This is a genomic window from Bordetella genomosp. 10, from assembly GCF_002261225.1.
GTDB lineage: Bacteria > Pseudomonadota > Gammaproteobacteria > Burkholderiales > Burkholderiaceae_B > Bordetella_C.
Map to the genome: position 1 here is coordinate 2046369 of NZ_NEVM01000001.1, position 56949 is coordinate 2103317.

Annotated in this window: 52 protein-coding genes and 1 pseudogene (2 of these 53 running past the window's edge); 42 read left to right on the forward strand and 11 right to left on the reverse strand. The window is 68.7% G+C overall.

Translation table 11 applies throughout. The features are described 5' to 3' along the window. Positions 1–211 carry the beginning of a GlxA family transcriptional regulator gene (locus CAL29_RS08925; RefSeq protein WP_094852516.1) on the reverse strand. The gene continues 776 nt to the left of window position 1, outside the view, so the window shows 211 of its 987 coding nt (coding positions 1–211); it begins with the start codon at positions 209–211; its stop codon lies beyond the left edge, outside the window. Between the two features lie 463 nt (positions 212–674). Between CAL29_RS08925 and CAL29_RS08930 the strand changes: the two genes are divergently transcribed. Further along, positions 675–2306, forward strand: coding sequence for a methyl-accepting chemotaxis protein (locus CAL29_RS08930; protein ID WP_179283948.1), 1632 nt, complete (start codon positions 675–677; stop codon positions 2304–2306). On the opposite strand, the gene CAL29_RS08935 is transcribed toward CAL29_RS08930, so the two are convergent. Together CAL29_RS08935 and CAL29_RS08940 are read right to left on the reverse strand one after the other, a co-directional pair. Next, complete coding sequence (locus tag CAL29_RS08935) at positions 2248–2790, reverse strand: chromate transporter (RefSeq protein WP_094852518.1); 543 nt, start codon at positions 2788–2790, stop codon at positions 2248–2250. The two genes, CAL29_RS08930 and CAL29_RS08935, sit on opposite strands and share 59 nt — an antisense overlap. 2 nt (positions 2791–2792) lie before the next feature. Continuing rightward, positions 2793–3395 carry a chromate transporter gene (locus CAL29_RS08940; protein WP_373559708.1) on the reverse strand — a complete coding sequence of 201 codons (603 nt, stop codon included), beginning with the start codon at positions 3393–3395 and terminating at the stop codon, positions 2793–2795. 400 nt (positions 3396–3795) lie between these two features. Between CAL29_RS08940 and bioA the strand changes: the two genes are divergently transcribed. The 8 genes from bioA to CAL29_RS08980 all read left to right on the forward strand — a co-directional run bounded on the left by bioA (position 3796) and on the right by CAL29_RS08980 (position 12190). Beyond that, the gene (gene bioA, locus CAL29_RS08945; RefSeq protein ID WP_094852520.1) at positions 3796–5136 is read left to right on the forward strand and encodes an adenosylmethionine--8-amino-7-oxononanoate transaminase; all 1341 of its coding nucleotides are present in this window, start codon (positions 3796–3798) and stop codon (positions 5134–5136) included. A gap of 5 nt (positions 5137–5141) precedes the next feature. Then, a complete protein-coding gene (gene bioF, locus CAL29_RS08950; protein WP_094852811.1) occupies positions 5142–6341 on the forward strand; it encodes an 8-amino-7-oxononanoate synthase in 1200 nt (399 codons plus the stop codon). Positions 6342–6487: 146 nt separating this feature from the next. Continuing rightward, entirely contained in the window at positions 6488–7201 is a 714-nt protein-coding gene (gene bioD / locus CAL29_RS08955) for a dethiobiotin synthase (RefSeq protein ID WP_256977271.1), read from the forward strand. A gap of 82 nt (positions 7202–7283) precedes the next feature. Continuing rightward, entirely contained in the window at positions 7284–8192 is a 909-nt protein-coding gene (locus CAL29_RS08960; protein ID WP_179283949.1) for a LysR family transcriptional regulator, read from the forward strand. Positions 8193–8288: 96 nt separating this feature from the next. After that, positions 8289–9632, forward strand: coding sequence for an MFS transporter (locus CAL29_RS08965; protein ID WP_094852523.1), 1344 nt, complete (start codon positions 8289–8291; stop codon positions 9630–9632). Next, positions 9616–11022: an amidase gene (locus CAL29_RS08970; protein ID WP_094852524.1), complete on the forward strand. Its 1407-nt coding sequence runs from the start codon at positions 9616–9618 to the stop codon at positions 11020–11022. Before CAL29_RS08965 ends, CAL29_RS08970 begins: the two co-directional genes overlap by 17 nt. Positions 11023–11078: 56 nt before the next feature. Further along, a complete protein-coding gene (locus CAL29_RS08975; protein WP_094852525.1) occupies positions 11079–11888 on the forward strand; it encodes a class II aldolase/adducin family protein in 810 nt (269 codons plus the stop codon). A gap of 68 nt (positions 11889–11956) precedes the next feature. Further along, positions 11957–12190, forward strand: a complete 234-nt coding sequence (locus CAL29_RS08980; protein WP_094852526.1) for a DUF3820 family protein — start codon at positions 11957–11959, stop codon at positions 12188–12190. Between the two features lie 51 nt (positions 12191–12241). Here the strand turns inward: CAL29_RS08980 and CAL29_RS08985 are convergent, their stop codons facing one another. Then, positions 12242–13153, reverse strand: coding sequence for a LysR family transcriptional regulator (locus CAL29_RS08985; RefSeq protein ID WP_094852527.1), 912 nt, complete (start codon positions 13151–13153; stop codon positions 12242–12244). Positions 13154–13287: 134 nt separating this feature from the next. Between CAL29_RS08985 and CAL29_RS08990 the strand changes: the two genes are divergently transcribed. Then, entirely contained in the window at positions 13288–14670 is a 1383-nt protein-coding gene (locus CAL29_RS08990) for an MmgE/PrpD family protein (RefSeq protein WP_094852528.1), read from the forward strand. A gap of 70 nt (positions 14671–14740) precedes the next feature. Here CAL29_RS08990 and CAL29_RS31980 read toward each other — a convergent pair whose 3' ends face one another. Further along, positions 14741–14908 carry a hypothetical protein gene (locus CAL29_RS31980; protein ID WP_179283848.1) on the reverse strand — a complete coding sequence of 56 codons (168 nt, stop codon included), beginning with the start codon at positions 14906–14908 and terminating at the stop codon, positions 14741–14743. Positions 14909–14927: 19 nt separating this feature from the next. Between CAL29_RS31980 and CAL29_RS08995 the strand changes: the two genes are divergently transcribed. Beyond that, positions 14928–15893 (forward strand): Bug family tripartite tricarboxylate transporter substrate binding protein, encoded by a 966-nt coding sequence (locus tag CAL29_RS08995; protein ID WP_256977272.1) that lies wholly within the window; start codon positions 14928–14930, stop codon positions 15891–15893. On the opposite strand, the gene CAL29_RS09000 is transcribed toward CAL29_RS08995, so the two are convergent. After that, positions 15890–16819 (reverse strand): LysR family transcriptional regulator, encoded by a 930-nt coding sequence (locus tag CAL29_RS09000; protein WP_094852530.1) that lies wholly within the window; start codon positions 16817–16819, stop codon positions 15890–15892. The genes CAL29_RS08995 and CAL29_RS09000 overlap by 4 nt on opposite strands. A gap of 163 nt (positions 16820–16982) precedes the next feature. On the opposite strand from CAL29_RS09000, the gene CAL29_RS09005 reads away from it, so the two are divergent. Next, positions 16983–18326, forward strand: a complete 1344-nt coding sequence (locus CAL29_RS09005) for a YbfB/YjiJ family MFS transporter (RefSeq protein WP_094852812.1) — start codon at positions 16983–16985, stop codon at positions 18324–18326. A gap of 8 nt (positions 18327–18334) precedes the next feature. Here the strand turns inward: CAL29_RS09005 and CAL29_RS09010 are convergent, their stop codons facing one another. The 3 genes from CAL29_RS09010 to ompA all read right to left on the reverse strand — a co-directional run bounded on the left by CAL29_RS09010 (position 18335) and on the right by ompA (position 20465). Beyond that, complete coding sequence (locus tag CAL29_RS09010) at positions 18335–19009, reverse strand: HAD-IA family hydrolase (protein ID WP_094852531.1); 675 nt, start codon at positions 19007–19009, stop codon at positions 18335–18337. Next, positions 19006–19722, reverse strand: coding sequence for a bifunctional 2-polyprenyl-6-hydroxyphenol methylase/3-demethylubiquinol 3-O-methyltransferase UbiG (gene ubiG, locus CAL29_RS09015; protein WP_094852532.1), 717 nt, complete (start codon positions 19720–19722; stop codon positions 19006–19008). The genes CAL29_RS09010 and ubiG overlap by 4 nt, the downstream gene beginning before the upstream one ends. A gap of 155 nt (positions 19723–19877) precedes the next feature. Continuing rightward, the gene (ompA, locus tag CAL29_RS09020) at positions 19878–20465 is read right to left on the reverse strand and encodes an outer membrane protein OmpA (protein WP_094852533.1); all 588 of its coding nucleotides are present in this window, start codon (positions 20463–20465) and stop codon (positions 19878–19880) included. 605 nt (positions 20466–21070) lie between these two features. Here ompA and gyrA point away from each other — a divergent pair. The 15 genes from gyrA to cysM all read left to right on the forward strand — a co-directional run bounded on the left by gyrA (position 21071) and on the right by cysM (position 38386). Next, positions 21071–23761, forward strand: coding sequence for a DNA gyrase subunit A (gene gyrA / locus CAL29_RS09025; protein WP_179283950.1), 2691 nt, complete (start codon positions 21071–21073; stop codon positions 23759–23761). Then, positions 23758–24891 carry a 3-phosphoserine/phosphohydroxythreonine transaminase gene (serC, locus tag CAL29_RS09030; protein ID WP_094852534.1) on the forward strand — a complete coding sequence of 378 codons (1134 nt, stop codon included), beginning with the start codon at positions 23758–23760 and terminating at the stop codon, positions 24889–24891. Before gyrA ends, serC begins: the two co-directional genes overlap by 4 nt. Then, positions 24884–25969, forward strand: a complete 1086-nt coding sequence (gene pheA / locus CAL29_RS09035) for a prephenate dehydratase (RefSeq protein WP_094852535.1) — start codon at positions 24884–24886, stop codon at positions 25967–25969. The genes serC and pheA overlap by 8 nt, the downstream gene beginning before the upstream one ends. 42 nt (positions 25970–26011) lie before the next feature. After that, the gene (gene hisC / locus CAL29_RS09040) at positions 26012–27133 is read left to right on the forward strand and encodes a histidinol-phosphate transaminase (RefSeq protein WP_094852536.1); all 1122 of its coding nucleotides are present in this window, start codon (positions 26012–26014) and stop codon (positions 27131–27133) included. Continuing rightward, a complete protein-coding gene (locus CAL29_RS09045) occupies positions 27130–28014 on the forward strand; it encodes a prephenate dehydrogenase (protein ID WP_094852537.1) in 885 nt (294 codons plus the stop codon). Before hisC ends, CAL29_RS09045 begins: the two co-directional genes overlap by 4 nt. Further along, on the forward strand, positions 28011–29357 hold the full coding sequence (aroA, locus tag CAL29_RS09050) for a 3-phosphoshikimate 1-carboxyvinyltransferase (RefSeq protein WP_094852538.1): 1347 nt from the start codon (positions 28011–28013) through the stop codon (positions 29355–29357). The genes CAL29_RS09045 and aroA overlap by 4 nt, the downstream gene beginning before the upstream one ends. Before the next feature lie 145 nt (positions 29358–29502). Then, complete coding sequence (gene cmk / locus CAL29_RS09055) at positions 29503–30174, forward strand: (d)CMP kinase (RefSeq protein ID WP_094852539.1); 672 nt, start codon at positions 29503–29505, stop codon at positions 30172–30174. 136 nt (positions 30175–30310) lie between these two features. Further along, positions 30311–32035 carry a 30S ribosomal protein S1 gene (gene rpsA, locus CAL29_RS09060; RefSeq protein ID WP_373559709.1) on the forward strand — a complete coding sequence of 575 codons (1725 nt, stop codon included), beginning with the start codon at positions 30311–30313 and terminating at the stop codon, positions 32033–32035. A gap of 6 nt (positions 32036–32041) precedes the next feature. Continuing rightward, positions 32042–32410 (forward strand): integration host factor subunit beta, encoded by a 369-nt coding sequence (locus CAL29_RS09065; RefSeq protein WP_094852541.1) that lies wholly within the window; start codon positions 32042–32044, stop codon positions 32408–32410. Positions 32411–32603: 193 nt separating this feature from the next. Then, entirely contained in the window at positions 32604–32924 is a 321-nt protein-coding gene (locus tag CAL29_RS09070; RefSeq protein ID WP_094852542.1) for a LapA family protein, read from the forward strand. A 210-nt stretch (positions 32925–33134) separates the two neighbouring features. Then, positions 33135–34355, forward strand: coding sequence for a lipopolysaccharide assembly protein LapB (gene lapB / locus CAL29_RS09075; RefSeq protein WP_094852543.1), 1221 nt, complete (start codon positions 33135–33137; stop codon positions 34353–34355). Next, positions 34352–35290 carry a D-glycero-beta-D-manno-heptose-7-phosphate kinase gene (rfaE1, locus tag CAL29_RS09080; RefSeq protein ID WP_094852544.1) on the forward strand — a complete coding sequence of 313 codons (939 nt, stop codon included), beginning with the start codon at positions 34352–34354 and terminating at the stop codon, positions 35288–35290. The genes lapB and rfaE1 overlap by 4 nt, the downstream gene beginning before the upstream one ends. After that, a complete protein-coding gene (rfaD, locus tag CAL29_RS09085) occupies positions 35287–36282 on the forward strand; it encodes an ADP-glyceromanno-heptose 6-epimerase (RefSeq protein WP_094852545.1) in 996 nt (331 codons plus the stop codon). Before rfaE1 ends, rfaD begins: the two co-directional genes overlap by 4 nt. 156 nt (positions 36283–36438) lie before the next feature. Further along, entirely contained in the window at positions 36439–37191 is a 753-nt protein-coding gene (locus CAL29_RS09095) for a ComEA family DNA-binding protein (protein ID WP_256977273.1), read from the forward strand. A gap of 280 nt (positions 37192–37471) precedes the next feature. Then, complete coding sequence (gene cysM / locus CAL29_RS09100; protein WP_094852814.1) at positions 37472–38386, forward strand: cysteine synthase CysM; 915 nt, start codon at positions 37472–37474, stop codon at positions 38384–38386. On the opposite strand, the gene CAL29_RS09105 is transcribed toward cysM, so the two are convergent. After that, entirely contained in the window at positions 38356–39351 is a 996-nt protein-coding gene (locus CAL29_RS09105; protein ID WP_094852547.1) for a LysR substrate-binding domain-containing protein, read from the reverse strand. The two genes, cysM and CAL29_RS09105, sit on opposite strands and share 31 nt — an antisense overlap. Before the next feature lie 185 nt (positions 39352–39536). Here CAL29_RS09105 and CAL29_RS09110 point away from each other — a divergent pair, with 185 nt between their 5' ends. From CAL29_RS09110 to CAL29_RS09165, 12 genes and pseudogenes are all read left to right on the forward strand, one after another. Next, positions 39537–41252, forward strand: a complete 1716-nt coding sequence (locus CAL29_RS09110; RefSeq protein WP_179283951.1) for a rhodanese-like domain-containing protein — start codon at positions 39537–39539, stop codon at positions 41250–41252. Between the two features lie 75 nt (positions 41253–41327). After that, the gene (locus CAL29_RS09115) at positions 41328–43478 is read left to right on the forward strand and encodes a hydantoinase/oxoprolinase family protein (protein ID WP_094852549.1); all 2151 of its coding nucleotides are present in this window, start codon (positions 41328–41330) and stop codon (positions 43476–43478) included. Beyond that, positions 43475–45160, forward strand: coding sequence for a hydantoinase B/oxoprolinase family protein (locus CAL29_RS09120; RefSeq protein ID WP_094852550.1), 1686 nt, complete (start codon positions 43475–43477; stop codon positions 45158–45160). Before CAL29_RS09115 ends, CAL29_RS09120 begins: the two co-directional genes overlap by 4 nt. Positions 45161–45190: 30 nt before the next feature. After that, positions 45191–46192: a Bug family tripartite tricarboxylate transporter substrate binding protein gene (locus tag CAL29_RS09125; protein WP_094852551.1), complete on the forward strand. Its 1002-nt coding sequence runs from the start codon at positions 45191–45193 to the stop codon at positions 46190–46192. Beyond that, complete coding sequence (metC, locus tag CAL29_RS09130) at positions 46189–47349, forward strand: cystathionine beta-lyase (protein WP_094852552.1); 1161 nt, start codon at positions 46189–46191, stop codon at positions 47347–47349. Before CAL29_RS09125 ends, metC begins: the two co-directional genes overlap by 4 nt. 71 nt (positions 47350–47420) lie before the next feature. Next, on the forward strand, positions 47421–48266 hold the full coding sequence (locus CAL29_RS09135; RefSeq protein ID WP_094852553.1) for an ABC transporter substrate-binding protein: 846 nt from the start codon (positions 47421–47423) through the stop codon (positions 48264–48266). Between the two features lie 33 nt (positions 48267–48299). Further along, positions 48300–48995: an amino acid ABC transporter permease gene (locus CAL29_RS09140; RefSeq protein WP_094852554.1), complete on the forward strand. Its 696-nt coding sequence runs from the start codon at positions 48300–48302 to the stop codon at positions 48993–48995. A 5-nt stretch (positions 48996–49000) separates the two neighbouring features. Next, positions 49001–49708, forward strand: a complete 708-nt coding sequence (locus CAL29_RS09145; RefSeq protein ID WP_094852555.1) for an amino acid ABC transporter permease — start codon at positions 49001–49003, stop codon at positions 49706–49708. A gap of 22 nt (positions 49709–49730) precedes the next feature. Beyond that, positions 49731–50465 (forward strand): annotated as a pseudogene (locus tag CAL29_RS09150) (amino acid ABC transporter ATP-binding protein); the annotation flags it as partial. 103 nt (positions 50466–50568) lie between these two features. Then, positions 50569–52230, forward strand: a complete 1662-nt coding sequence (locus CAL29_RS09155; protein WP_179283952.1) for a rhodanese-like domain-containing protein — start codon at positions 50569–50571, stop codon at positions 52228–52230. A 56-nt stretch (positions 52231–52286) separates the two neighbouring features. Next, the gene (locus tag CAL29_RS09160; protein ID WP_094852558.1) at positions 52287–52895 is read left to right on the forward strand and encodes a cysteine dioxygenase family protein; all 609 of its coding nucleotides are present in this window, start codon (positions 52287–52289) and stop codon (positions 52893–52895) included. A gap of 34 nt (positions 52896–52929) precedes the next feature. After that, positions 52930–53538 (forward strand): glutathione S-transferase family protein, encoded by a 609-nt coding sequence (locus tag CAL29_RS09165; RefSeq protein ID WP_094852559.1) that lies wholly within the window; start codon positions 52930–52932, stop codon positions 53536–53538. Between the two features lie 22 nt (positions 53539–53560). Here CAL29_RS09165 and mltB read toward each other — a convergent pair whose 3' ends face one another. After that, the gene (mltB, locus tag CAL29_RS09170; protein WP_094852560.1) at positions 53561–54766 is read right to left on the reverse strand and encodes a lytic murein transglycosylase B; all 1206 of its coding nucleotides are present in this window, start codon (positions 54764–54766) and stop codon (positions 53561–53563) included. Between the two features lie 10 nt (positions 54767–54776). Between mltB and CAL29_RS09175 the strand changes: the two genes are divergently transcribed. The 3 genes from CAL29_RS09175 to CAL29_RS09185 all read left to right on the forward strand — a co-directional run. Continuing rightward, positions 54777–55700, forward strand: coding sequence for a histone deacetylase family protein (locus tag CAL29_RS09175; RefSeq protein WP_094852561.1), 924 nt, complete (start codon positions 54777–54779; stop codon positions 55698–55700). A 258-nt stretch (positions 55701–55958) separates the two neighbouring features. Further along, positions 55959–56708 carry an electron transfer flavoprotein subunit beta/FixA family protein gene (locus CAL29_RS09180; RefSeq protein WP_088600322.1) on the forward strand — a complete coding sequence of 250 codons (750 nt, stop codon included), beginning with the start codon at positions 55959–55961 and terminating at the stop codon, positions 56706–56708. A 2-nt stretch (positions 56709–56710) separates the two neighbouring features. After that, a protein-coding gene (locus tag CAL29_RS09185; protein WP_094852562.1) for an electron transfer flavoprotein subunit alpha/FixB family protein crosses the window boundary here: on the forward strand, positions 56711–56949 show its start. Its footprint extends 691 nt past the window's final position; the window shows 239 of its 930 coding nt (coding positions 1–239); it begins with the start codon at positions 56711–56713; its stop codon lies beyond the right edge, outside the window.

The following is a 56949-nucleotide window of genomic DNA, read 5'->3' on the forward strand; positions in this document are numbered from 1 at the left end:
AACCGTGCGAAACGATGGGAAATCCGGAATTGGTATGGATTTCCCCCTGCCGGTCCGCGAGGATGCTGATCTGGTAGCTGCCCGGCTGCTTTGCATTGGCTTTTGAAAAAATACTCGCGGGACCCGCAATATCGAGAACCTCTACGCCGTCAAACGCGATAAGAACAACAGACTTTGTTGTAAATGGGTGACATGTCCCGTTCTGCGGCATATTTGTCCGAAATTATTATCTGAAATGCGATACACATCGTAACTAACCTCTCGGCTGGACATCTGTTCCGGCGAGGCGAATAGAAGATAGCAGACTTCATTGATTTTCCGCAGCGGTTTGGTTCGACAAAAATGAAGGCTGACGCTTCCAGCAAGAAATCATCGATTCTTGCGTTCTCCGCATGTTTTCCCACGGCGGCAGGTTTGCCGGCGGCCCTGTGCTTTCCTGACGAGAGCGGCCGCGCCATTTTCAAAACGAAAACCCAGGCAAGGCGCCCGCCGAGGCGAGCGGGCTGCCGGGCCCATGGTTTCCGAAACGATTCAAACCCCGGACGGTTTCCCCGGCGCAGGGCGCCGATCAAAAAAATGACAAGGGATTTTTGAAAATCTCGCTTCATCGTTTTGGATGAAGTTATTGCACAGTTGCGGTTCGATAAGGAAAGACCATGGCGTGGCTCAGAAAAATGAAAGTCATCCAACAACTGCTGGCGGGATTTTCCGTCGTCATCGTGCTGTTGATTGCACTGGGCCTGTTCGGCTTGAAGGAGCTGTATTCGCAGAACGGCCATGTCGCGAAACTGCGCGATGAATGGCTGCCCAGCGTGCAGACCAGCCAGGAATTGCTGAGCGCGTTCCGGGACATCCGTATTTCGCAGTTTCGGCTGGCGGGAAGCCAGACGCCCCCGGTCATCGAGGCTTCGGAGGAGCAACTGGCCAAGACCGTCACCGAGCTGCAACGCGTGCAGAAGGCCTATGAAGCCATCGATGGCGGCACGCCCGAGAGCCGGGCGGCCTATGAGAAATTGAATTCGCTGTTGCCGGGGTATCTGCGATACAGCGACGCCGTGCGCGATTTCGTCAAGGCCGGGAAGAACCTGGAGGCGGTCGAATTCCTGTCGTCCAGCACGACGGAATTGCGCGACCAGATACACGACGCCATCGGGGCCATCATCCGGGCGGACAGCGCGGGAGCGGTCCAGGAAGGCGCCGCCTCCGAGGCCGGCTACCAGCGCGCGATGACGGCGATACTCGTCTGCATCGCCGTCGCCGTCGTGCTGGGCGCGCTCGTCGCCATCTTCATCGCCAGGACGCTGACCCGGCAACTGGGCGGCGAGCCGCGCGAGGCCGTGGCGCTGGCCGACGCCATCGCCTCGGGCGATCTCAGCAGCGAGGTGAAGTTGCGCAACGGCGATCGCGTCAGCCTGATGTACTCGCTCAGCGTCATGAAGAGCCGCCTCGCGGACATGGTCCGCCGGATCCAGACGGCCAGCGAATCCATTTCGGTGGCCGCCGGCCAGATTGCCGAGGGCAACACCGACCTGTCCCAGCGCACGGAAGAGCAGGCCGCTTCGCTGGAGCAGACGGCCGCCAGCCTGCATGAACTGGCCGCCACCGTGCAGAGCAGCGCCGGCCATGCGTCGCAGGCCGCCGGCCTGTCCGAGAACGCGTCGAATACGGCGCAGCGCGGCGGCGAGGTGATGGAGAACGTCATCCAGACGGTGGCGGGGATTTCCGACAGCTCGGCCAAGGTGGCGAACATCATCGGCGTCATCGAAGGCATCGCCTTCCAGACCAATATCCTTGCGCTCAACGCCGCGGTGGAGGCCGCGCGCGCGGGCGAGCAGGGCAAGGGATTCGCCGTGGTGGCGAGCGAGGTGCGGACGCTGGCCCAGCGCAGCGCCACCGCGGCCAAGGAGATCAAGGGCCTCATCGACGAATCGGTCTCCCGCGTCGACGCCGGTTCGCAGTTGGTCCGGGACGCCGGCGCCACCATCAACGACATCGTGGGGTCGGTCAGGCAGGTGACGGAACTGGTGCATGAGATCTCCCGGGCCGCCGCCGAGCAGAGCACCGGCATCAGCCAGATCAATACCGCGATGAACCAGATGGACAACGTCACGCAGAGCAATGCGGCCCTGGTCGAAGAAGCCTCGGCGGCCGCCCAGGCCATGAATCAGCAGGCGCGCGAGCTGCTCGACGTCATTGCGATATTCCGCCTGCAAGGCGGTGCCGCCGCCGGCGGCGCGCCGGCGCGGCTTACCAGCTTGCGAGCCCTGCCAGGTTCAGTCCCGCCAGCACTCCTCCCCCAGCGATGACCAGCAGCAGGGGATTCAGCCGTGTCCGCACCATGAGCAGCGTCGAAAACACCGCGATGGCGCGGGCGGCCCAGCCGCCTTCCAGCGACAGGAACAGCACGTAGACCGCCGCCGCGATCATGCCGGCGGCGATCGGCCGCAGGCCGGCTTCCAGCGCGAGCTGCCAGCGGGCGCCCTGGTGGCGGCGCCAGAGGTAGGCCACGCCGTAGATCAGGAAGGCGGTGGGCAGGAAAATGGAGAGCGTGCCGACGACCGCGCCCCAGAAGCCGTACACGTGCCAGCCGATCAGCGTGACCAGGAGCGAGCCCGGGCCCGGCGCCAGGCGGGCCATGGCGAAGGCGTTCATGAATTCCTGGACCGTCATCCAGTGATGGACGTCGACGACCTGGCGCTGGATTTCGGCGACGGTGGCCTGTCCACCGCCGATGGTGACCAGCGACAGCGGGGCGAAGACCGCGAATAGTCCCCAGAGCGGGCGCTGCATGGTCAGATCCCCTTGCCCGCGGCGAGACGCCGGTATTCGATCGCCACGCTGAGCACGCCTTCCACCAGCACCACCCACAGCAATGGCCAGTGCAGCAGGCCGACCCCCGCGAACGTCGTGACGGCGAAGATCACCGGCGCCAGGCGGCGAGGGATGCGTCGCAGCGCCGTGATAGCCATGGCGGCGGACAAGCCGATGGCCGCCGCCGCCGCCCCCGCCAGGGCGATGCTCGTCAATGGGTATTGCAGGATGGTGGAAAACAGGATGGCGAGCAGGATGATGAACACCGCGGGCGGGAAAATGATCCCGCAGAATCCCGCCACCGCGCCCCACGGTCCCGCCAGCTTGAAGCCGATCCAGATCGCCATGTTCTTGACGTTGACGCCCGGCAGCGCCTGCGAAAGCGAAAGGCCGTTGAGGAAATCCTCCTCGCTGATCCAGTGGCGGTCCTGCACGAATTCGCGCAACAGCCAGCCGCTCAATCCGCCGCCGAAGCTGGTGAGACCGATGCGGGAAAAAATCAGGAAAAGGCGCCAGGCCGTGGGTCTTTGCGCGTCGATCGCGTGGGTGCTTTGCATGGGGGAGGCCGGGCCGGGCGGACGCATCGACCCATGTCGGCGCCTGCCCTGGAAAATAAGCGGCAGACTAGCCGCGACGGGATGACATTGTCCTGTAATCGCGGGGTCACAGGGCCATGCTGGATGCATCGGAGCGCCGGCTCGGCATGCCGATTGGGCGAGAAGGAGGGCGGCCGGGCGCTTAGTCGCAAAAGAGCCGGCACCATCCATGTCCCGACTGATCCGCGTGCGAGGGAATCATTTAGAAACAATATGGGGGCGGCCCTTCGCTTCGCGACATAACCGGCAAGATCGCGTCACGGGGCCCGCAAAATCCGGCAATTCCTTGAGGTTGTCGACAACACACACCCAAAATTCCGTAAACGCCACGTTTGCATCACCGCATGCGCCTCCCTACGATCGCCGCCGTCATTCCCCGGAGGTCCGTATGCAGCTACCCGATCCCGGCCTGGCGGCGCGCAGCCTGCGCGCCGTCTGGCATCCCTGCACGCAGATGAAACACCATGAGCGCATCCCGCTGCTGCCGATCGCGCGCGGCCAGGGCGCGTGGCTGTACGACACGGAGGGCAGGCGCTACCTGGACGGCATCAGTTCCTGGTGGGTCAACCTGTTCGGCCATGCCCATCCCGCCATCAACGCCGCCGTGGCGGACCAGCTCGGCACGCTGGAGCACGTCATGCTCGCCGGCTGCACGCACGCGCCAGCCGTCATGCTGGCCGAGCGCCTGTCCGCATTGACCGGCGGCGCCCTGGGCCACGCGTTCTTCGCCTCGGACGGCGCCTCGGCGGTCGAGATCGCCCTGAAGATGAGTTTCCACTTCTGGCGCAACCGAGGCCAGGCCGCGAAGCGGGATTTCGTCTGCATCGACAACGGTTATCACGGCGAGACGCTGGGCGCCCTGGCCGTCACCGACGTGGCGCTGTTTCGCGACGCCTACGGGCCCTTGCTGCGCCACGCGCATCGGGCGCCGTCGCCGGACGCCCGGCTGGCGGCGCCGGGCGAGTCGGCTGCGGATGCCGCGGCGCGCGCCCTGGCCGGGGTAGCCAGGCTGTTCGAAGCGCGCGCTGGCCAGCTCGCCGCCATCATCGTGGAGCCGCTGGTGCAGTGCGCCGCCGGCATGGCCATGCACGATCCCTCGTATCTGCGCGGCTTGCGCGAACTGTGCGACGCATACGGCGTGCACCTCATCGCCGACGAGATCGCGGTCGGCTTCGGCCGCACCGGCACCTTCTTCGCGCACGAGCAGGCCGGCATCCGGCCCGACTTCCTGTGCCTGTCCAAGGGCATCAGCGGCGGCTATCTGCCCCTGTCCGTGGTCTTGTCGACCGACGATATCCACGATGCCTTCTATGCCGACGAGACCGCGCGCGGCTTCCTGCATTCGCACTCCTACACCGGCAATCCGCTCGCCTGCCGGGCCGCCCTGGCCACCCTGGACCTGTTCGAGACCACGGACGCGATCGCCCGCAACCGCGCGCGCTTCGACGCCCTGGAGCAGGCCCTGGGCGCGCTGGCCTCGCATCCGCGCGTCACGCACCTGCGCCGCCGCGGCGCCATCCTGGCCTTCGACGTCGACGACCGCGCCCGGCCGGGCCAGCCCGGTTTCGCGCAACGGTACGCGCGGCATGCCCTGGCGGCGGGGGCGCTGCTGCGTCCCATCGGCCACACGGTCTACCTGATGCCGCCTTACATCCTCGACGACGAGGAGATCGCGCAACTGGCCTCCGCGACGATGATCGCCCTCGAACAAACCTTGCACGCCTCATGAACGCCATCCATCCCCTCGAAGCCCTGGACGCCGGCCTGGCGGATCTCCGCGCCCGCGGCCTGCAGCGCCGGCGCCGCACCGCCGACACGCCCTGCGCGCCCCGCATCCGCATCGACGGCCGCGACGTCGTCGCCTTCGCCAGCAACGACTACCTCGGCCTGGCGAATCATCCCGCACTGGTCGAGGCCCTGGCCGAAGGCGCGCGGCGCTACGGCGTGGGCAGCGGCGGCTCCCATTTGCTGGGCGGCCATTCCCGCGCCCATGCGCGGCTGGAGGACGCGCTGGCGGACTATTGCGGCGGCTTCGCCGGCAACCCGCGCGCGTTGTCGTTTTCCACCGGCTATATGGCGAACCTCGCCATGCTCACCGCGCTGGCGGGGCCGGGCGCGACCCTGTATTCCGATGCGCTGAACCACGCCTCGCTGATCGACGGCGCGCGCCTCGCCCGCGCGGCGGTGCGCGTCTATCCGCACGCGGACGCGGAGGCCTTGGGCGCGATGCTGGCGGATGACGAGGGCGACGGCGTCAAGGTCATCGTGACCGACGCCGTGTTCAGCATGGACGGCGACATCGCCCCGCTGGCGGACCTGCTGGCGCTGGCCGAACGGCACCGGGCATGGCTGGTGGTCGACGACGCCCACGGCTTCGGCGTGCAGGGCGGGGACGGCGCGGGTTCGGTGGCGGCCCTGGGCCTGCGCTCGCCCCTCCTGGTCTACATGGGCACGCTGGGCAAGGCGGCGGGCGTCGCGGGCGCCTTCGTCGTGGCGGAAGAGACGGTCATCGAATGGCTGATACAGCGGGCGCGCGCCTATATCTTCACCACCGCGGCCGCGCCGGCGCTGGCGCACGCGGCGACCCGGAGCGTCGACCTTATGCGCGGCGATGAAGGCGCAGCGCGGCGGGCGCGCCTGCTCGGCCATATCGAAGCGCTAGCCGAATACCTCGCCCGCCGGCCATATCGTACGGGCGCGGACGCGAAGGCGCCCGGCCTGCCGCGCTCATCCACCGCGATCCAGCCCCTGCTCGTCGGCGAGAACCAGGCGGCGCTGGACCTGGCCGATGCCCTGCTGGCGCAAGGCTTCTGGGCGCCCGCCGTCCGTCCGCCGACCGTGCCGCCCGGCACCGCGCGCCTGCGGCTGTCCTTGTCCGCCGCGCACGAGCCGGGCGACATCCAACGGTTCATCGAGGTCCTGTCCGCATCATGAGCGCGCCGGGCCGCCCCAAGCGCGAATCCTCCCTCGGGGAGGCGGTCGCGCAGCGACAGGAGGGCACAACCATGCACGCGCCGGGCCGCCCCAAGCGCGAATCCTCCCTCGGGGAGGAGGTCGCGCAGCGACAGGAGGGCAGTCCAGTGACTGTATTCCGCCTGTCCTATTTCGTCGCCGGCACCGATACCGAGATCGGCAAGACGCTGGCAAGCTGCGGCCTGCTGCGGGCCTTCGCCGGCCGGGGCCTCGCCACGGCGGCCATGAAGCCCATCGCCGCCGGCGCGGAGCAGGGCGACGACGGCGCGTGGCGCAACGAGGACGCGCAGGCGCTGGCCGCGTGCGCCACGGTGTCCGTGCCGCCCGCGCTGTCCACGCCTTATCTGCTGCGCGAACCCGCCGCGCCGCACCTGGCCGCCCGGCAGGCCGGCGCGGTCCTGGACATCGCCCATATCGTCCAGTGCCATCGCGACGTCCTGCCGCGCGCCGACGTCACCATCGTCGAAGGGGTCGGAGGTTTTCGCGTGCCCCTGGACGACCGCCTGGACACCGGCGACCTCGCCCGCGCGCTGGCCCTGCCGGTGATCCTGGTGGTCGGCATGCGGCTCGGCTGCCTCAGCCACGCCTTGCTGACGGCCGAGGCCATCGGCAACAGCGGCCTGCGCCTGGCCGGCTGGATCGCCAACACGGTGGATCCCGGCATGCGCTTCCTCCCGCAAAACGTCGATACCCTGCGCGACCGCTTCGCCCGCGATTACGCGGCGCCGCTGCTGGGCGAGATCCCCCGGCTGGACGCGCCCACCGGCGCCGCGGCGGCGGCCTGCCTGGATGTCGAACCGTTGCTGAAGCATTCCCCGTAAAAAAGGAGGGACGCCGCGCCCCTCGTCCGCGCTACAAGCTACGATGTCGCCGAAATCGCTTCCTTTCGTCCGACATCCGACCATGATCAATCTGAGGCATATCGAAGTCTTCTACGCGATCATGCATACCGGCTCGATCACCGGCGCCGCGCGCAGCCTGAACGTGACCCAGCCGGCCGTGAGCGCCGTGCTCAAGCACCTGGAGGCCAGGCTCGGCATGCCGCTGTTCCTGCGCTCGCACGGCCGCCTGACGCCGACGCCGGAAGCGCAGGCCCTGCTGCCCGACGTGGCGGCCATCTTCGAGCGCCTGGGCGCGGTCGAGCGGCTGAGCCAGGACCTCGCGGGCGGCCTCAAGGGCACGCTCAGCGTGGCCGCGACGTCGCCCATCGCCAATGGCTTCCTGGCGCGCGCCGTCGCCACCTTCTCGCGCCAGCGGCCGGGGGTGCGGATTGCGCTGCAGGCCCTCAGTTCGCCCCTGGTGGTGGAGCGTGTCATGCAGTCCGAAGTGGACCTGGGCATCGTCTACCAGCCCGTCGACAACCCGGCGGTCGACGCCAGCGTCCTGACCTCGGCGAGCATCGCCTGCGTGCTGCCGGACACACATCCGCTGGCCGCCCAGGCGTCGATAAGCATCGCCGATCTGGCGGGCGTCCCGGTCATCACCTACATGCCGCAGGCCCTGCTGCGGCCCTACGTGGACCGGGCCTGTGCGCAGGCCGGCTGCGCGCTGACGATCAGCGTCGAAACCGGCCTGTCGGTCACGGGGATCATGCTGGCCTACCACGGCGCCGGCGTGGCGCTGGTCGAGCCGGAACTGCTGGCGTCGATGCCCCTGCCGGGGCTGGTCAGCCGCCCCCTGGCGCCGGCGGTGCAACTGCAAAGCGTGCTGCTGACGCACAGAAGCCGCCCGGTGTCGCGCGTCATGGACGAGTTCATGACGCATCTGCGCGCCATGCTGGCCGCCGACGAGGCGTCGCGCGCCGCAACATAAGCCTGGTTTATGGCCTGCCATGAATTGGTGAATTTCCCCGGACAGGCCTAGCGCGTACAGTGGCCCGCACTATTTGAATAACATCGCGAGGCGGAAATGGCGCAAACTCCCCCGGGCAATCTTGCCCGCACCGTGGCCTGGGCCAGCTTTATCGGCACGGCGGTCGAGTGGTACGACTTCTTTCTCTACGGCATCGCATCGGCCGTGGTCTTCAGCAAGCTCTTCTTTCCCAACTACGATCCCCTGGTCGGGACGCTGATTTCCTTTTCGACCTTCGCCGTCGGCTACCTGGCCCGGCCCTTCGGCGGCGCGCTGTTCGGCCACATCGGCGACCGCGTCGGCCGCAAGTCGGTGCTGGTGGCCACGCTGCTGATCATGGGCGTATCGACCACCCTGGTCGGCCTGTTGCCCACCTATGACCGCATCGGCATCTGGGCGCCCATCGCCTTGCTGGTGCTGCGCCTGCTGCAAGGCATCGCCGTGGGCGGGGAGTGGGGCGGCGCGGTCCTGATGGCGGTGGAGCATGCGCCGCCGAACCGGCGCGCGCTGTACGGCAGCGCCGCGCACATGGGCGCGCCGGCCGGCCTGATCCTGTCCACGGGCACCTTCGCGGCCTTTGCCCTCATGCCGCAGGAGGCCTTCCTCGCCTGGGGCTGGCGTATTCCTTTCCTGCTCAGCATCGTGTTGCTGTGCGTGGGGCTGTTCATCCGCTTGAAGATCACGGAGTCGCCCGCCTTCGAGAAGCTCAAGGCCGAGGGCGGCCAATCGCAGCGGCCGGTCAGCGAAGTCTTGCGCAGCCCCGGCAATATCGTGCGGGTCGCCTTGCTGCGATGTATCGACGGCGTCGGCTCCAGCACCTACTCTTTCTTCGCCGCGACCTATGCGGTGGGCCACCTGGGTTTTTCCACCAGCGTCAGCACCATGGGCAACGTCATCGGCGGCGCCGTCGGCCTGGTCTCGGTCCCCATCGCCGCCCGCCTGTCCGACCGCTACGGCCGCCGGCGCGTCTACATGGCCTATGTCACCTTCGCCATGCTGATCGTATTCCCGGTCATGTGGTTGATCGACTCCGGCGTGCCCGCGCTGTTCTGGCTGGCGATGGCGTTGGGATTGGGCGTGGCCAACTACGGCCAGTATGGATCGGTGTCGGCCTATTTCGCGGAGCTGTTCGACACCAAGGTCCGCTATTCGGGGGCGTCGATCGGCTACCAGTTCGGCGGCGCCATCTTCAACGGCACCGCGCCGCTGGTGGCGACGGCGCTGACGGCCTGGTCGGGCTCCATCTGGCCCATCGGCGGCTTTATCGCGCTGTCGGCGGTGGTCAGCCTTGCGACGGCCTGGCTGTCGCCGGAAACCAGCCGCCGCGACATCACGGTGGACGCGCCGGCCGCGCCCGCGACGGCGGCCGATATGGGAGCGCGCCATGTCCTTGGCCGCTGATCCCGTCGTCGCCGCCGGCGGTATCGCCGCCTATGGGCAAGCGCTGCGTGCGGGCAGGCTGAGCGCGGCGGCGGCGGTGTCCGCCTACCTGGCCCGCATCGAAGCGGTGGACGGGGCGATCGGCGCCTACGAATACGTGGACGGCGCGGGCGCCCTGGCGGCGGCCCGCGCGGTGGACAGTGCCCTGGCGGCGGGGCGCGACCCCGGACCGCTGGCGGGACTGCCGGTATCGATCAAGGACAACTTCGCCGTCGCCGGCATGCCGGCCCATGCGGGCACGCGGGTTCCCATCGAGGACTTGATGCCGCGCGAGGAGGGCAGCTTCGTGCGGCGCCTGCGCGAACTCGGTTGCGTGATCCTGGGCAAGACCCGCAGCGTCGAGTTCGCGCTGGGCATCACGGGGTTGAGCGCGCCGCGCGGCGCGCCGCGCAATCCCTGGGACCCGGAACTGGAACGGGTCACCGGCGGCTCCAGCTCCGGCGCGGCCGCGGCCATGGGCGCTGGCCTTTGCGCGCTCGCCGTCGGCACGGACACCGGCGGCAGCGTGCGCGTGCCCGCCGCCTTGTGCGGCCGGGTGGGGCTGAAGACGAGCGCGGGCCGCTGGCCGCTGGACGGCGTCCTGCCGCTTTCGCACGCCCTGGACACCATAGGCCTGATCGCCGCCAGCGCCGCGGATGCCGCGCAGGCCTATGCGGCGGTGCAGGGCGTCGACGTTCCCGCGCCGCCAGATCTGGCCGGCGTGGCGTTCGGCCTGCCGCGTTCCTATTTCTATCGCGGCCTGGCGCCGGAAATCGCCGCCGCGACGACGTCGGCGCTGGAAGCGTTGACGCGCGCGGGCGCGGTGCTGCGCGAGGTCGACACGCCCGAGGCCGAGGGCCGCGACGCCTATTTCCCCGTGGCGCTGCCCGCCAGCCTGATCGGGCTGCTGGGCGCCGAACGTTTCCGCGCCCAGCGCGGCCGCATGGATCCGCTGGTCGCCGCGCGCGGCGATCGCGGCCTCGACGTGACGGCGGAACAGCTCGCGGCACTGGAAGCCGCGCGGGCGGCGCATGCGGCTGCCGCCGCCCGGCGTTTCGTGGACTGCGCCGCATGGCTCACGCCGACCACGACCGTGACCGCGCCCACGGTGTCGGAACTGGCGGACAAGGACAGGAACTGGACGCTGGCCATGGGCATGACGCAGTGCTCCCAGCCCGTGAATTACCTGGATCTGTGCGCCGTGAGCGTGCCGCTGCCGCGGCCGGGCGCCATGCCGGCCGGCTTGCAGATCGTCGTTCCGCGCGGAGAGGAAGGCCGGGCCCTGGCGTTGGCGCGGGCGATCGAAGCCTGCCTGGGCCCGCAGCCCGGCGCGGACATGGAGACTTTCATGCGGTCCTCGCGGCCGCGATAGCGTGACGCCGCGGGCGGCCCCGGCGCGCCCCGGAAACAACGACAAGGAGAATCGAATTGAACAGTGCGCAACCCAAGACCGTTTATCGCCCTCGCCAGGAAGGGCTGTATTTTCCCAAGTATCCGGAGCACGCCTCCGTCGAGGCCGAACGGCGCCACCGCAAGGAGCGCCTGGCGGCCGTATGCCGCGTGTTCGCCCGCTATGGCTATGAGTACGGTTTCGCCGGCCACGTCACCGTGCGCGATCCGGAGCATCCGCAGTTGTACTGGACCAATCCCTTCGCCATGGATTTCGGCCGGGTGCGTGTGTCGGACCTGCTGCTGGTCGACCACGAAGGCACGGTCCTGGAAGGAAGCTGGGCGGTCAATCGCGCGGGCTTCGTGCTGCATGCGGCGATTCACGAAGCCAATCCGCATCTGGTGGCGTCGTGCCACGCGCACACCACGCATGGCATGGCGTGGGCCGCGCTGGGCCGCCCGCTGGATCCCATTACCCAGACGGCGGCCTGCTTCTTCGAGGACCAGGCCCTCATCACCGAAGAGGCCGGCGCGGTGGTCGTCGAGCGGAGCGCGGGGCAGGCCGTGGCCCAGGCCTTCGGCAACAGCAAGATCGCCATCCACCAGAACCACGGCCTGTTCTCGGCCGGCCGGGAAAGCGTGGAAGAGGCCGCCTGGTGGTTCATCGCCGCCGAACGCGCCTGCGAGATCCAGTTGAAGGCGGAGGCCACCGGTTCCCCCGTGCGTTCGATGAACGAAGCCGCCGCGCGCCATTCGGCGCAACACCTGGGCACGCCCTTCATGGCGTGGCTGCATTTCCAGCCCATCTACGACGCCGTCACGCGCTCCGATCCCGATCTGTTCGATTGAGCGCGGCGGCCGGCCAGGCGCGGTGGCGGGGGGCATAAAATGGATGTGCCCTCGTTCGACACATCGCCATGAACCCCGAAGATCTCAAGCTTCTCGTCACCTGGACCATGCCGTTCGGCAAGTACAAGGGCCGCCTGCTGGCGGACCTGCCCGGCCATTACCTGACGTGGTTCGCGCGCGAGGGGTTTCCGCCGGGGCAACTGGGGCAGTTGCTGGCGCTCATGCATGAGCTGGACCACAACGGCCTCAAGCCCTTGCTGGATCCCTTGCGGGAAGGCGGGGCGCCCAAGCGCAAGGAATGACGTCAACCGGCCGGCTCCGCGCGGTGCCGCGTTGAAGGTGGCCCGGCGCGCTCAGGCCTCCTTCGGCGCCATGGCTCGCATCCCGGCTTCGATCAATGCCTGGAATTCGTCGGCCAGCGCCATGGGCGCGGCGTTTTCCGGCCGCATGCAGGCGTATTGCGATTGCAGCCGTTCCTCCAGGGACCGTTGCACGATCCGTGCGTCTCCCTGCGGCGCCAGCGTCCACGCCGATACCAGGCCGATGCCCGTGCCCTCGGCCGCCAGGGCGCACACCAGGGGCGACGTCGGCGTCTCCGCGACCACGTCCGGGACGATGCCCTGGCGATTGAATGCGTCGTCGATCTGGTAGCGCAGATAGCTTTGCGGGGAGGGCAGCACCAGCCGCTCGCCGGCCAGGTCGCGCAACGTAATCCTGTCATGCCCGGCGAGCCTGTGCCGCGCCGGCAACACCGCGACGATGCGGCAGGCCGGCAGGGGCCGGACGCTCACCCCCGACCTGGACATCGGCAGTTCGACCACCCCGATATCGAACTGCCGGGTCGCCACCAGTTCGGCGATCTGGGTCGACGGCAGGGTCTGCACGAAGACGCGGACCTTGGGGCGCGTTTGCAGGAAGGTCGCGATCACCTTCGGAATGAACCACGCCGAAAGCGCGGGCAGGGTCGCCACGCGCAGCGCGCCCGCGCGGTGATGGCCGATGTCGTAGGCCACCTGCGTGATCCGGTCGATGCCGACGTACAGATGCTCCACTTCCCGATACAGGGCCTCCGCCTCCGCCGTCGGCACGAGCCTGCGCCCCTTGCGCTGGAACAGCGCGTAGCCCAGCCGTAGTTCCAGCAGCGCGATCGTGCGGCTGACGCCGGGCTGCGTCACGTTCAGCAGCCTGGCCGCGCCCACCACGCTGCCGGAGATCATGACCGCCCGGAAGGCCTCGATGTGGCGCATGTTCATTTCGATTTTCATCTATACCTCAAAGGCATATGCAGGCGCCGATTCTTGATTATCGGGCGGCGCGGGGCATGGCTATCATCCATGAAAACCGCTTGATCCAGGGAAATAAACCGGGCGGTGTCCATTCATGATGCCGATGAAAAAACATGCTGCCAAGTAATGATTGCTCCCCGGAACGCGTAGCCACGGCGCCGGATGCCGGCATGGCGCTGCGCCTCGGTCGCTACGTCGCGGCGCTGGACCCGCGCGGGATCGATGCTTCAACCCGGGAAACGGTGTGGCGCTGCATCCTGGATGCGCTGGCCAGCGCGGGCGCGGCGCTGGACGTGCCCGCCGTCACGGCGGCGCGCCAGGCCGCGCGGGCGCTGCATGGGGAAGGGCGCGCGCCCGTGTGGTTCACGGGCCGGACCGCGGCCACGGCGGCGGCGCTGTTCACCAATAGCGCCGCCGTGGCCGCCCTCGATCTGGATGACGGCCATCGGCGGGCGCGGGGGCATCCCGGGGCGGCGGTCATTCCCGCCGTCCTCGCCTCCATGCACGATCGTCCCGGCCGCACGGTCGCGGACCTGATCGCGGCGGTGGTGGCGGGATACGAAGTGGGTATCCGCATGGCCATGGCCCGGCCCGCCTATGCGCCTTCCGGCGCGTGGTCGGGCTACGCCGTGGTGGCGGCGGCGGGAAAAATGCTGGGCCTGGCGGCCGAGGTCATCGCGCATGCCCTGGCGATCGCCGCCCAGACCGCCCCTGCCTTGCCCGCCCTGGCCGGCATCGCCGGCTCCGACGTCAAGGAAGGCATCCCCGCCGGCGCCGCCGCCGGATGGGCCGCGCTCCAACTGGCCATGGCCGGGTACACCGGGCCGGTCGCCGTGCTGGACGACGAGCGCTTGTTCGACCGGGAGGTCCTGCTGCGCGGCCTCGGGGAAGCGCCCCTGATCGACGGCGTCTACTTCAAGCCGTTCGGATGCTGCCGCCATATTCACGCGCCGCTGGAGGGATGGCTCCATTTGCAGGCCGCCCATGGCCTGGACGCGCGCGACGTCGCGGGGATGCAGGTGCGCACCTATCGCGCCACCTTCAATCTGGCCTGTCGTCCGGCGCCCGCTACGCTGGTGGAGGCGCAGTACAGCGTTCCGTATTGCCTGGCCTTGTGCGCGTTGCATGGCAGCGACGCCTTGTTGCCGCTGGAGACGCGTCATCTCGGGGACGAGGCGGTGCATCGCCTGGCGGCGCGGATCGAGGTGATGCACGACCCCGGCATCGAGCCGCTGTTTCCGGCCCGTTCCCCGGCCTGCCTCGTCGTCACGCTCGCCGACGGCCGGCGCTTGTCGTCGCCGCTGATGGATCCACGGGGCGACCCGCACACGCCGCTGGGATGGGCGGACCTGGAGCGCAAGTTCGGCGTCGCCACTCGGCGGCTGCTGTCGCGCGCGCGGCAGCAGGCGGTGCTCGATGCCATGGCGGAGCTGCGGCAGGACGACAGCGCGCCGTTGCTGCGTGTATTGGGCTCGGCCGGACAGGCATCGCCGTGATCGAAGCCACTGATGACACGAATCACGGACTGAACGGATCGCGGACCGCACAGATCACGGACGACAAGAATCACGGACAACACGAATCCGAATAACTCGCCAACAACGTTGCAAGGGGTAGACATATGGACATCAGGACCAGGACCAGGACCAGGACCAGGACCAGGACCAGGACCAGGACCAGGACCAGGACCAGGACCAGGACCAGGACCAGGACCAGGACCAGGACCAGGAACATCGACTTTCGCCGGCGCACGGTGCTGCGCGCCGCCGTCCTGCTCGGCGCGCTGGCCGCGGCCAGGACCGGCGTGGCCGGGGATTTTCCCGTCAAGCCCATCCGGCTCATCGTGCCGGCGCCGCCCGGCGGCGGCACGGACGCCATGGCGCGGCTGGTGGCCAATGCGCTGGCCGAATCCGTCAAATGGAACGTCATCGCCGAAAACCGCCCCGGCGGCGGGGGCAACATCGGGTTCGACCAGGCTTTTCGCTCGCCGCCAGATGGCTACACGCTGGCCCTGGGCGAGTCCAGCAACATGATCGTCAACGAGTTCCTCTATCAACGAATCCCCTACGACATCGAGAAGGACATGCAGCCCATCGCGCTGCTGGCCAAGGTGCCGCTGGTGTTGATCGTCGCCGCCGGCGGGCCGTACACCAGCGTCGAAAAGCTCGTGGCCGCGAGCCGGAAAAGAACGATTTCGTTCGCTTCCTCCGGCAACGGCACCCTGGCGCATCTGGTCGGCGAGCTGTGGAAAAGCAAGGCCGGCCTCGACATGCTGCACGTCCCTTACCGCGGCGCGGCGCCCGCATTGACGGACCTGATCGGCGGCCAGGTCGACATGTTCTTTGCCTCGGTGCCGGTGGCGTTGCCGATGATACAGGGCGGCAAGGTGCGCGCCCTGGCGGTGACGGCGCCCGCGCGCCTGAGCACGCTCAAGGATGTGCCGACCATGGCGCAAGCCGGCTACGCGGGCATGGACGCGAGCGTCGTATTCGGCCTGGTCGGGCCGGCCGGCATCCCCGACGGCGTCGCCGGCGAGATCAATGCCCAGGTGAACAAGGCGATGCAAAGCCCCGCGGCGACGAAGCAGCTCCTGGTCATGGGCGTGGACCGCGCGCCCGGCACGTTCGGCGGCGATCCCGGCTCCTTTGCGGCCTTGCTGCGCGAAGAACGCGCCAAATGGGCGCCCGTCGTCAAGGCTTCGGGCGCCAAGGTGGACTAGCGCGCCGGCAGCGCGCGAGGCTGAACGCGCGCCGACTTGGCGGCCCGCGGCGCGGGCCGCTTGTGCAGCACGCGCAGGATGTCCAGGAAGGCCGTCAACGCGCTGGAGACATAGGCGTCCTGGCGCCGCACGAACAGCGTCTCCACCCTGGCCTGTTGCGCGGGCAGCCGGTGCAGGCTGACGCGTCCCGCCTTGGCGGCCTCCGCCACCACGCCGCGCGGCAGCATCGTCACGCCCACGCCGGCCGACACGCAGCTCACGATCGTGTCGAGCGATCCGAATTCCAGCGGCTGCGTCGCCACGATGCCTCTTTCCGCGAGAAACGCTTCCAGCCGCTGGCGGTAGGAACAGCCCGCCTGGAATACGATGGTCCGCAGTTCGGACAGGCCGGGCAGGTCTTTCAGGGACTTCAACGCCGGGCAGGCGACCAGGACCAGTTCCTCGATGAAGACCGGCGTCGCGTGCAGGCCGGGATGGTGGACCGGGCCGGCGACGAAGGCGCCGTCGTAGCGGTAGTCGATGACGTCCTGCACGAGCTGCGCGGTGGTGGCCGTGCTCATGACCAAGCGCACGTCGGGATAGGCGCGGGCGTAGGCCGTCAAGGCGGGCGACAGGCGCAGGGCGGTGGTCGTCTCCAGCGCGCCCAGCGTCAGGGCGCCTTGCGGCCGGCCGTCGTCGCGCGCCGCCATGCCGGCTTCCGCCAGCAGCCGGGCGATGCGTCCCGCGTAGGGCAGCACGCGCTGGCCGGCCGGCGTCATGGCCACGCCGCGCGCATGCCGCTGGAACAAGGGCAGCCCCAATTCGTCCTCCAGGGCGCGGATTCTCGCGGTGACGTTGGACTGGACGGTGTGCAGCTCGGCCGCGGCCTTGTTCATGCTGCCGTGCCGCGCGACGGCTTCGAACGTTCTGAGGTCGGCTAGATCCATGGTGTCGTGACTCGCATAACGGGGTTCGTCCGCTACCTTAACGCGCGGAAGGGTTCTTGGTACATATCAAGAATACAGATAGCCACGATCCAATATATTCGCTTCTTCAGATAAATGATGGCGCGTAAGCTGCACTTATCTGAATGCGAGAAGGATGTTGCCCATGGATGGGTCGACGACATCGAGCCCGGCGAGGGCGGGACACGAGGAAGCGGGGCGCGACGGGACGGCACGCAACGGGGCTGCGCGCAATGGAGCAGCGCAGAACGAAGCAGCCCGGAACGAAGTTGGGCGCGGCGAGGCCAGGCACCCCGCCGCGCCAAGCGTCGCCTGGGGCATCGTCAGCGGCTTCAGCGCCAGCCTGGTCGGCATCGGTCTGGCGCGCTTCGCCTATACGCCCTTGCTGCCGGCCATCGTCGACGCGCACTGGTTCGCGCCGTCGGTGGCCGCGTACCTGGGCGCGGCCAATTTGGCGGGCTATCTGGCCGGCGCCCTGGCGGGCCGGCCCCTGGCGGCCCGCGCGTCGAACGCCGTCGTCCTGCGCGCCATGATGGCGCTGGCGTCCGCCGCTTTCTTCGCCTGCGCCTATCCGGTGTCCTTCGCCTGGTTCTTCGCGTGGCGCTTTCTCGCCGGCCTGGCGGGCGGCGCTCTCATGGTGCTGGCCGCGCCCGCCGTGCTGCCGTTGGCGCCACCCTCACGGCGCGGGCTGGCGGGCGGGATCATCTTCACGGGCGTGGGGGTGGGCATCGCGCTGTCCGGCACGCTGGTGCCGCTGTGGCTGCGGCACGGGCTGGGCGCGACGTGGCTGGGCCTGGGCGGCTTGTCCCTGTTGCTGACGGCGATCGCCTGGAAGGGCTGGCCGGCGGGCGACACCCGTCCGGCCGGGCCGGCGGCGCCGGTCCATCGCCACGCCCCGGCGCCGCCGGGACGGACCTTGCGCGCCCTGTATGCCGAGTACGCGCTGAATGCCGCCGGCTGGGTGCCGCACATGATCTTTCTGGTCGACTTCGTCGCGCACGGCCTGGGCAAGGGCTTGCAGGCGGGCGCGGCGTACTGGGTGCTGTTCGGCATCGGCGCGACGGTGGGACCGGTATTGGCGGGACTGCTCGCCGACAAGGTGGGATTCGCCTGGGCCTTGCGCCTGGCCTTCGTGCTGGAGACGTTCGCGGTGCTCGCGCCCGCCCTGGGCTGGGGCGAAGCTTGGCTGGTTGCCTCCAGCGTGGTGGTGGGGGCCTTCGTCACCGGCACCGTTCCACTGGTCCTGGGGCGCGTGCATGAACTGCTGGCGCATCATCCCGCGCGGCAAGGGCCGGCCTGGCGGACGGCGACGGTGGGCTTCGCGCTCTTCCAGGCCGTGGCCGCGTATGGGCTTTCCTTCCTCTTTTCCAGCAACGGCCACGACTACGCGCAGTTGTTCTATCTCGGCGCCGCCGCCATGGCGCTGGCCTTGCTGATCGACCTCACGGTGGCCGTGGGCGCACGCGGCGAAACGCGCCGCGCGGCTTGAAGATACTTCTAGTTCGCCACGCCGGGCAGCACGCCCGCGATGGCCGCCCACAGCTCCCGCGGGTGGTCGGCCATTGCGTCGGCTTCCCACAGCGTGACGTCTTCGTCCCCGCCCAGATAACCGTAGGCGGCGGCGATGGCGGGCATGCCGGCGGCGTGCGCGGCCTGCACGTCGCGCAGGTCGTCGCCGACGTAGACGCAGCGGTCCGGCGTGTAGCCGGCGGTCTTGGCGGCGTGCAGCAGGGGATCGGGGTAGGGCTTGGCGCGGCCGACGGTATCGCCGCAGACCAGCACGGCCATGGATTGCGCCAGCCCCAGGTGGACCACCACCGGTTCGGCCAGATAGGTCACCTTGTTGGTGACGATGCCCCAGGCGTGGCCGCGCGCCTCGATGTCGCGCAGCAATTCCGCGATGCCGGGAAACAGTTGGCTGTGCACGGTCGAACTGGCGGCGTAGTCCGCCAGGAACTGGGTCCGCGTCGCCTCGAATTCGGGATGGTCCGGCAACATGCCCAAGGCCACGCGCAGCAGGCCGCGCGCGCCCTGCGAGGCCACGGGGCGCAGGATCTCGAAGGGCATCGGTTCCAGCCCGCGCCGGGTGCGTTGCAGATTGGCCGCGGCCGCCAGGTCGGGCGCCGTGTCGGCCAGCGTGCCGTCGAAGTCGAAAAGAATCAGCGCCTTCATTTGCGGGTCGCCATCAGGTAGTTGACCGAGGTGTCGCCGGACAGCCCGTAGGCCTTGGTGAACGGGTTGTATTGCATCCCGGACATGCGCACGGCGGTCAGGCCGGACTGCCGCACCGCCGCCGCCAGCTCGCTGGGCTTGATGAAACTTTCATAGCTGTGCGTCCCGCGCGGCAGCAGCCGCAGGACGTGCTCGGCGCCGACGATGGCGTAGAGGAAGGACTTGGGATTGCGGTTCAATGTGGAAAAAAATACCCAACCGCCGGGTTTGGCCAGCTCGGCGCAGGCGCGCACGATGGACGCCGGATCCGGCACGTGTTCCAGCATTTCCATGCAGGTCACGACGTCGTAACGCTCGGGCTGTTCGCGCGCCAGATCTTCCACCGGCACGGCGCGGTACTCCACCTTCACGCCGGACTCCAGCCCGTGCAATCGCGCCACTTTCAGCGATTTTTCAGCAAGATCGATGCCGGTTACCGTCGCGCCGGCAGCCGCCATGCTTTCGGCCAGGATGCCGCCGCCGCAGCCCACATCGAGCACCTGCTTGCCGGCCAGGCTGCCGGCGATCTCCTGGATCCAGCCCAGGCGCAGGGGATTGATGGCGTGCAGCGGCGCGAATTCGCTGTCCGGATCCCACCAGCGCGCCGCCAGGGCGCTGAATTTGGCCAATTCGGCCTGGTCGACATTCACGTGGGATTCAGTAGAGGTGCTCATCGCTATCCGGAAAAGAAATCTGCCGCCAATTATATAGAGCGAGGCCGCCGGCATCCCGCTTCCGGCAAGGCCCGTGCCGAAGCGGGAATAAAAAAAGGCCCCGCGTATGCGAGGCCTTTGATTCGTAGCGACCGGCGCTACGGCGGTAATCGCAATTACTTGCGGGTACCGACGATTTCGATCTCCACGCGGCGGTTCTGAGCACGACCTTCCTTGGTCTTGTTCGTCGCCACGGGCTGGCTCTTGCCCTTGCCTTCCGTGTAGATACGGTTGGGATCGATGCCCTTGCTGACCAGGTACGACTTGACCGCGGCGGCGCGGCGCTCGGACAGCTTCTGGTTGTAGGCAACGGTACCGATCGAGTCGGTGTGGCCCACGGCAATGATGGTTTCCAGATCGATGCTGCGAGCTTGCGTAGCCACCTGATCCAGGAGCTGACGGCCTTCCGGCTTCAGCGTCGCCTTGTCGAAATCGAAGAAGGTGTCGGCGTTGAAAACAACCTTGCTCGCCATCGGGGTCGGAGCGGCCGGCTTGGCAGCTTGGGCGACCGGCACGCCATCACAACCGGGGATGCCGGTCGCGGGGGTCCAGAACGCATCGCGCCAGCACAGTTCGTTCGTGCCGTTCTTCCAGACGTCGCCGAAAGGATTGCGCCAGTTGTCCACGGTCTGGGCCGAGGCTGCACCGGAGGCCGTGACGGCGGCAAAGGCAAGCGCCAGAGCGAATTTGGAGGGTTTGTTCATGTTTCTCCTCGTTGAGCTTGAAGCTGGATAAGTGACTCGCAGCGAACCCCCGCCGCATATCAGGAAAACGGGGCCAGTATAGCAACGCCAAAAAACGACTTCAAAGGTATCGCGACTGGGTTTCCTGCGTGCTGGAAACAATCTTAAGGCATTTGTCGTGCACTGGCAGGCGCATTCATGCCCGAGACGGCCATTTCGCGGCCCAGGGCTGGCGCGATGTTGGTTTTAGGCAACAGGCGCAAGGGGGGAAACGATGGGCAGCGCACGGGTATTTCGTTACAGCCGGGGAGCCTGCAAGAGGGGGCGCAGTGTGACACGTCCGACAGGTTCGGGAAAGGGGGCGGCGCGGCCGCGTTGGCGTTCATGCAACGAAGACGGGCAGGACGGCGGGGTGGCGGCCGTTCCGCCGCCCGGCGAATACGCCGGAATAGGGGGCACGGATAGGGAGCACGGAGAAGGCCCCGGATACGAGCCATGGATAAGGTCAAGAATAGGACCACATCGGAACCATATAGGGGCCATTTGGCGGAGTGATAGAATTTCCTGTTTGCCGCCCCTCGGGGCGCGCCCGCCTTTTACGCTTCCGTCCCTACGTACATATATATATGGATTCCTTCGCCAAGGAGACGCTTCCGGTATCGCTGGAAGAAGAGATGCGCCGTAGCTACCTCGATTACGCCATGAGCGTGATCGTGGGGCGGGCACTACCCGACGTACGCGATGGTCTGAAACCCGTGCATCGCCGGGTGCTGTTCGCGATGCATGAATTGAACAACGATTGGAACCGGGCTTACAAGAAGTCCGCCCGTATCGTTGGCGACGTCATCGGTAAATACCACCCGCACGGAGACCAGGCGGTCTACGACTCCATCGTCCGCATGGCGCAGGATTTTTCCCTGCGCTACATGCTGGTGGACGGGCAGGGCAACTTCGGCTCCATCGACGGCGACAACGCCGCCGCCATGCGCTACACCGAAATCCGCCTGGCCAAGATCGCCCACGAATTGCTGGCCGACATCGACCAGGAAACCGTCGATTTCGGGCCCAACTACGACGGCAGCGAAAAAGAACCGCTGCTGTTGCCGTCCCGCCTGCCCAACCTGCTGGTCAACGGCAGCTCGGGCATCGCGGTGGGCATGGCGACCAATATCCCGCCGCACAACCTGTCGGAAGTGGTCGACGGCTGCCTGTACTGCCTGCGCAATCCCGACTGCTCGGTGGACGAGCTGATCGAGCTGATCCCGGCGCCGGATTTCCCCACCGGCGGCATCATCTACGGCATGGCGGGCGTGCGCGAAGGCTATCGCACCGGCCGCGGCCGCGTGGTCATGCGCGCCAAGACCCACTTCGAGGACATGGAAAAGGGCAATCGCCAGGCCATCGTGGTCGACGCCATTCCCTTCCAGGTCAACAAGAAGTCGTTGCAGGAACGCATCGCCGAGCTGGTCAACGAGAAGAAGATCGAGGGCATTTCCGACATCCGCGACGAGTCGGACAAGGACGGCATGCGCCTGGTCATCGAGCTCAAGCGCGGCGAAGTGCCCGAGGTGGTGCTCAACAATCTGTACAAGAACACCCAGCTTCAGGACACCTTCGGGATGAACCTGGTGGCGCTGGTCGACGGCCAGCCGCGCCTGCTCAACCTGAAGCAGATGGTGGAGTATTTCCTGCAGCACCGGCGCGAGGTCGTGACCCGCCGCACGGTGTTCCAGTTGCGCAAGGCGCGCGAGCGCGGCCACGTGCTGGAAGGCCTGGCGGTGGCGCTGGCCAACATCGACGATTTCATCGAGATCATCAAGGCGGCGCCGACGCCGCCGGTGGCGCGCCAGGAGTTGATGGCGCGTTCCTGGGATTCCTCGCTGGTGCGTGAAATGCTCCAGCGGGCCGAGGGCGAGACGCCGGGGGGCATCGCCGCCTATCGTCCGGAAGACCTGTCGCCGTCGTACGGCATGCAGTCCGATGGCCTGTACCGCCTGAGCGATACCCAGGCGCAGGAAATCCTCAATATGCGCCTGCAACGCCTGACCGGGCTGGAGCAGGACAAGATCGTCGGCGAGTACAAGGATGTGATGGCGAACATCGCCGATCTGCTCGACATCCTCGCCAAACCTGAGCGTATCACCACGATCATCAGCGAAGAGTTGCAGGCCATCAAGGCCGAGTTCGGCACCGGCGCCAAGGACGAGCGCCGCTCGGAAATCGAGCTGAACGCGACCGAGCTGGACACCGAGGACCTGATCACCCCCACCGACATGGTGGTGACGCTGTCGCATGGCGGCTACATCAAGAGCCAGCCCTTGTCCGAGTACCGCTCGCAGAAGCGCGGCGGGCGCGGCAAGCAGGCCACGGCCATGAAGGACGACGACTGGATCGACCAGTTGTTCATCGCCAACACCCACGATTACCTGCTGTGCTTCTCCAACCGCGGCCGCGTGTACTGGCTGAAGGTCTGGGAAGTGCCGCAAGGCACGCGCAACTCGCGCGGCAAGCCCATCGTCAACATGTTCCCGCTGGCCGACGGCGAGAAGGTCAACGTGGTGCTGCCGGTGAAGGAGTTCAGCGACGATCACTACGTGTTCATGGCGACTTCGCGCGGTACGGTGAAGAAGACCCCGCTGTCGGACTTCTCCAATCCGCGCAAGGCGGGCATCATCGCGGTCGACCTGGACGAAGGCGACTTCCTGGTCGGCGCCGACCTGACCGACGGCAAGCATGACGTCATGATGTTCTCCGACGCCGGCAAGGCCGTGCGCTTCGACGAAAACGACGTGCGTCCGATGGGCCGCAACGCCCGCGGCGTGCGCGGCATGATGCTGGAGGACGGCCAGGCGGTGATCGCCATGCTGGTCGCCGGCGACGAAGCGCAGAGCGTGCTGACCGCCACCGAGAACGGCTACGGCAAGCGCACGCCGATTACCGAGTACACCCGCCATGGCCGCGGCACCAAGGGCATGATCGCCATCCAGACCAGCTCGCGCAACGGCAAGGTGGTGGGGGCGGTGCTGGTCAACACCAGCGACGAGATCATGCTGATCACCACGGGCGGCGTGCTGGTGCGCACCCGCGTTTCGGAAATCCGCGAAATGGGCCGCGCCACGCAGGGCGTGACGCTGATCAGCGTCGACGACGGCAGCCATCTGTCCGGCGTGCGGCGCGTGGTCGAGAGCGACGCCGACGTCGACGTGGAGGCGGAAGCCGATGCCGACGCGCCGGCGCCGGCGGCCGATGGCGCGCCCGGCAGTGCGGCGCCCGGCGACGTGCCGGACGCCGATCCTTCGGAGCCTACGGAAGAATGATAAGTCGTCCCTGGAATTTTTCGGCGGGACCTTCGGCGTTGCCGGAGGCGGTGTTGCGGCAGGCGGCCGAGGAAATGCTCGACTGGCACGGCAGCGGCATGTCTGTCATGGAAATGAGCCATCGCGGCAAGCAGTTCGTGCAGATCTGCGACGAGGCGGAAGCCGACCTGCGCGAACTCCTGGGCGCGCCTTCCGACTACGCCATCCTGTTCATGCAGGGCGGCGCGTCGGGCGAGAACGCCATCATCCCGATGAACCTGATCAACCGCCGCGGCAGCGGCAAGGCGGACTTCGTGCTGACCGGCCAATGGTCGGTGAAGTCGCACAAGGAAGCCGTGCGCTATGGCGACGTGGCCATCGCCGCCAGCAGCGGCAGCGAAACCACGCTGGACGGCCAGGCATTCAAGCCCTGGACCTGGGTGCCGGCGGTGGAGGACTGGCAGGTGCGCAAGGACGCGGCATACCTGCACTTCTGCAGCAACGAGACCATAGGCGGGGTCGAGTTCAACGACTGGCCCACGCCGGAAAGCCTGGGCGCGCCGGACGTGCCGCTGGTGGTCGACGCCTCCTCGCACTTCCTGTCGCGTCCCATGGACGTGACGCGCGCCGGCCTGGTCTTCGCCGGGGCGCAGAAGAACGCCGGGCCGGCCGGCGTCACCATCATGATGGTACGGCGCGACCTGATCGGCCACGCCCTGCCCATCTGCCCCTCGGCCTTCGACTACGTCAACGTCGCCGCCGAGCATTCGCGCTACAACACGCCGCCGACCTACGCGATCTATATCGCCGGCCTGGTCTTCAAGTGGATCAAGGCGCAGGGCGGGGTGGCGGCGCTGGAAAAGGCCAATATCGAGAAGGCCGATCTGCTCTACGGCTACCTGGACAGCACGTCCTTCTATCGCAATCCGGTCCACGCGCCCGTGCGTTCGCGCATGAACGTGCCTTTCATCCTGCACGACGAATCGCTCAACGACGCCTTCCTCAAGGGCGCCGAAGCGGCCGGCCTGCTGGCGCTGAAGGGCCACAAGAGCGTGGGCGGCATGCGCGCCTCCATCTACAACGCCGTGCCCTTGCAGGCGATCCAGGACCTGGTTGCCTACCTGCGCGATTTCGAGCAACGCCATGGATGAAGCCCTCGCCGCCAAGTTGAAGCCGCTGCGCGAACGCATCGATTCCCTCGACGCGCAGATCCTGGACCTGCTGACGCAGCGCGCGCGCGCGGCGCAGGAAGTGGGCGACGTCAAGCACGCCTTCCACGCGGACGGCCCGGTGCTGCGTCCCGACCGCGAGGCCGAAGTCATCCGGCGGCTGCAGGCGCTGAACCAGGGGCCCTTGCCCGGCTCGGCGATCTCCGCCCTGTGGACCGAAATCATTTCGGCCTGCCGGGGCCTGGAGCAGGGCCTGACCGTGGCCTTCCTCGGCCCGGAAGGCTCCTATTCGGAACAGGCGGCGATGGAGCAGTTCGGCCACGCGGTCAACAAGCTGGCGTGTCCGTCGTTCGACGAAGTATTCCGCGCGGTCGAGGCCGGGCAGGCCGACGTCGGCGTGGTGCCGGTGGAGAACTCCACCGAAGGCGCCGTCAACCGCACCCTGGACCTGCTGCTGAACACGCCCCTGAAGGTAATGGGCGAGCGCTCGCTGCTGATCCGCCACTGCCTGATGAGCCAGGGCGGCTCGCTGGACGGCGTGCGCACCATCATGGCCCATCCGCAGGCGCTGGCGCAGTGCCAGGGCTGGCTCAACCGCAATTGCCCGCAACTGGGGCGCGCCGCCGCGTCCAGCAATGCCGAGGCCGCGCGCGTGGCCTCGCAGGACCCCACCGTCGCCGCCATCGCCGGCGAGTCGGCGGCCGCCGCCTGGGGGCTGCGCATCGCCAGCGCCGGCATCCAGGACGACGCGCAGAACCGCACGCGCTTCCTGGTCATCGGCAATATCGCCACCCTGCCCACCGGCAAGGACAAGAGCAGCCTGATCCTGGCGGTGCCCAACCGCGCGGGCGCGGTGTACGACATGCTCGCGCCGCTGGCCGAGAACAAGGTGTCGATGACCCGCTTCGAATCGCGGCCGGCGCGCACCGGCCAGTGGGAATACTATTTCTACGTCGACGTGCTCGGCCACGCCGGCGAGCCCCACGTGGCGCGCGCCTTCGCGGCGTTGCAGGCGCAAGCGGCATTTTTCAAACTGCTCGGCTCCTATCCGGCGCAGTAGCTCTCCCTCCGGCACCGTCCGTCCCTTATCTCCGGCAAGTCCATGACGACCGATAACAATACCTACGACGCTCCCGCGCATGTCACCGCCATCGCTCCCTACCAGGCGGGCAAGCCCATCGAGGAACTGGCGCGCGAATTCGGGCTGGACCCGGCGCGCATCGTCAAGCTGGCGTCCAACGAGAACCCGCTGGGCATTCCCGAGTCGGCGCGCCAGGCCATGCTCAAGGCGGCGGGCGGCCTGGGCCGCTATCCGGACCCCAACGGTTTCGACCTGAAGTCGGCGCTGTCCAGGCGCTACAGCCTGCCGCTGGAATGGATCACGCTGGGCAACGGCTCGAACGACATCCTCGAACTGGTGGCCCTGGCCTTGCTGGACGAGGGCACCTCGGCGGTCTACGCGCAGCATTCCTTCGCGGTCTACCGCCTGGCGACGCAGGCGCGCGGCGCCCGCCACATCGTGGTGCCGGCGCGCGACTACGGCCATGACCTGGACGCCATGCTGGCGGCCATCGAGGCCGATACGCGCGTCGTCTTCATCGCCAACCCGAACAATCCCACCGGCACCTTCCAGCCGGCCGCGCGCATCGAGGCCTTCCTGGAGCAGGTGCACGCGCGCCACGGCAACCACGTGGTGGTGGTGCTGGACGAGGCCTACAACGAATACCTGGATCCGGAACTGCGCTTCGACAGCACCATGTGGGTCAAGCGTTTCCCCAACCTGGTGGTGTCGCGCACCTTCTCCAAGGCCTATGGGCTGGCGGGCCTGCGCGTGGGCTTCGCCGCCGCGCAGCCGGGGCTGACCGACATCCTCAACCGCGTGCGTCAGCCTTTCAACGTGAACTCGTTGGCCCAGGCTGCCGCCATCGCGGCCCTGGCCGACACCGAGTTCCAGGCCCGTTCCTACCAGATCAACAAGGAAGGCAAGGCGCAGCTCTGCAAGGCCTTCGACGCGCTCGGCCTGAAGTACGTGCCCAGCTACGGCAATTTCGTGCTGGTGCACGTGGGCGACGCCCCGCGCATCAACCTGGAACTGCTCAAGCGCGGCGTCATCGTGCGGCCGGTGGCCGGCGACGGCCTGCCGGAGTTCCTGCGCGTGAGCATCGGCCTGCCGGAAGAGAACGAAACGTTCATCGCGGCGCTCAAGCAGATCCTGCAATCATGAGCGAGGCGCGTCCGCCCATCCCGGTGCTGGCGGTGGTGGGCGTCGGGCTGATCGGCGGTTCCTACGCGGCGGCGCTGCGCCGCGCCGGCCACGTCGGCCGCGTGCTGGGCGTGGGCCGCAACGCGAAATCGCTGACGCGCGCCTATGAACTGGGCCTGATCGACGACAGCGCCACGGCCGCCGAGGCGGCGGCGCAGGCCGACCTCGTCATGCTGGCCGCGCCGGTCGGCGCCATGGCCCAGGTGCTGGCGGAAATGCGCCCGCACCTGAAGCCGGGCGCGGTCGTCACCGATGCCGGCAGCACCAAGGCCGAGGTCGTGCAGGCCGCGCGCGCCGCGCTGGGCGAGCGCATCGCCTGCTTCGTGCCGGGCCATCCCATCGCCGGCGCCGAGCGTGTCGGCCCGGACGCCGCGGATGCGGAGCTCTATGCCGGCCGCAACGTCATCCTGACGCCCCTGGCGGAAAACGATCCACGCGACGTCGCCCGGGTGCGCGCGTCCTGGGAGGCCTGCGGCGCCCGCGTGCACGAAATGGACGTGGCGTCGCACGACCGCGTGCTGGGCTCCGTCAGCCACATGCCGCATTTCCTGGCGTCGGTCTATGTCGCGCAGGTCGCGCGCAGCGAGGACGCCGCCGAGCGCCTGGCCCTGGCCGGCTCGGGATTTCGGGATTTCACGCGCATCGCCGCCGGTTCGACGGAGATGTGGCGCGACATATTTCTTTCCAACCGCGATGCGATGATGGCCGAGCTTGCCGCCCTGCGCGCGGTGCTGGACAGCGCCGAGCAGGCCCTGGACCGGCGCGACGGCGCCGCCCTGGAGGCGTTGCTGGAAGAAGCCGCGCTTTGCCGGCGCGGTTGGAAATTGGGGGGTACGAAATGAACAGTCTGTCTTATCTGGACCTGCCGCATGCCGCGCAGGCGCGCGGCACGGTGGCCATGCCGGGCTCCAAGAGTATTTCGAACCGCGTGCTGCTGCTGGCCGCGCTGGCGCGGGGAACGACGGAGATCACCGGGTTGCTGGACTCCGACGACACGCGGGTGATGCTGGCGGCGCTGCGCGCGCTGGGCGTGGACGTGGCGGAGCAGGGCGGCGGCCGCGTGACGGTGCAGGGCGCCGGCCGCTTCCCGGCGATTTCGGCCGACCTGTTCCTGGGCAACGCGGGCACCGCCATGCGGCCCCTGACCGCCGCGCTGGCGCTGATGGGCGGCGACTACCGGATGTCCGGCGTTCCGCGCATGCACGAGCGTCCCATCGGCGACCTGGTCGAGGCCTTGCGCGAACTGGGCGCCACGATCGAATACACCGGCCAGCCGGGCTACCCGCCGCTGCGCATCGGCGCGGCCAGCCTGCGCGCCGGCCAGGCCGCGCGCATGCCCGGCAACGTCTCCAGCCAGTTCCTGACGGCCTTGCTGCTGGCCTCGCCCGTCCTGACGGCGACCACCGGCCAGCCCCTGGTCATCGACATCGTCGGCGACCTGATTTCCAAGCCCTATATCGAGATCACGCTCAACCTGATGGCGCGCTACGGCGTGCGGGTGGCGCGCGAGGGCTGGAGCCGCTTCACCGTCCCGGCCGACGCCCGTTACGTCAGCCCCGGCCGCATCGCCGTCGAGGGCGACGCCTCGTCGGCCTCGTATTTCCTGGCCCTGGGCGCGGTGGGCGGCGGTCCGGTGCGGGTCACCGGCGTCGGCCGCGACAGCATCCAGGGCGACATCGCCTTCGCCGACACGCTGGAATCCATGGGCGTGCGCATCGAGAGCGGGCCGGACTGGATCGAGGCCAGCGGCGTGCAGGTGGCCCGCGGCGGCAAGCTGCGGGCCTTCGACGCCGATTTCAACCTGATCCCCGACGCCGCCATGACCGCGGCCGCGCTGGCCCTGTTCGCCGACGGCCCTTGCCGCCTGCGCAACATCGGTAGCTGGCGCGTCAAGGAGACCGACCGCATCCACGCCATGCAGACCGAGCTGGAGAAGCTCGGCGCCACGGTCGAATCGGGGCCGGACTGGCTGCGGGTGACGCCGCCGGCGCCCGGCGCCTGGCGTGACGCGCACATCGGGACGTGGGATGATCACCGGATGGCCATGAGCATGTCCCTGGCCGCATTCGGGCCGGCCGCCGTGCGCATCCTGGATCCGGGTTGCGTCAGCAAGACCTTCCCGACGTATTTCGACGTCTATGCCGCCCTGGTGGGCGGCGCGGATCAGCCGGGGGGCATGCCATGAGCGCGCCGGGCCGCCCCAAGCGCGAATCCTCCCTCGGGGAGGGGGTCGCGCAGCGACAGGAGGGTAGTCCAGCGAGCGCGCCGGGCCGCCCCAAGCGCGAATCCTCCCCCGGGGAGGAGGTCGCGCAGCGACAGGAGGGCACGCAATGAACGACGAACTCGCACCCGTCATCACCATCGACGGCCCCACGGCCTCGGGCAAGGGCACCGTCGCCCATGGCGTCGCGCGCCGGCTGGGGTTCGCCGTGCTGGACAGCGGCGCGCTCTACCGCCTGACCGCGCTGGCCAGCCTGCGGCGCGGCATCCCGCCCACGGATGAGCAGGCCGTGGCGGAGGTGGCCGAGGCGCTGGACGTGCGCTTCGACGGCGGCCACATCTACCTGGAAGGCCACGAGGCCGGCCACGATATCCGCCAGGAGCAGGTCGGCAACTTCGCTTCCCAGGTGGCGGCCTTCGGTTCCGTGCGCCAGGCGCTGCTGGCGCGCCAGCGCGCTTTTCGCCGCGCGCCGGGCCTGGTGGCCGACGGCCGGGATATGGGGACGGTGGTCTTCCCCGACGCCGCCCTGAAAGTGTTCCTGGTGGCGGACGTCAACGCGCGCGCGGAGAGACGGCGTAAGCAGTTGATGGAAAAGGGGATTTCTGCTAAATTGCAAGACCTGCTGCGCGATATGCGCGAGCGTGACGCGCGCGATACGCAGCGATCCGTGGCGCCCCTGGCCCCGGCGGCCGATACCCACACGCTGGATTCTTCCAGGATGACCGCGCAGGAAACGGTGCAGGCCATCATGGATCTCTGGCGGGCCAAGGCCCCCTCCTGATTTTGCAGTACATGGCAGTAAACGCCCCGTTCGCGGCGCGCCCGGCATGGCCGGCCGCCAAGAGCGGAATTGTTTAACTCCGCTGTCCCGGATGTTGCGTGACGGCGTGTTCTCAACCTGGCCCAATCCCGGGCCTATGGACCTAACCTTAATGTCTTCTCTTCCCAACACCACCGGCGGCGAAAGCTTTGCCGACCTGTTCGCTCAAAGCCTCCAGAACCAGGACATGAAGTCCGGCGAGGTCATCAGCGCCGAAGTCGTTCGCATCGACCACAATTTCGTCGTCGTCAACGCCGGCCTGAAGTCCGAAGCGCTGATCCCCCTGGAAGAGTTCCTGAACGACCAGGGCGAACTCGAAGTCCAACCGGGCGACTTCGTCTCGGTGGCGATCGACTCGCTCGAAAACGGCTACGGCGACACCATCCTGTCGCGTGACCGCGCCAAGCGCCTGTCGGCCTGGCTGCAACTGGAACAAGCCCTGGAAAACGGCGAACTGGTCACCGGCACCATCACCGGCAAGGTGAAGGGCGGCCTGACGGTCATGACCAACGGCATCCGCGCCTTCCTGCCCGGCTCGCTGGTCGACCTGCGTCCCGTCAAGGACACCACGCCGTACGAAGGCAAGACCCTCGAATTCAAGGTCATCAAGCTCGACCGCAAGCGCAACAACGTCGTGCTGTCGCGCCGCCAGGTGCTGGAAGCCAGCATGGGCGAAGAGCGCCAGAAGCTGCTCGAAACCCTGCACGAAGGCGCGGTGGTCAAGGGCGTGGTCAAGAACATCACCGACTACGGCGCGTTCGTCGACCTCGGCGGCATCGATGGCCTGCTGCACATCACCGACATGGCCTGGCGCCGTGTCCGCCACCCCTCCGAAGTCCTGCAAGTGGGTCAGGAAGTCGAAGCCAAGGTGCTCAAGTTCGACCAGGAAAAGAGCCGCGTCTCGCTGGGCGTCAAGCAACTGGGCGAAGATCCGTGGGTCGGCCTGGCCCGCCGCTATCCGCAAGGCACCCGCCTGTTCGGCAAGGTCACCAACCTGACCGACTACGGCGCGTTCGTCGAAGTGGAAGCCGGCATCGAAGGCCTGGTGCACGTGTCGGAAATGGACTGGACCAACAAGAACGTCGATCCGCGCAAGGTTGTCACCCTGGGCGAAGAAGTCGAAGTCATGGTCCTGGAAATCGACGAAGACCGTCGCCGTATCTCCCTGGGCATGAAGCAGTGCCGCCAGAATCCGTGGGAAGAGTTCGCCACGAACTTCAAGCGCGGCGACAAGGTTTCGGGCGCGATCAAGTCGATCACCGACTTCGGCGTGTTCGTCGGCCTGCCCGGCGGCATCGACGGCCTGGTGCACCTGTCCGACCTGTCGTGGACGGAAACCGGCGAAGAAGCCGTGCGCAACTTCAAGAAGGGCGACGAGATCGAAGCCGTGGTCCTGGGCATCGATACCGACAAGGAACGCATCTCGCTGGGCATCAAGCAGCTCGAAGGCGACCCCTTCAACAACTTCGTCGCGACCTACGACAAGGGCGCCGTGGTTCCGGGCACCGTCAAGTCGGTCGAAGCCAAGGGCGCCGTGGTGACCCTGTCGGTGGACGTCGAAGGCTACCTGCGCGCCTCGGAAATCTCGTCGGGCCGCGTGGAAGACGCGACGACCGTGCTGAAGGCCGGCGACAACATCGAAGCCATGATCATCAACATCGACCGCAAGACGCGTTCGATCCAGTTGTCGATCAAGGCGCGCGACAACGCCGAGACCGCCGATACCCTGCAGCGCATGTCGGATGCCAGCGCTTCGTCGGGCACCACCAACCTGGGTGCCCTGCTGAAGGCCAAGCTGGACCAGCAGCGCAACGACGGTTAATGCGACGTGACCAAGTCGGAGCTGATCACCGCCTTGGCGGCCCGCTATCCGCAACTGGCCGCGCGTGACATCGTCTACGCAGTCAAGACCATGCTGGATGCAATGGCCCAGGCCCTGGCCTCGGGTCAGCGCATCGAGATCCGTGGTTTCGGCAGCTTCTCGTTGTCGCAGCGGTCGCCGCGCGTGGGCCGCAATCCCAAGTCCGGCGAGCAGGTGCTGGTGCCTGGCAAACAGGTGCCTCACTTCAAGGCCGGCAAGGAATTGCGCGAGCGTGTCGATCTGGTCGCCGACCCCTCGGATTCGGACGGCAAGTCTTCTTCGGAAGGCGCCTCCGATCCGGTCCGGTCGGACCTGGACCTGCACGCCATGCATTGAACAGGTGGCGTAGCCTCCCGAGGCAGATCCGCCCCCGTCTTGTCGTCTCAAAGCAGAAGACCCCTTTGCCGGGGTCTTTTGCTTTTGGGGGCCCGCGCTTGATCGCCGGCAGGCCGGATGTTCCGTGACCCCGCCCCGGCATTTCCGCTTCGCTTACAATCACTGGTTCCGCTGTTTCCCTGGAGTACGCGACATGCGCTACCTGGTCTGGGCACTGAGATTGATCGTGTTTATCGTGGTGCTGATGTTCGCGCTGAAGAACACCAATCCGGTCGCCGTCAATTTCTATAACGACTACGTCGTGCACGACGTGCCGCTGATCGTGGTCATGCTGATCACCTTCGTCGTCGGCGCCATCTTCGGCCTGCTGCTGACGGTGCCCGCGTCGATGCGCCGCCGCCGCGAGGCGCAGCGCCTGCGCCGCGAGCTGGACCGCGTCCAGGCGGCCGTCAATGGCCAGCAGGCCCCGGCCGACGTGGCGCCGGAAACCATCGCGCCGATGTCGCCGCTCTGATGGCGGCCAGCGCCGGATTTTTCCTTCAACGCGCTTGCGCGCGTCCGGTTTCTTTTTGCCGCCGGGCCGCCAGGGGAGGCCCACCCCGTACCCGCTTTGCGGGCCCCCTCGAGGGGGCGGCGTTGGCGGACCGGCGTAGCCGGATCCGCTACGCCCTGGATGGGCGTCGAAGCTTGCGCCCGGCTTTTTTCTGTTTTGAGAGCGCGCATCGTGGATTTTGAACCTTGGTGGCTGATTTTCGTCCCCGTCCTGTTTGCCCTGGGCTGGCTGGCGGCGCGGTTCGATATCCGGCAGATGTTGTCGGAGACGCGCGTCCTGCCCGACTCCTATTTCCGCGGCCTGAACTTCCTGCTCAATGAAGAGCCGGACCGCGCCATCGACGCCTTCGTCGAGGTCGCCAAGCTCGACCCGGAAACCACCGAGCTGCATTTCGCCCTGGGCAGCCTGTTCCGGCGCCGCGGGGAAATGGAGCGCGCCATCCGCGTGCACCAGAGCCTGCTGAACCGCGCCGACCTGCCGACGGCGGAGCGCGAGCACGCCCAGCACGAGTTGTCGCAGGACTTCCTCAAGGCCGGCATGCTGGACCGCGCGGAAGCCGGCTTCAAGGCCCTGGCCGACAGCCGCTACGCCCTGGACGCCTTGCGCTCGCTCATCCGCATCTACGAATCCGAACACGACTGGCCGCGCGCCATCGAGGCGGTGAAGACCCTGCGCGGCCTGGTCGACGAGCCGGTGCCGCAACTGGTGCACTACCACTGCGAGCAGGCGCAGACCGCGCTGTCGCAGAAACCGCCCAATGTCGATGCCGCGCAGGTGGCGCTGGACGCCGCCGACCACGCGGCCAGCGTCTCCGCCAAGGGCCAGCCCGCCAGCAAGGCGTCGCTGGTGCGCATCGCCATGCTGCGGGCGGCGCTGGCGCGCCTGGAAGGCGATACCAAGCTGGAGCGCATGCACCTGGAGTCCGTGCTCACCGACGAGCCGGAATTCGCCGGCCTGGTGGCCGAGGCGCTGCTCGAGAGCTATCGCCAGGCGGGCGAATCGGCCCAGGTGCTGGACCTGCTGCAAAAGCAGTACGCCAAGCATCCGTCCCTGGACCTGTTCAACATCATCTTCCGCGAGCTGCGGGCGCAGCAAGGCTCGGGGCCCGCCTGGGCCTTCGCGCGCGGCGCCTTGCGCCTGCATCCCTCGCTGCTGGGCCTGGATCGCCTGCTGGAAGCCGAGCTGTCCGCGCCGGACGGGGAGGAGGACACCAGCCCGGTGCCGGGCGCGGACCTTACCCTGCTGCGCAGCCTGATCCATAAACACACCCAGCGCCTGGACCGCTACGCCTGCCGGAATTGCGGATTCCAGGCGCGCCGCTACTATTGGCAATGTCCCGGCTGCAACGCCTGGGAAACCTATTCGCCGCGCCGGCTGGAAGAACTGGAATGAGCACCTTTCCCGTGGACGCCATCGCCCGCCGCCGTATCCTGGTGGTCGGCGACGTGATGCTGGACCGCTACTGGTTCGGCGAGGTCGACCGCATCTCGCCGGAAGCGCCGGTGCCCGTGGTGCGCGTGGCGCGCCGCGAGGACCGCCTGGGCGGCGCCGCCAACGTGGCGCGCAATATCGTGGCGCTGGGCGCGCAGGCGACGCTGGTGGGCATCGTCGGCGCCGACGAGGCCGGCGGCTGCATCCATCGCCTGGCCGGAGAGGCGGGCATCCAGGCGGCGCTGGTCGCCGACGCCGGCCATCCGACCACGCTGAAAATGCGCGTGCTGGGCCGCCAGCAGCAACTGCTGCGCGTCGATTTCGAGGAACATCCCGGGGCCGTGGCCCTGGACGGCGTCGACGCCGAGGTGGCGAGCCACCTGGCCGGCCACGACGTGGTGGTGCTGTCGGACTACGCCAAGGGCGCGCTGACGCGGGTCCAGGGCCTGATCGCCGCCGCGCGCGCCGCCGGCGTGCCGGTGCTGGTCGACCCCAAGGGCGACAACTACGCGCCTTATCGGGGCGCCACGCTGGTGACGCCCAACCGTTCGGAAATGCAGCAGGCGGTGGGGCGCTGGCAGTCGGAAGCGGACCTGGACCAGCGCGCCCAGCGGCTGCGCGGCCAACTGGACCTGGAAGCCCTGCTGGTGACGCGGTCCGAGCAGGGCATGACCTTGTTCACCGCCGCCGGCCGCGAGCACGTGGATGCCCAGGCGCATGAAGTGTTCGACGTGTCGGGCGCGGGGGATACCGTGCTGGCCACGCTGGCCGTCACGCGCGCGGTGGGCATGGACTGGCCCGACGCCATGCGCTGGGCCAACCGCGCGGGCGGCATCGTGGTCGGGAAACTGGGCACATCCACCGTCAGCGCGCAGGAATTGGGAGAACTATCATGATCGTAGTGACCGGCGCGGCCGGCTTTATCGGCAGCAATCTGGTGCGCGGACTGAACCGCCGCGGTATCCGCGACGTCATCGCGGTCGACGATCTGACTGAGGGCGACAAGTTCGTCAATCTGGTCGATTGCCAGATCGTCGACTACATGGACAAGGACGCCTTCCGCCGGCGCGTCCAGTCCGGCGACCTGCCGGAACTGCGCGCCGTGCTGCACCAGGGCGCCTGCTCGGACACCACCGAGCGCAACGGCCGCTACATGATGGACAACAACTACCGCGTGACCCGCGAGTTGTTCGAGTACTGCCAGGGCCAGTGCGTGCCTTTCCTGTATGCGTCCTCGGCCGCCACCTACGGTTCGCCCCAGGCCTATGCCGAGGATCCCGCCAACGAGGCGCCCCTGAACGTCTACGGCTATTCCAAGCTGCTGTTCGACCAGGTGCTGCGCACGCGCCTGCATGCGCTGACCGCCCAGGCGGTGGGCCTGCGCTATTTCAACGTCTACGGTCCGCACGAGCAGCACAAGGGCCGCATGGCGTCGGTGGCCTTCCACAACATGAACCAGTTCCTGGCCGAAGGGCACGTGCGCCTGTTCGAGGGCTGGGACGGCTACGAGAACGGCGGCCAGAGCCGGGATTTCATCTCGGTGGAGGACGTGGTCGCGGTCAACCTGCATTTCCTCGACAATCCGGACAAGTCGGGCATCTTCAACTGCGGCACGGGCCGGGCCCAGCCGTTCAACGACGTCGCGGCGGCCGTGGTCAATGCCTTGCTGGCCGAGCAGGGGCATGCGCCCCAGGCGCTGGAAGCGCTGGTGGCGCAGGGCCTGATCCGCTACATCCCCTTCCCGGACGACCTGAAGGGCCGCTATCAGAGCTTCACGCAGGCCGATACGTCGCGTCTGCGCGCCGCCGGCTTCACGCAGCCCATGCGCGACGTGCAGACGGGCGTGGCGGAATACGTGCGCTACTGGCGCGAGCGCGGCAAGGCCTAGACCGCGTAGTCTCCCGCATGGATGTTTTGCCGACCGGCGGCCTTGCGGGCCGCCCGGCCGGCGCAAGATGGATGGGCGGCGTGCATGCGCGCGCCGCGTTTCCCATTCACCCTTGCGGGCGGCGTCCGGCGTCCGGCGCTCGCCCAGGAGACATCCATGAATCCTTTCCTGCACAACCCCGTGGCCACCGCGTCGCCGGCCGGTCCGGCGATCCCGGCGGCCTCGGTTGACCTCTCAGCCTCGGCAATCTCGACGGACTCGGTTGACCCCTCAGCCTCGGCAATCCCGACGGACTCGGTTGGCCCGGCGGCGGTGATTGCTGCGCGGGCGGCGTCGCCAGCCATGGCGGCCTCGGGAAACCCGGCGATGTGGGCGGCGCCGATCGCCTCGATGGCCGGCGTCGCCGCGGACGATGTCCTGGTAGCCGATGCCAGTAGGTTCGATATGCCGGCGGATCCGTGTTCGGCGCGCGGGACCCCTGCGGGACGGCGCCCCTCACGCCACTGGGGACGCCGGCTCGGCATACTGGCCTTCGCGGCCGGCCTGTCGCTGGCCGCCGCGCCGGTGGCGGCGCTGGACGTGAACACCGCCACCGCGGAACAGTTGCAGACCCTGCGCGGCGTGGGGCCTAAGACCGCCGCCGTCATCGTTCGCGAGCGCCAGCGCGGCGGCAATTTCCTGTCCCTGGAAGACCTGTCCGACCGCGTGCGCGGCATCGGGTCGAAAAAGGCGCGTGCCTTGCAAGATGCGGGCTTGAGCATCGGCGCGGGGGCTGCCGGCGCCGCCGCCGGCAAGCCTGAAGCGCGGGCCGGCGCGCAGCCCGACGCCGGCGCCGGCGTCGCCGAGCAGGGCAAGGCCGCCGGCCGGCCGGGGCGGCAGGGAACGCGGCGGGGAGGGGGCCGGCCCTGACGGCGCCGCCGGCGCGGCCGTGCCCGGCGCCGCTGGCGTGGCCGTGCCTGGCGCCGCCGGTGTGGCCGTGCCGGGAGCCGCCGGCCCAGGCGCGGGCCGCGAAGCGCCATCCCGGCCGCCGGGGCGTGGCCGATAGGCCGGGAAATGCCCGGATGCGCCTGGTCCCGTGGCCGGGTGAGCCTGGTCCGTGACCGGATGCGTCTAGTCCGAATGGCGCGGTATCCCTGGCCCGCGTGCGGCCATGTGCCGCGCCATGCCCGGGGGGCGTTATATTCCCTGCATGAACACCGTCACCTACCCCACTATCGAGCAAACCGTCGGCAATACGCCGCTGGTCCGTCTGCAACGCATTCCCGGCGCCGACAACGAGGCGCGCGGCAATGTCATCCTGGCCAAGCTGGAAGGCAATAACCCGGCCGGCTCCGTCAAGGACCGGCCGGCCCTGTCCATGATCCGCCACGCCGAAGCGCGCGGCGAGATCCGCCCCGGCGACACGCTGATCGAGGCCACCAGCGGCAACACGGGCATCGCCCTGGCCATGGTGGCGGCGATGCGCGGTTATCACATGATCCTCATCATGCCGGACAACCTGTCGCTGGAACGCCGCGCCGCGATGACGGCCTACGGCGCGCAGCTCATCCTGACGCCCGCCGCCAAGGGCGGCATGGAGTACGCGCGCGACCTGGCGCTGGCCATGCAGAGCGAAGGCAAGGGCAAGGTCCTGGACCAGTTCGCCAACCCCGACAACCCGCGCGCCCACATCGAGGGCACCGGGCCCGAGCTATGGACGCAGACCGGCGGCCGCATTACGCACTTCGTCAGCGCCATGGGAACCACCGGCACCATCATGGGCGTCTCGGCCTATCTGAAGTCGCAGAACCCGGCGGTCCAGGTGATCGGTGCCCAGCCGGCCGAAGGGTCGCAGATTCCGGGCATCCGCAAATGGCCGGAAGCCTACCTGCCGGCCATCTTCGACCGCGACCGCGTCGACGGCTACGAGTCCATCGAGCAGGCCGACGCCGAGGCGATGGCGCGCCGCCTGGCCGCGGAAGAGGGCATCTTCGGCGGCATTTCCTCGGCGGGCGCGCTGGTCGCCGCCCTGCGCGTGTCGGCGCGCGTGGAAAACGCCACCATCGTGTTCATCGTCTGCGACCGCGGCGACCGCTATCTGTCGACCGGCGTGTTCAATACCTGAACGCCATCGGCGTCCGGCGGGGAAGGCTGCGCGGCGGCCGGGTTCTGGTGCTGCCCATGCAGGCGCTCGACCGACTGGCGCGTCACCTGCGGCGCCAGGATCTCGATGAAGGCGTAGGCATACGCGCGCAGGTAGTGCTTGCGATTGAGCACGATGAACGTGGTGCTGGTGGAAAACAGGTGGTCCACGTTGATGGCCCGCAGGCCGCGGTCGCGCTTGGGGTCGAACACCAGCTCCGGCAGCACGCACACTCCCAGCCCTTGCTCCACATAGGCCTTCACGACGTCGGCGTTGGTGGCCTTGAGCACCGACGGCGCCTGCTTGCCCAGCCGCTCCAGGGTGTTGAGCACCACGGTGCCGGTCTGCGAGGGTTCGTACAGGACGATGGGATAGCGCGCGATATCGTCGAAGCCGGGCTGTCCCACCTTGAGCAGCGGATGGCCGGTCGACACCAGCAATAGGCGGCGATAGGTCTGGAAGGGGATGCCGTACAGGTCCCCGTGCAGGTCCTTGGCCGAACTGAGGATGCCGATGTCGGCCTGGCCGGCGCGCAAGGTATCGGCGATCTGGCGCCCGCTCTCGGGCCGGATGGTGATATGCACGCGGGGGTAGCGGTCGGCGAACTGGCGCAGGGCCGCCGGCAGGCGGAAGCGCGCCTGCGCGTGGCTGGCGGCGATCGTCAGCGTGCCGCTGTCGTCGGCGCTGTGGGCGCTGGCCAACTGGCGTATCTCATCGATTTCCATCAAGGCCCGCTGCGCGCGCTCGATGATTTCGCTGCCCACCGGCGTGACGGCCGTCAGGCGGTTGCGCTGGCGGGTGAAGATGGTCAGGCCCAGCTCTTCTTCCAGCAGGCGGATCTGCGTGCTCACGCTGGGCTGCGAAATGTGCAGCAACTCCGCCACGCGCGACACCTTGAGATCGCGGCGCGCCACTTCGCAGATGAAGCGCAATTGCTGCAGGTTCATGTTTTCCCCTTGCCGCCGGACCGGCGCCGGCCAGGCCTGCGCGTTTCACGCGTTTCACTATAGGTTTTTCGAATACTCGATCATAAATAAATATTATGAGTTTGCCGAGGCGCTTGCTACCTTCTCGTCATGCCCGCGTCACCTCACCTTGATAGCGCGCGGGCATGCAACCGGGCAGGGAGAATATGGACGCCAGTTTCGCAGCGCCGCGCCGGCATGCCGCGCGCAATGAAAGCAGCGGTGAAGGCAGCGGTTCGGAGGCCAGCCTCGCGTCGGCGCCAGGAGCGGCCCACCTGTCGGAGATCGATCCCGCGCAACTGCGCGCGATGATGGACGACGGCGGCGAGTTCGCCGTGCTGGATGTCCGCGAGGAAGGGGTTTTCGGCCGCGACGGCCATCTCCTGCTCGCCTCCAATCTGCCGCTCAGCCGCCTGGAACGGCTGGCGCCGGCCATGCTTCCCTGTCTCGATGTCCGCATCGTCGTCTGCGACGGCGGCGAGCGCGGCGATGCGCTGGCCCGCGCCGCCGCGCAACGCCTGGCCGACGGCGGCTATCGCCGCGTCCACGTACTGGCGGGAGGCGCCGCCGCCTGGCGGGCGCAGGGATACGCGCTCTACGGCGGCCTGAACACCTACAGCAAGGCCTTCGCCGAACAGCTCGCCCATGTGCGCGACCTGCCGCAGGCCAGCGTCGCCGATCTCGCGGCCTGGCAGGCGCAAGGGCGGCGCGTGCATATGCTGGACTGCCGTCCGGCGGCGGAGTTTCGCCGCATGACCATTCCCGGCGCCGTCAATTATCCGGGCATGGAGCTGGCCTATCGCGCGGCCCAGTTGGCGCCGGCCGACGACATCGTCCTGGTGAATTGCGCCGGCCGCACCCGCAGCCTGATGGCGACCCAGACCCTGCTCGAGGTCGGCGCGCGCAATCCGGTGTTCGCCCTGCAGGGCGGCACCATGGGCTGGGCCCTGGACGGCAGAGAGCTGGCGTACGGCGCCGTTTCCGCCTGCCCGCCGCTGGCGCCCGCGTCGCGCGCCGCCGCGGCCGAGGCGGCGCAACGGCTGGCCGGGAGACATGGCATCGCGAGCATGGACCTGGCCGCGCTGGACGCGCTGCGCGCCGAGGCCGGCCGCACCGTGTACCTGTTCGACGTCCGCACGCCGGAGGAATACGCGGCCGGCCATCTCGCCGGGGCAGTGGGCATAGGCGGCGCCCAGTTGGTGCATGCGCTGGATGTCTGGGCGCCGGTGCGCAACGCCGTCGTCGTGCTGTCCGACGACGATGGCGCGCGCGCCGTCTTCACGGCGATGTGGCTGAAACAGATGGAGTGGCACGACGTGCGCGTGCTGCGGGCCGCGGCGGCCGAATTCCGCGAGCGCGGCGCGGCGCCGTCTCGCGCGCCGCTGAACATCGCTCGAGCCCAAGCGGCCTTGCGTGCGCCGGATGCCGCCGCCGCCTTGCAGGCGCGTGGCGAGGCCGCGATCGTCGATATCGAGGACAGCATGTCCTACAAGCGTTCCCACATCGCCGGCGCCTGGCACGCGGTGCGCGCGCGCCTGGCGGACAGCTTGCCGGCGATCGTCGCCGGCGGGCCGCCGCGCGAACTGATCCTGACGTGCGCGGACGGCCAACTGGCGCGCATCGCCTGCGCCGAACTGAGCGCCCTGACCGATGCGCCGGTGAGCGCGCTGGAAGGCGGCACCGCCGCTTGGGCCGCGGCCGGCCTGCCCCTGGCCGAGGGCGCCGAGCGCCTGAGCGGCCCGGACGACGACGTGTGGCTGCGCGCGCACCAGCGGGCCGGCGACACGCGCAAGGCCATGCTGGAGTATCTGGACTGGGAAGAAGGGCTGGTCGCCGCCGTCGCGGCCGACGCCGATTTCCGCTTTCGGGAGTTCCTGGGCTGAGGGCGCGGTCCCGCGCGCGATGCCGTATTCGTCGTTGTCGTATTCGTCGTTGTATTCGTCGCAGGAGATTCATCCATGGCAAGCCGGCAGTTCTCCGAGCAAACCGTAGCGGCAGAGGGCGCCGGCCGCGTCCTGCTGGCCGTCGATATCGGTGGCTCCTTTACCGATGCGGTGCTGATGGCGGGCGGGAAGATGCATACGACCAAGGTGCTCACCACGCCCGCCCAGCCGGAGCTGGGCGTCATGCAGGGGGCGCGGGAAGTCCTGGACCAGGCCGGCCTGCGCATGCGCGACGTGGCGCTCTTCATCCTGGGAACGACGCTGGCCACCAATGCGCTGATCGAACGCAAGGGCGCGCGCACCGCCTTGCTGACCACGGAAGGTTTTCGCGACGTGGTCGAGATCGGCCAGGAAAACCGCTACGCGCAATACGACATCTTCCTGGAGAAGCCCGTTCCGCTGGTGCCGCGCGACCTGCGCTTCGGCGTGCCCGAGCGCATGGACGTGCACGGCCGCGCGCTGCTGCCGCTGGACGAGGACGCGGTGCGGCGCACGGCGGGTCTGCTGCGCGAGGCCGGCATCGAAAGCGTGGCGATTTCCTTTCTGCACAGCTACGTGAATCCGGCCCACGAGGCGCGCGCGGCGGCCATCCTGGCCGAGGCCCTGCCGCATGCATGGATCACGATGTCCGCCGACGTCTGCCCGGAGGTGCGGGAGTACGAGCGCACCTCCACGGCCTGCGCCAATGCCTACGTGCAGCCGGTGGTCGCGCGCTCGCTGCGCGAACTGGAAAGGCTGATGCGGGAGGCGGGCCTGGGCTGTCCGATCTACCTGATGACCTCCGGCGGTTCGCTGACCTCGCTGGAGATGGGCGCGCGCCAGCCGGTCAAGCTGGTGGAGTCCGGGCCCGCCGGCGGCGCCATCCTGGGCCGGCAGGTCGCCGAGCAATGCGGCGAGCGGCACGTGCTGTCCTACGACATGGGCGGCACGACCGCGAAGATCTGCTTCATCGACGACTACACCCCGCAGTTGTCGCGCAGTTTCGAATTCGGCCGCATGTATCGCTTTCTCAAGGGATCGGGCCTGCCCATCCGCATCCCGGTGATCGAGATGGTGGAAATCGGCGCCGGCGGCGGCTCCATGGCCCGCATCGACGCCCTGGGCCGCGTGCAGGTGGGGCCGGACAGCGCGACCTCCAATCCGGGGCCCGCCTGCTTCGGCCGCGGCGGCACGCGCTCGACGGTGACCGATGCGAACTGCATGCTGGGCTTGCTGGATCCGGCGCGCTTCGCCGCCGGCAAGGTGGCGCTGGCGCCGGACGCCGCGCGCGACGCGATCGCCCGCGACGTCGCCGAGCCGCTGGGCATGAGCCCGGAGATGGGCGCGTTGGCGATCAGCGAGATCGTCGCGGAGAACATGGCCGGCGCCGCGCGCGTGCACGGCATCGAGCTGGGCAAGGATATCGAGCGCTACACCATGATCGCGTTCGGCGGCGCCGCGCCGCTGCATGCCGCGCAAATGGCGTCCAAGCTGGGGATAGACCGGGTCATCGTGCCGGTCGCCGCGAGCGTGGGGTCGGCCTTGGGTTTCCTGTGGGCGCCGGTGGCCTACCAGGCCTTGCGCAGCTTCTACCAGGCGGCCGAATCGCTGGATCTCGACGCGGTCAATCTCATCCTGGCCGGGATGCGCGAGGAGGCCGGCGCCGCCGTGCGCGCCGCCGCGCCCAAGGGCAGCCGGCTGGAGACGCAGTGCGTGGCCTATATGCGTTACCGGGGCCAGGGGCATGAAATCCCCGTTGCCTTGCCCGCCGCGCGCCTTTCGGCGGCGCTCGCGGCCCGCCTGCCCAAGCTGTTCGAGCGCGAGTATCGCAAGCTGTACGACCGCGTCATTCCGGGGCTGGCCGTTGAAATCCTCACCTGGACCGTCACCATGTCGACGCGCCGCGCCCCTGCCGGCGGGGATGCGCGGCGGCCCGCGGCGACGCGCCGGCCCGAACCGCGGGCGCGCCGGCCCGTCTTCGACGTCGAGCAGGCGCGCGCGGTCGACATTCCCGCCTACGACCGCCTCGATCTCGCGGAGGCGGACCGCATCGAGGGCCCGGCGCTGATCGTCGAGGACCAGACGACGACGGTCGTCCCGGCCGGCTTCACGGCCCGGGTCGACGCGCGCCATTACCTGGTGCTGGATCGCCGCGGTCCGGCAAGAACGCAACGAGGTCAGGCATGAGCAGCGCGCGATCGAATCAATCGGCGACGGCCGTCATCCGCAACCAGATCCTTTGGGACCGCCTCATCGCGGTGGTCGAGGAGCAGGCCCAGACCATCATCCGCACCGCCTTCGGCGCCGCCGCGCGCGAGGCGGGCGACGTGTCGGCCGGCCTGTTCCTGCCGGACGGCCGGATGATCGCCCAGGCGGTCACCGGCACGCCGGGCCACGTCAACTCGGTGGCCGAGTCCGTGCGTCACTTCCTCGCGGAGTTTCCCGCGCCGACCATGCGGCCGGGCGATATCTACATCACCAACGATCCCTGGAAGGCCACCGGCCATCTCTTCGACATCACGGTCGTGACACCTGTTTTCCTGGGGAGCAAGCTGGTGGCGCTGTTCGCCTCGAACACCCACGTGGTGGACATCGGCGGCGTGGGCGTGGGGCCCGACGCCACGCAGATCTACCACGAAGGCCTGTTCATTCCCATCGCCAAGCTGGCCGATCGCGGGGAGATGAGCAAGACCGTGCTGGACTTCCTGCGCGCCAACGTGCGCGATCCGGTGCAGGTGGTGGGCGACGTCTACGCCCTGGTGTCCTGCAACGAGGTGGCCGGCAGGCGGCTGGCGGGCATGATGCGCGAATACGGGCTGAAGACGCTGCAGCCGCTGGGCGAGCACATCATCGCGCAATCGCACGCGGCCATGCTCAAGGCCGCGGCCGCGTGGCCGGCCGGCACCTGGCATCACGAGATGACCATAGACGGCTACGAGGCGCCCATCCACCTGAAGGCCGCGCTGACCGTGTCCGCGCGCGGCATCGAAGTGGACTTCACGGGCAGCTCCGGCGCCGTCCAGCGCGCGCTGAACGTGCCGAAGTCGTACACGGATGCCTACACCTCTTTCGGCGTGCGCTGCATCATCGGCGCGGACGTGCCCAACAACGCCGGTTCGCTGGGCGCCGTCACGGTCAAGGCGCCCGAGGGCAGCATCGTCAACGCGCTGCCGCCTTGCGCCGTCACGTCGCGCGCCATCGTCGGCATGATGCTGCCGGACCTGGTCTTCGGTTGCCTGCGCCAGGCCTGTCCGGACCGCGTGCCGGCGGAGGGCGCCTCCAGCCTGTGGAACATCCGCCTGGTCGGCGGGCAGCCCATGGCCGGCGCGCCGGCCGAGGATTTCCTCGCCGGCCGGCGCTTCACGCAAGTGTCCTTCACGACGGGCGGCACCGGCGCGCGGCCGCGCCAGGACGGCTTGTCGACCACCTCCTTTCCCAGCGGCGTGCGCAACACGGCGGTGGAAATCTCCGAGACCATGGCGCCGCTCGTGTTCTGGCGCAAGGAGTACCGCCTCGATTCCGGCGGTCCCGGAAAGTACCGGGGCGGCCTGGGCCAGGTCGTCGAGGTGTCCCATGCGGAGCACGTTCCCATGATCCTGGCCGCGACCTTCGACCGCATCAAGTTTCCGGCGCGCGGCGCGCTGGGCGGACAGGTGGGTGCGCCGGGGCGGGTGCGGCTGAAGTCGGGCCGGGAACTCAACGGCAAGGGACGCCAACTGGTGCCGGCGGGCGACCGGGTCATCATCGAAACGCCGGGCGGCGGCGGCATCGGCGAGCCGCGCGAGCGCGCGCCGGAGAGCGTCGAACGCGACGTGCGCCATGGCCTGGTCGGCGCGGAGGCGGCGCGCGACGTATACGGGTGGGAATAACGGGCCCGCGCGGCCCAGCAGGAGTCGAACATGAGACGTTTGCCGTGGATGCTGCTGTTGCTTTGCCTGAGCTGTTTTTCCGCCGCCGGCCGCGCGGCGCCTTTTCCGGACAAGACGATCACCATCGTCGTGCCTTATCCGCCGGGCGGCGGGGTGGATTTCGTCGGCCGCGTACTGGCCACGGGTCTGTCCGCGCGGCTGGGCCAGCCGGTGATCGTGGAGAACCGCGCCGGCGCGGGCGGCACCATCGGGGCCGCCTATGTCGCGCACGCGGCCCCGGACGGCTACACGCTGCTGGTGGGGGGAACGGGCCCCTTGTCCGTCGGTCCCTTGCTGTTCAAGAACCTGTCCTATGCGCCGCTCAAGGACCTGGCGCCGGTGTCCCTGGTGGTCCTGATTCCGCAGATCCTGGTCGTGCGGCCGTCGCTGCCGGTCAAGGACGTGGCCGGACTGATCGCGCTGGCGCGCGCCAAGCCCGGGACGTTGACGATGGGATCGGGCGGGACCGGCACGGGCCAGCACCTGGCCGGGGCCATGCTCAATTCCCAGGCCCACGTCGATATCCAGCACATCCCGTACAAAGGCACGTCGCTGGCGATCAACGACCTGCTGGGCGGCCACATCGACATGATGTTCGCCGATCCTTCCGCGGTGCCGATGATCAAGTCCGGCCAGTTGCGCGCGCTGGGCCTGACCACGCCGCAGCGTTCGCCCATCATGCCCGACGTGCCGGCCATCGGCGAGACCGTGCCCGGCTACGCCATGCAGAGCTTCTATGCCCTGACCGCGCCCGCCGGCACGCCGGCCGCCGTGATGGACAAGCTCAACGGCGCGCTCGCGGCCGTGCTGGCCGAGCCGGACGTGCGGCAGAAATTCGCCGCCGAGGGCATGACGGCTTCGCCCACCACGCCGCAGGCCGCGCGCGACTACATCGCCGACCACACGGCGCATGCCGCGCAGTTGCTCGGCATGGCGTCCTCCACCGCGCAGTCCCGCACTGCGTCCCTTCCTCCCGCCCCCGCGCCAAAATGAAAAACGATACTTTGCTGGTACACGCCGGACGCGATCCGCAGGCCCATGCGGGCATGGTCAACACGCCGGTCTTCCGCACCTCCACCGTCATCTTCCCGACGCTGGCGTCCTACCAGGACCGCAAGTCGCACGGCGACAAGTTCGTGCGCTACGGCCGCCACGGCACGCCCACGACCTATGCGTTCGAGGAGGCAGTGGCCAGCCTGGAGGGCGGCTACAAGACCGTGGCCGTGCCCAATGGGCTGGCCGCCGTCGTCGCCAGCCTCACCGCCTATGCGCGGCCGGGCGCCCACGTGCTGATGCCGGACAGCGTGTACACCCCCGCGCGCCGTTTCTGCGAGGGCCGCCTGGCCACGTGGGGCGTGCGCACCGAGTTCTATGCGCCGCGCATCGGCGCCGGCATCGCCGGCCTGCTGACGCCCGACACCGTGGCCGTCTACTGCGAGTCGCCCGGCTCGCAGACCTTCGAGGTGCAGGACATCCCCGCCATCGCCGCCGCCGCGCATGCGCGCGGCATCCCGGTGATCGCCGACAACACCTGGGCCACGCCGTACTTCCTGCGTCCCTTCGAGCTGGGCGTCGACGTTTCCATCCACGCGGCGACCAAGTACATCGGCGGCCATTCCGACCTGATGATGGGCGTGATCACCGCCAACGAGGCGCACTGGGACGCCATCCACCGCGCGGTCGACGACCTCGGCTACAGCGTCAGCCCCGACGACTGCTACCAGGGCTTGCGGGGCCTGCGCACGCTGGGCGTGCGCCTGCGCCAGCAGATGCGGAACGCGCTGGACGTGGCGCGCTGGCTGGAGCGCCAGCCGCAGGTGGCCGCGGTGAACTATCCCGCGCTGGAAAGCCATCCCGACCACGCCTTGTGGCGGCGGGATTTCGGCGGCGCCGCCTCGCTGTTCGCGGTGGAGCTGCGTCCGGAATGGGGCGACCGCCTGGAGACGCTGGTGGACAGCCTGAAGCTCTTCGGCATCGGATCAAGCTGGGGCGGCTATGAAAGCCTGGTGAACGTGGTCCAGGCCGGCGCCTCGCGCACGGTCACGGCCTGGGCGCCCGCCGGGCCGGTGCTACGGCTGCACGTCGGCATGGAGGACCCGCAGGACCTGATCGCCGATTTGCAGCAGGGCTTCTCGGCGGCGTCGTCCTAGCCGCGCAACCGCCCCCTCGGGGGCAGCAATACCGCCGTTCGACCTTCATTCATGAAACAGGGGACCATGCCATGCCACCTCTTTTCCACCATCGCGTCGCCGCCGCCGCGGGACTGTTCACCGCGGCCCTGCTGGCGGCCGCGCCGGCCCATGCCGACCGGCTGGCCGACATCAAGGCGCGCGGCACCCTGATCTGCGGCACGCAGAATGCGTCGTCTCCCTATGCCTACCAGGATCCGGTCACGCGGTCCTACGTGGGATACGACGTCGACATGTGCAAGGCCGTGGCCAAGGGCCTGGGCGTGAAGCTGGAGCACAAGCCGCTCTCGACCGAGGCCCGGATTCCCGAGCTGAAGATGGGCCGCGTGGACGTGGTCGCCGGTTCGATGGCCTACCTGCCCGAGCGCGCCAAGCAGGTCGACTACAGCTTGCAGTATCTGCAGGACGACATCCGCCTCCTGGTGAAGAAGAAGTCCGGCATCACCAAGCTTGCCGACCTGGCCGGCCGTAAGGTGTGCACCAGCAAGGGGTCCAGCTCCTCCGCCGTGGCGCAGCGGGTGCTGACCAAGTCCCAGATGCTGAATTTCCAGGACGTCTCATCCTGCTACCTGGCGCTGCAAAGCGAGAAGGTCGATGCCCTGCCGGGCGGCGATCTGGGACTGATCCGTTTTCGCATGGAGTCGGAAAAGCAGGGCGACCCCACCGTGATGCTGGACGAACCGATCTTCACCGAGCACATGGGGTTGGTCGTGGACAAGGGCAATCCGGAACTGCTCGCCGCCATCGACAAAGTGATCCAGGACATGGACCGTAGCGGCGAGCTGAGCGCCATCTACGACAAATGGATGGGCGCCAATTCGCCCTACAAGCTGGTGCGCACGTTCAAGGTCGAACCGGTGGACCTCCATCGCCAATAGCCACGGAGGCGGGCCCGCCCGGCCCGGGACACCATGCATTTCGACTTTTCCTTCCTGACGTCGCATGACGTGCTGGCGGCGCTCGGGCTGGGCGTGGCCACCACGCTGCGCCTGTTCGCGGGCGCCTGGGTGTGCGGCTTCGTCCTGGCGGTGGTGCTGGTCGGCCTGGGCACCATACCGCTCAGGCCGGTGCGGACCGTATTGCGGCTGTTCATCGAATACCACCGCAACGTGCCCACGGTGGTGCAGATCATGGTCTGGTATTTCGGCATGCCGGAGATCCTGCCCGAGGGCCTGCGCCTCTGGATCAACCATGGCAACAGCGAATTCACCTTCGCCCTGGTCGCGCTGTCGCTCAATTCCAGCTCCTACATGGCCGAAGACATCCGCGCCGGGTTTCGCGCCATTCCGGCCACGCAGCTCGAGGCCGCCCGGTCCGTCGGCCTGGGCGCCTTCGGCGCGCTGCGCTACGTCACCTTGCCGCAGGCCTTGCGCATCGGCGTGCCGCCGCTGGTGAACCGGTCGCTGATCCTGTTCAAGGACACCAGCCTGGCGATGGCCATCGGCGTGACGGAGCTGACCAACCAGGCGCGCGCGATCGAGAACCTGACCTTCCGCGCCTTCGAGGCATTCGCGGTGGCGACGGCCTTCTACCTGATCGTCTCGCTGTTCCTGATGACGTTCGGCAACTGGTTCGGGCGGCGCTACCCGCCCACGTTCAAGGGGTGACGCGGATGCTGGAAATCATACGGAAATACGGCATGCTGCTGCTGGTGGGGCCGTGGCCGCACGGTCCCCTGGGCGGCATCGCGGCGACCTTGATCCTGGCCGCGCTGGGCCTGTCGCTGTCGTTCCCGGTGGCCCTGCTGCTGGGGCTGGCGCGCACCAGTTCGTGGCGCTGGCTGCGCTGGCCCGCCAATGCGTGGGTCTATGGCCTGCGCGGCATCCCGCTGGTGATGATCATCTTCTGGGCCTATTACCTGCTGCCCCTGTTGACCGGCGACGCCATTTCGCCGTTCGCCACGGCGCTGTGCGCCATCGTCTGCTACGAGGCCGCGTTCATGGCGGAGATCGTGCGCGCCGGCATCCAGGGCTTGCCGTCCGGGCAGACCGAAGCGGCGCGCGCGGCCGGGCTGACCTATGCGCAGTCGATGGTGCACGTGATCCTGCCGCAGGCCCTGGTCAACATGCTGCCGTCCATCGTCAACCAGTTCATCTCCACCATCAAGGCCACCTCCATCGTCTACATCATCGGCGTGCAGGAAGCGACCTTCGCCGCCCAGGAGATCAACAGCGTGGAGATGACGCACGCGCTGCAGACCTACCTGCTGCTGGCCTGCATCTACTTCCTGCTCTGCTACGGGCTGTCGTTCACGGCCGCCGCCGTGGAGCGGCATTTCCGCCTGCGCCGGACGGCGGCGGGCGCCGCGCTGGCCGCATGAATAACCTGATCGGGGAATTGCGATGATCGATTTCAGGAACGTACAGAAATGGTATGGCGACTATCACGCGCTGGACGACGTGAACGGCACGGTGGCCGACGGCGAAGTGGTCGTCATCTGCGGGCCGTCCGGCTCCGGCAAGTCGACCCTGATCCGGACCGTCAACGCGCTGGAACCCATCCAGGGTGGCACGGTGCTGGTCAAGGGGCGCGACGTGCATGCCAAGGGCAGCAATCTCAATACGCTGCGCGCCGGCATCGGCTTCGTGTTCCAGCAGTTCAACCTGTTCCCTCACTTGTCCGTGCTGGAGAACATTATGCTGTCGCCGCGCAAGGTCGGCGGCATGCTGCGCCACGACGCCGAGACCCTGGCGCGCGAGCTGCTGGGGAAAGTGGGCCTTGCCCACAAGGCCGACGCCATGCCGGCCAGCCTGTCGGGCGGGCAGCAGCAGCGCGTCGCCATCGCCCGCGCGTTGGCCCAGCGCCCGCCGCTCATCCTTTTCGACGAGCCGACCAGCGCGCTGGATCCGGAGATGGTGGGGGAGGTGCTGGCGGTGATGAAGCAACTGGCGGGCGAGGGGATGACCATGGCCATCGTCACCCACGAGATGGGATTCGCGCGCGAGGTGGCGGATCGCATCTGGTTCATGGACAGCGGGAAGGTGCTGGAAGACGCCGATCCGCGCGCCTTCTTCGAGTCGCCGTCCCATCCCCGCGCGCGCCGCTTCCTGGCCGATGTCCTGCGTCCCGGCCCGGCGATCGGCGCGCGGGGCGAGCCGGACCACGCCGCGCCGGCGCCCGTCCGGGTTCGGGCCGCCCTGGGCTGAACCCATTGTTCTCACTTTTCTACCGGTATCTCACATGGAATCATTTCCCGTATTGGATGCGGCCGCGTTGAAGGCGGCCCTGGCCGGCGTGTCGCGCGCGGCGGCGGCGGGCGCCGAACTGGCCCTGCTGGACGTCAGCGAAGAGGGCGAGTTCGGTTTCGGCCACCTGCTGCGCGCGGTGAACGTGCCCTACAGCCGCCTGGAATTGCTGATCGAACCCCTGGTGCCGCGCAAGGCCTGCCCCATCGTCCTCATGGACCAGGGCAACGGCATCGCCATGCGCGCGGCCGGCAGGCTTGCCGCGCTGGGGTATCGGGACATCCGCGTGTTCCCGGGCGGCAAGGCGGCCTGGGCCGCGGCGGGCGGAGAGATATTCGCCGGGGTCTACGTGCCCAGCAAGGCCTTCGGCGAATGGGTGGAGCACGCTTTCGATACGCCCCACATCGACGTCGACGAACTGGCGGGGCTGGTGCAGGCGCGCGCCGACCTGATCGTGCTGGATCCGCGCACCGAGGCCGAGCACGCGGCCGGCCACGTGCCGACCGCGGTCAATTGCCCGGGGGGCGAACTGGTCTACCGCTTCGAGGACCTGGTGCCCAGGCCCGAGACGCTGGTGGTGGTCGCCTGCGGCGGCCGCACGCGCGGCATCGTGGGCGCGCAGACCTTGATCAACGCGGGCGTGCCGAACCGCGTGGTGCACCTGGCCGACGGCAATCACGGCTGGCGCCTGTCGGGCCGCGAGCTGGAGCGCGGATTGACCCGGCGGGCCAAGGTGACGCCGGCGGGCGCGGAGGCGGCGCGCGCACGGGCGCGGGCGCTGGCCGCGCGTTTCGGCGTGCGCACGGTGAGCGAGGCCCTATTGGACGCGTGGCGGGACGACCCCGCGCGGACCACCTTCGTCCTCGACGTCCGCACGCCCGCGGAATATGCGCGCGGGCATCACCCGCTGGCGCGCAATGCGCCCGGCGGCCAACTGGTCCAGGCCACGGACCAGTGGCTGGGGACCCTGGGCGCGCGGGTGGTCCTGGTCGACAGCGACGGCGTGCGCGCGATCGCCACCGCGCAGTGGCTGCTGCACATGGGATGGGACGTCCATGTGCTGGAAACGGCCGCCGCCGGCGATGCCGATCCCGATGCCGCGATGGCGGCGGGCGAGGAGGGCATCGGCGTGCTCGGACCCGACGAGGCGGCCCGGGTCCAGCGGGAGTTGCGCGGCGCCATCCATGCGGCGCCCGAGGTGGATCCGCATGCGGCCCAGGCCGCATTGCGGGCGGGCGCCTTGGCGGTATCGCTGGACCGCAGCGTGGAATATCTCGCGGCGCATCCCGCCGGCGCCGTCTGGGCCAACCGGGCGCGGCTGGACCGGCTGGACGCCGCGCTCGCCCAGGGCCGCGCGCTGGTGCTGTTTTCCGAGGACGGCCGCGTCGCCCAACTGGCGGCCCTGGACCTGCTGGAGCGCGGCGGCGACCCGCGCGTCGCCGTGGTCCGGGGCGGGCTGGATGCCTGGCGCGCCGCCGGCCTGCCCGTGGCGGCCGCGGACGAGGAGGCGCTGCCCTCCGCCGACCGCATCGATTTCCTGCAATGGGCGCCGGGCCGCCGGCAAGGCAACAAGGATGCCATGCAGGCCTACCTGAACTGGGAAAAGAATCTGCTGCGGCAAGTCGCCGCCGAGGGGTTTCATTACGGCCTCGCCTGAACCGGGCCGGTCTCTACGCCGACGCGATGCGTCGCCAACTTTCAAGGACTTATGCGATGACTCTGAAAACCGAACGACAAGCCCTGGTGCAGGAAACCATGGCGGACATCCAGCGCATCCTGGGCCAGGGCCAGCCGGACCGCGCCACCCTGGCGCGGGTCAGCGAACGGCTGCAGCCGCTGGCGGCGCGCGCCGACCTGTTCCCGGAGCAGGATTTTCCCGCCCCGGCGGCGGATTCGGGCGCGACGTCCTCGCGCTATCTGCTGGCGCAGCAGCCGGACGACAGCCTGGCGCTCTACATCAACGTCATCATTCCGGGGAAATCGACCAAGCCGCACAATCACGGCACCTGGGCCGTCATCGTCGCGGTCAGCGGCCAGGAGCTCAATCGCATCTACGAGCGCCGGGACGATGGCAGCGACCCGGATCATGCCCGCCTGGAGCAGGTGCGCGAATACGTGGTCCAGCCCGGCTCGCCCATCAACTTCATGCCGCAGGACATCCACAGCATCCACGTCGACGGCGCCCAGACCGTGCGTCACTTCCACCTCTACGGCAAGGCGCTGGAAACGCTGACGGACCGCCTGGGCTTCGACCTGGAGACCGGCAAGGTCTACAACTACAACAAGAACTTCATGCGGCCCACCGTCGGTCGCGACGCCTGAACGCCACATCGCAACGCCAGGAGAGGGGCTCTATATGATCGAAGTCTGGGGCAGGTCTTCCTCGTCCAATGCCGCCAAGGTCTTTTGGACGCTCGATGAATTGAAAATCGACTACGCCTTGCACAAGGCCGGCGGCGAGTTCGGCGGGCTGGACACGCCCGCCTACCTCGCCATGAATCCCAACGGCCGCGTGCCGACCCTGGTCGACGACGGCCTGGTCCTGTGGGAGTCCAATGCGGTGGTGCGCTACCTGGCGGCCCAGTACGGCGCGGGCAGCCTGTGGCCCGCCTCGGCGCGCGAGCGGGCCGCTTCCGACAAGTGGATGGATTGGGCGACCGTGAACTTCGCGGCCGCCCTGGCGCCCTTGCGCCAGAAGCGGGCGCCGGGCGGCGCCGATGCCGGGCTGGCCACGGCGGCCGAACGCGTCGACAAGCTGGCCGGCCTGCTGGATCGCACGCTCAGCGCCAGTCCGTACGTCGGCGGTAGCCGGCTGGGGGTGGGCGACGTGGCGCTGGGCCCGCACGTCCACCGCTGGACCTTGCTGGACGTTCCGCCCGATCGCCATCCCGCCTTGCGCAGCTACTACCTGCGGCTGTGCACGCACGGCGCCTACAAGCGGCACATCGTCGACAAGCTCACCTGACACCTGAGGCCGCGGCGGGCGCTCAGCGCCCGGCCACCAGGTTCATCCGCTGGCGGACGGCTTCGGCCAGGTCCGCCACCGACGCGGCATAGAAGTAGCTGTGGTTGTACTGCGTGATGGCGAAGAAATTCGGCGTGGCGGTGCGGTATTCGGCCGTCCCGGCGGATTCCTCGGGCAGGTCGATCACCCCCAGCGGCGCCTGCTGCCAGGCCGCCGCGTCGGCGGCCGTCGCGCTGACGGGGCGCGCCACCGCGCCGGCGGCCCGCAGCCGCGGCCAGTCGCGCTGCGGCGCCAGGCCGCCGTCGACCAGCTTCGACGGATCGGCCGGCAGCGTGACCGGCGCGAACACCGGCAATCCGCGCTGCCAGCCATGCTGCATGAGATAGTTGCCGACCGACAGGATGGCGTCGTTGGCGCTGTTGGCCAGGTCGATATGGCCGGTGCCGTCGCCGTCGATGGCATAGCGCATGATGCTGCCCGGCATGAACTGCGGCATGCCGATGGCGCCGGCGTAGGAGCCGCGCGTCTGCAGGTCCAGCTTGCCCTGCATGACCAGCGTGAGGAAATCGCTGAGCTGGTCGCGGAACATCCGCGCCCGCTCGGGCTTGGCGGGGTCCGGGTAGTCGAAGGCCAGCGTCGACAGGGCGTCCAGCACGCGGAAGCTGCCCATATTGCGGCCGTAGCGGGTCTCCACGCCGATGATGCCGACGATCACCGACGCCGGCACGCCGAAGCGCTGGGCGGCGCGGTTCAGCGCGTCCTGGTTTTCCTGCCAGAATTCGACGCCCCAGCCTATGGTGCGGGGCTCGACCACGCGCGAGCGGTAGGTGATCCAGCTTCGCGAGATCTTCCGGCCGGGCGGCGGCGCGATCAGGCGCGCCACGGTCTCGCTGTAGCGGGCGCCGGATAGCGCGCCGACCAGCGCGTCGACGGGCAGGGCGCGGTCGGCGGCCAACTGCCGGGCATAGGCCTGGACCTCGGGCCGCAACTGGCCGGAGGGGGAGAGCACGGCCGACGGTTCGTCGCTGGATTCGCCGTTCATGCCGGCCAGGGCGCCTTGCGCGGGCGGCGGTCCGATGCGGATGCGGGTGACCTCGCCGTCCGCGGCGGCGGCCGGCTGGGCGGCGCCCGAAACCGCGGCCGGGCCGGGGCGCGGCGGGGTGCTGGCACAGCCCGCCAAGGCGGACGCCGCCAGGGCGATTTGCAGTAATCGTCGACTGGTGAACATAATCATCCCTATGGAGACCCTGTATCTTACCCACCCCTCGTGCCGCTTGCATGAAATGGGGGATTGGCATCCGGAGAGCCCGCAGAGGCTGGACGCCATCAACGACCAACTGCTGTCCAGCGGGATCATGTCCTATCTGGCGCATGCCGAGGCCATGCCGGCGCCCGACGAGGCCATCCTGCGGGCGCATGCCGCCGCGTACCTGGAACGGCTGCGGCGCCAGTCGCCCGCCACGGGTTATTACCCGGTCGATCCGGACACCTCGATGAACCCGCACACGCTGGAGGCGGCGCTGCATGCCGCCGGCGCGGGCATCCAGGCCGTCGACGCGGTGATGGCCGGCCAGGCGCAGACCGCGTTCTGCGCCGTGCGGCCGCCCGGCCACCACGCCTGCCGCGACCGCGCCATGGGATTCTGTTTTCTGAATAACGTAGCAATCGCGGCCTTGCACGCGCTGGCGCATCATGGCCTGAGCCGCGTGGCCATCATCGATTTCGACGTCCACCACGGCAACGGCACCGAGGACATCCTGGCGGGCGACGAGCGGGTGCTCATGTGCAGCTTTTTCCAGCATCCCTTCTTTCCGAACTGCGGCGTCGAGAATCCGGCCCCGAATATGTTGAACGAGCCGGTGCCGGCCTACAGCGACGGCGCCGTGGTGCGGAAATTGGTGAGCGACCACTGGCTGCCGCGCCTGGACGCGCACCGGCCCGAGCTGATCCTGGTCTCGGCGGGCTTCGACGCCCACCGCGAGGACGATCTGGGCCAGATGCGGCTGGTGGAGGCGGATTACGCCTGGATCACGGAACGCCTGGTGGAAGTCGCCGCGCGCCATGCGGACCACCGTATCGTCAGCATGCTGGAGGGCGGATACAACCTGTCCGCCCTCGGGCGCAGCGTGGTCGCGCACATCCGCGCGCTGGGCGGCCTGTGATGCGCCGGACGCTCATCCGGGGGGACGGACGCGGAGCCGCGCTTAACTCCCCCTTCCGCAACTTCGAAGTTATTCGGCGGCCACGGGGCGGTCAGGAGCCGGTTGCGCGGGCGCCGCGCGCGTCAACAGGCTGTAGAATCGGGTAGCTTGTCAGGCTGCGGAGCGCCCCGGCGGCGATCGGCCGCTGTCCCGCGCGCACCCTGCGCTACGAACAACTGTTTCGCCAATATAAGGCAATCACCCCCTGGAGGCTGCTGGATGAAGGTCCTGGTACCTGTAAAACGCGTCGTCGACTACAACGTCAAGGTGCGCGTGAAGTCGGATCAAACCGGCGTGGACATCGCCAACGTGAAGATGTCGATGAACCCGTTCGACGAAATCGCGGTGGAAGAAGCCACGCGTCTGAAGGAGAAGGGCACGGCGACGGAGGTGATCGCCGTGTCGGCCGGCGTGCAGCAGAGTCAGGAGACGCTGCGCACGGCCATGGCCATCGGCGCCGACCGCGGCATCCTGGTGCAGACCGACGCCGAACTGCAGCCGCTGGCCGTGGCCAAGCTGCTGAAGGCGGTGGTCGACAAGGAGCAGCCCCAGTTGGTCATCCTCGGCAAGCAGGCCATCGACGACGACGCCAATCAGACCGGCCAGATGCTGGCCGCGTTGCTGGACTGGCCGCAGGCCACGTACGCCAGCAAGGTCGAGGTCGCCGGCGACAAGGTCACGGTCACGCGCGAAGTCGACGGCGGCCTGGAAACGCTGACGCTGAAGCTGCCGGCCATCGTCACCACCGACCTGCGCCTGAACGAGCCGCGCTACGTCACGCTGCCCAACATCATGAAGGCCAAGAAGAAGCCGCTGGATACCGTCACGCCGCAGGACCTGGGCGTGGACCCCGCGCCGCGCCTGAAGACCCTGAAGGTCTCCGAGCCGCCCGCGCGCAAGGCCGGTATCAAGGTGCCCGACGTGGCGACGCTGGTGGACAAACTGAAGAACGAAGCGAAGGTGGTCTGAAGATGACGACTCTGGTTATTGCCGAACACGACAACGCCCACCTGAAGGGCGCGACCCTCAACACCATCGCGGCCGCGGCCAAGATCGGCGGCGACGTGCACGTGCTGGTGGCCGGCGGCAACGCCAAGGCGGTGGCCGACCAGGCCGCGCAGGCGGCCGGCGTGTCCAAGGTGCTGCTGGCCGACGCGCCGCAACTGGCCGACGGCCTGGCCGAGAACCTGGCTGCCCAGGTTCTCGCGGT

Coding starts and splice junctions, on each gene's coding strand:
- CAL29_RS08930 (WP_179283948.1), top strand. CDS start 675: ATGAAAGTCATCCAACAACTGCTGGCGGGATTTTCCGTCGTCATCGTG.
- CAL29_RS08935 (WP_094852518.1), bottom strand. CDS start 2,790: ATGCAGCGCCCGCTCTGGGGACTATTCGCGGTCTTCGCCCCGCTGTCG.
- CAL29_RS08940 (WP_373559708.1), bottom strand. CDS start 3,395: ATGCGTCCGCCCGGCCCGGCCTCCCCCATGCAAAGCACCCACGCGATC.
- bioA (WP_094852520.1), top strand. CDS start 3,796: ATGCAGCTACCCGATCCCGGCCTGGCGGCGCGCAGCCTGCGCGCCGTC.
- CAL29_RS08960 (WP_179283949.1), top strand. CDS start 7,284: ATGATCAATCTGAGGCATATCGAAGTCTTCTACGCGATCATGCATACC.
- CAL29_RS08965 (WP_094852523.1), top strand. CDS start 8,289: ATGGCGCAAACTCCCCCGGGCAATCTTGCCCGCACCGTGGCCTGGGCC.
- CAL29_RS08970 (WP_094852524.1), top strand. CDS start 9,616: ATGTCCTTGGCCGCTGATCCCGTCGTCGCCGCCGGCGGTATCGCCGCC.
- CAL29_RS08980 (WP_094852526.1), top strand. CDS start 11,957: ATGAACCCCGAAGATCTCAAGCTTCTCGTCACCTGGACCATGCCGTTC.
- CAL29_RS08985 (WP_094852527.1), bottom strand. CDS start 13,153: ATGAAAATCGAAATGAACATGCGCCACATCGAGGCCTTCCGGGCGGTC.
- CAL29_RS08990 (WP_094852528.1), top strand. CDS start 13,288: ATGCTGCCAAGTAATGATTGCTCCCCGGAACGCGTAGCCACGGCGCCG.
- CAL29_RS31980 (WP_179283848.1), bottom strand. CDS start 14,908: ATGTTCCTGGTCCTGGTCCTGGTCCTGGTCCTGGTCCTGGTCCTGGTC.
- CAL29_RS09000 (WP_094852530.1), bottom strand. CDS start 16,819: ATGGATCTAGCCGACCTCAGAACGTTCGAAGCCGTCGCGCGGCACGGC.
- CAL29_RS09005 (WP_094852812.1), top strand. CDS start 16,983: ATGGATGGGTCGACGACATCGAGCCCGGCGAGGGCGGGACACGAGGAA.
- CAL29_RS09010 (WP_094852531.1), bottom strand. CDS start 19,009: ATGAAGGCGCTGATTCTTTTCGACTTCGACGGCACGCTGGCCGACACG.
- ubiG (WP_094852532.1), bottom strand. CDS start 19,722: ATGAGCACCTCTACTGAATCCCACGTGAATGTCGACCAGGCCGAATTG.
- ompA (WP_094852533.1), bottom strand. CDS start 20,465: ATGAACAAACCCTCCAAATTCGCTCTGGCGCTTGCCTTTGCCGCCGTC.
- gyrA (WP_179283950.1), top strand. CDS start 21,071: ATGGATTCCTTCGCCAAGGAGACGCTTCCGGTATCGCTGGAAGAAGAG.
- serC (WP_094852534.1), top strand. CDS start 23,758: ATGATAAGTCGTCCCTGGAATTTTTCGGCGGGACCTTCGGCGTTGCCG.
- pheA (WP_094852535.1), top strand. CDS start 24,884: ATGGATGAAGCCCTCGCCGCCAAGTTGAAGCCGCTGCGCGAACGCATC.
- hisC (WP_094852536.1), top strand. CDS start 26,012: ATGACGACCGATAACAATACCTACGACGCTCCCGCGCATGTCACCGCC.
- CAL29_RS09045 (WP_094852537.1), top strand. CDS start 27,130: ATGAGCGAGGCGCGTCCGCCCATCCCGGTGCTGGCGGTGGTGGGCGTC.
- aroA (WP_094852538.1), top strand. CDS start 28,011: ATGAACAGTCTGTCTTATCTGGACCTGCCGCATGCCGCGCAGGCGCGC.
- cmk (WP_094852539.1), top strand. CDS start 29,503: ATGAACGACGAACTCGCACCCGTCATCACCATCGACGGCCCCACGGCC.
- rpsA (WP_373559709.1), top strand. CDS start 30,311: ATGGACCTAACCTTAATGTCTTCTCTTCCCAACACCACCGGCGGCGAA.
- CAL29_RS09070 (WP_094852542.1), top strand. CDS start 32,604: ATGCGCTACCTGGTCTGGGCACTGAGATTGATCGTGTTTATCGTGGTG.
- rfaE1 (WP_094852544.1), top strand. CDS start 34,352: ATGAGCACCTTTCCCGTGGACGCCATCGCCCGCCGCCGTATCCTGGTG.
- rfaD (WP_094852545.1), top strand. CDS start 35,287: ATGATCGTAGTGACCGGCGCGGCCGGCTTTATCGGCAGCAATCTGGTG.
- CAL29_RS09095 (WP_256977273.1), top strand. CDS start 36,439: ATGAATCCTTTCCTGCACAACCCCGTGGCCACCGCGTCGCCGGCCGGT.
- cysM (WP_094852814.1), top strand. CDS start 37,472: ATGAACACCGTCACCTACCCCACTATCGAGCAAACCGTCGGCAATACG.
- CAL29_RS09105 (WP_094852547.1), bottom strand. CDS start 39,351: ATGAACCTGCAGCAATTGCGCTTCATCTGCGAAGTGGCGCGCCGCGAT.
- CAL29_RS09110 (WP_179283951.1), top strand. CDS start 39,537: ATGGACGCCAGTTTCGCAGCGCCGCGCCGGCATGCCGCGCGCAATGAA.
- CAL29_RS09115 (WP_094852549.1), top strand. CDS start 41,328: ATGGCAAGCCGGCAGTTCTCCGAGCAAACCGTAGCGGCAGAGGGCGCC.
- CAL29_RS09120 (WP_094852550.1), top strand. CDS start 43,475: ATGAGCAGCGCGCGATCGAATCAATCGGCGACGGCCGTCATCCGCAAC.
- CAL29_RS09125 (WP_094852551.1), top strand. CDS start 45,191: ATGAGACGTTTGCCGTGGATGCTGCTGTTGCTTTGCCTGAGCTGTTTT.
- metC (WP_094852552.1), top strand. CDS start 46,189: ATGAAAAACGATACTTTGCTGGTACACGCCGGACGCGATCCGCAGGCC.
- CAL29_RS09135 (WP_094852553.1), top strand. CDS start 47,421: ATGCCACCTCTTTTCCACCATCGCGTCGCCGCCGCCGCGGGACTGTTC.
- CAL29_RS09140 (WP_094852554.1), top strand. CDS start 48,300: ATGCATTTCGACTTTTCCTTCCTGACGTCGCATGACGTGCTGGCGGCG.
- CAL29_RS09145 (WP_094852555.1), top strand. CDS start 49,001: ATGCTGGAAATCATACGGAAATACGGCATGCTGCTGCTGGTGGGGCCG.
- CAL29_RS09155 (WP_179283952.1), top strand. CDS start 50,569: ATGGAATCATTTCCCGTATTGGATGCGGCCGCGTTGAAGGCGGCCCTG.
- CAL29_RS09160 (WP_094852558.1), top strand. CDS start 52,287: ATGACTCTGAAAACCGAACGACAAGCCCTGGTGCAGGAAACCATGGCG.
- CAL29_RS09165 (WP_094852559.1), top strand. CDS start 52,930: ATGATCGAAGTCTGGGGCAGGTCTTCCTCGTCCAATGCCGCCAAGGTC.
- mltB (WP_094852560.1), bottom strand. CDS start 54,766: ATGTTCACCAGTCGACGATTACTGCAAATCGCCCTGGCGGCGTCCGCC.
- CAL29_RS09175 (WP_094852561.1), top strand. CDS start 54,777: ATGGAGACCCTGTATCTTACCCACCCCTCGTGCCGCTTGCATGAAATG.
- CAL29_RS09180 (WP_088600322.1), top strand. CDS start 55,959: ATGAAGGTCCTGGTACCTGTAAAACGCGTCGTCGACTACAACGTCAAG.